This window comes from Geobacillus sp. Sah69, from assembly GCF_001414205.1.
In the GTDB taxonomy this organism is placed as follows: domain Bacteria; phylum Bacillota; class Bacilli; order Bacillales; family Anoxybacillaceae; genus Geobacillus; species Geobacillus stearothermophilus.
This window is the reverse complement of sequence record NZ_LLKS01000005.1, coordinates 1-43,814: the sequence shown is the minus strand read 5'-3', so window position 1 is coordinate 43,814 and position 43,814 is coordinate 1. Positions and strand designations below refer to the sequence as shown.

The following is a 43,814-nucleotide window of genomic DNA, read 5'->3' as shown; positions in this document are numbered from 1 at the left end:
ACTGCGAGACGGACAGGTCGAGCAGGGACGAAAGTCGGGCTTAGTGATCCGGTGGTTCCGCATGGAAGGGCCATCGCTCAACGGATAAAAGCTACCCCGGGGATAACAGGCTGATCTCCCCCAAGAGTCCACATCGACGGGGAGGTTTGGCACCTCGATGTCGGCTCATCGCATCCTGGGGCTGTAGTCGGTCCCAAGGGTTGGGCTGTTCGCCCATTAAAGCGGTACGCGAGCTGGGTTCAGAACGTCGTGAGACAGTTCGGTCCCTATCCGTCGCGGGCGCAGGAAATTTGAGAGGAGCTGTCCTTAGTACGAGAGGACCGGGATGGACGCACCGCTGGTGTACCAGTTGTCCCGCCAGGGGCACCGCTGGGTAGCTATGTGCGGACGGGATAAGCGCTGAAAGCATCTAAGCGTGAAGCCCCCCTCAAGATGAGATTTCCCACCGCGTCAGGCGGGTAAGATCCCTCGAAGATGACGAGGTCGATAGGTCCGAGGTGGAAGCGTGGCGACACGTGGAGCTGACGGATACTAATCGATCGAGGGCTTAACCAAGAAAAGCGGAGGCGAGCGGTTCGCCYCGGCTTCTTCCGACGGTTATCTAGTTTTGAAGGAATGACTTTCCTTCTTGACAACATTTATTTTTTAAGTATAATAAATGATGTCGAAACTGAATCGCTTGCCTAGTGGTGATAGCGGAGGGGAAACACCCGTTCCCATCCCGAACACGGAAGTTAAGCCCTCCAGCGCCGATGGTAGTTGGGGCCAGCGCCCCTGCAAGAGTAGGTCGCTGCTAGGCAGGCAAAAATGAGGGAGCTGTTTGGTTCTCTCATTTTTTTGCCTATTTCAAATGAGTCATTTTGAATGACGCCATTTTTAATCCTCTCCCCCAAAATGTAAAGCGTGATCATCGTTTCCTAGACCCCCTTTTTCATAAAAGCGACAGGAAACGGAAACTCGCGAAAGGGTGTCCTGCACGCCATGGGACACCCTCTTTTTTTATATGCGGCGGTTGACGGTCTGCTGCCTATTGGGACGATCATTCCCCTTTTTTAATCATAATTTTCTTTTTGGGTTCTTCGGGAATGAGGCGATGCAAGTGAATGAAGAGCAGGCCGTGATGGTATGTCGCTTCAATGCGGTCCTCTTTGACCGGGAATGGCAGTGGAACGGTTTTTTCAAACCGGCCTTGGAAAATGCCTTCTTCTACTAATTCAAACCCTTTAAAGTTGAGATTGACTGTCGCCTTCACTTCCAGCGTTTTGTATGATACATACACTTCCGCGTCCTCGATTTTTTCCAGTCCGGGAAGGCTAATGACGATGAGCAGTTCGTTGTCTTTCTTGTATAGGTTCATGCCGGATGATGGTTTGTTTGCCGACGGCAGCAACGGCTGAATGCTCCCCCAAAAATCGGTTTGGAAAAACTGCTCCCAATGCTTTGTCCAATCGGAAAACGGTGTGAACGGGTTTTGATCAGCCATGGCGTTTCCCTCCTCTGCTCCTTCATCATATGCCGCCCCGTCTGTTTGGTGATTGATAAAATACGAACATTTCCTTTTCAAAAATATTAAATGTTCGATTTTGCCTTGACACTTTGTTTCAAAACTTGTTAATATAAAAGTAGCTTCATAGTGTATCGCAATGTCCCTCATATAATTTTGGGAATATGGCCCAAAAGTCTCTACCCAATCACCGTAAATGATTGGACTATGAGGGAAAGGATCGGTTTTGGCTTTTTTTCGATCAGCAACTGTCAAAGCCCAGAACGATGCTTTCCCTCGCTTATAAGAGGGAATGTATGTTCTGGGCTTTATTGTTTTGCATTAAAGGGGTGGAACGTATGAGCCCGATCGTCGGGGTTGTGATGGGAAGCCATTCGGATTGGGAAACGATGCGGCATGCTTGCGCTGTTCTTGAGGAATTGGGGATTCCGTTTGAGAAAAAAGTCGTGTCGGCGCATCGGACGCCGGATGAGATGTTTCGGTATGCAGAAACGGCGGAGGAGAGGGGCATTAAAGTCATTATTGCTGGGGCCGGCGGTGCGGCTCACTTGCCGGGGATGATCGCGGCGAAAACGACGCTGCCGGTGATTGGGGTGCCCGTGCAGTCAAAAGCATTGAATGGACTGGATTCGTTATTGTCGATTGTGCAAATGCCAGGCGGGGTGCCGGTGGCGACGGTGGCGATCGGCAAGGCGGGGGCGACCAACGCCGGACTGCTCGCCGCATCGATTCTTGGACTGCTTGAGCCACGCTATATGGAGGCGCTCAAAGCGCGGCGGGAAGCGATTCGCAAACAAATCGTAGAAAGCAGTGATCAATTTGACTAAGCAACGGATCGTTCCTGGGCAGACGATCGGCATCATCGGCGGGGGGCAGCTCGGGCGGATGATGGCTTTGGCGGCGCGTGAGATGGGGTTTCGCATCGCCGTGCTGGATCCGACGCCTGATTCCCCGTGCGGGCAAGTGGCCGATGTGGAGATTACGGCGCCTTATCATGATTTGGACGCCATCGCTGAACTGGCCCGCGTGAGCGATGTCATTACGTACGAATTTGAAAATATCGATGCGCGAGCGCTTGAGTGGCTGGAGGCAAACGCCTATGTCCCGCAAGGAAGCCGACTGCTTGCGGTGACGCAAGACCGGGCGCTGGAGAAAGCGGCGATTGTCGAAGCCGGGTTGCCGGTGGCGCCGTATAGGGAAGTGGACGGATGGGATGAGTTGGAACAGGCCGTTGCCATGACCGGCTTTCCGTGCGTCTTGAAAACGCGGCGCGGCGGCTACGACGGCAAAGGACAATATGTGCTGCGCGGCGAAGGCGATCTAGCCAAAGCGGCTGATTTGCTTGGGCTTGGCCCATGCATTTTGGAAGGCTGGGTGCCGTTTGTGAAGGAAATGTCGGTCATTGTCGCCCGCAACCTCGATGGTGAGACGGCTGTTTTTCCAGTGGCGGAAAATATTCATATCGAGAACATTTTGCATCAAACGATCGTTCCGGCTCGAATTCCGGAAAGCGTGCAAGAGCGGGCCATTCGCTACGCGGAAGTGTTGGCCGCATCGTTTTCGCTCGTTGGGACGCTGGCGGTGGAAATGTTTTTGACGGCGGACGGGGATATTTATATTAATGAGCTGGCCCCTAGACCGCACAACTCCGGACATTATACAATCAATGCATGCGCGACGTCGCAGTTTGCCCAGCACATCCGCGCCGTCTGCAACTGGCCGCTCGGATCGACCGAATTGTTGAAGCCGGCGGTGATGGTCAATATTTTAGGCGAGCACGTCGAGCCGGTCATTCGGCATATCGGTGCGTTCGACGGGGGGACCTACGTCCATCTGTACGGCAAACACGAAGCGAAGCCGAAGCGGAAAATGGGGCATGTGACGGTGCTGGCAGACGATGTCGAGGCGGCGTTGGCGAGAATCGAATCGTGGCAAATTTGGCATGATCGGAGGCTGGAACGAGGATGATTGAACGTTACACAAGACCGGAAATGGGAGCGATTTGGACCGAGGAAAACCGCTTTAAGGCATGGCTTGAGGTGGAACTGCTCGCGTGCGAGGCGTGGGCCGAGCTTGGCGTCATCCCAAAAGAAGATGTCCGCCGCCTGCGTGAAAACGCGTCGTTTGACGTCAACCGCATTAAGGAAATCGAAGAAGAAACGCGCCACGATGTCGTCGCCTTCACCCGCGCCGTTTCTGAGACGCTTGGGGAAGAACGAAAATGGGTGCATTATGGTCTCACGTCGACCGATGTCGTCGATACGGCGCTCGGCTACTTGTTAAAGCAGGCGAACGCGATTTTGCGGCGTGATTTGGAAAACTTCATTCAAGTGCTGAAAGAGAAAGCGCGCGAACATAAATACACGGTCATGATGGGGCGCACGCACGGCGTTCATGCCGAACCGACGACGTTCGGGCTGAAGCTGGCGCTTTGGTATGCCGAGATGGTGCGAAATTTGGAGCGGTTTGAACAAGCTGCCAAGATGGTGGAAGTAGGGAAAATTTCCGGCGCAGTCGGCACGTACGCCAACGTGGATCCGTTTGTGGAGCAGTATGTGTGTGAAAAACTCGGCTTGACGCCAGCGCCGATTTCGACGCAGACGCTGCAGCGCGACCGCCACGCTTACTATATGGCGACATTGGCCTTAATTGCGACATCGATTGAAAAATTTGCCGTCGAGATTCGCGGCTTGCAAAAAAGCGAAGTCCGCGAAGTCGAAGAGTTTTTTGCCAAAGGACAAAAAGGCTCATCAGCGATGCCGCATAAGCGCAATCCGATCGGTTCGGAAAACATGACCGGCATGGCGCGCGTCATTCGCGGCTATATGGTGACAGCGTACGAAAACGTGCCGCTTTGGCATGAACGCGACATTTCCCATTCGTCGGCCGAGCGCATCATTTTGCCGGATGCGACGATTGCGTTGAATTATATGTTGAACCGATTCGCGAATATCGTGAAACATTTGCTTGTGTACCCGGAAAACATGAAAAAAAATATGGAGCGCACGTTCGGGCTCATTTATTCACAGCGAGTCTTGCTTGCTTTGATCGACAAGGGGATGACGCGCGAGGAGGCGTACGATTTGGTGCAGCCGAAAGCGATGGAAGCGTGGGAGAGACAAGTGCCGTTCCGCTCGCTTCTTGAAGCGGATGAGCGGATCATGAGCCGGCTGACGAAAGAGGAGCTCGATGATTGTTTTGATTATCGCCATCACTTGAAACATGTCGATACGATTTTTGCCCGCTTAGGGTTGGAGTGAGCGGCTGCCGGCTGGTCGAAGCCGGCCGGCTATACAAAAGATTTTCAATCTTCTGGACAAATGGAGGCGTTGATCGTGCCGACGAAACAACAGCTGTTATATGAAGGGAAAGCGAAAAAAATTTACGCGACTGACGAGCCAGATGTGCTTTGGGTCGAGTACAAAGACAGCGCAACGGCGTTTAACGGCGAAAAAAAGGCGACGATCGCCGGCAAAGGGCGGCTCAATAACGAGATTTCCAGCTTGTTGTTTTTGAAGCTGCGCGAAGCAGGCATTGCCAATCATTTTATTGAAAAGCTGTCGCCAACGGAACAATTGGTCCGGCGCGTGACGATCATCCCGCTTGAAGTCGTTGTCCGCAATGTGGTAGCGGGAAGTTTAGCCAAGCGGATCGGTCTAGAGGAAGGGACGCCGCTTGAGGCGCCGCTTGTTGAGTTTTATTACAAAAACGACGACCTTGGCGACCCGTTGTTGTTGGAAGATCATATCTTCATTTTAAAACTCGCCAGCCGCGAGGAAGTCGCCGCGCTGAAGCAGGCCGCGCTGGCGGTGAATGACGTGCTGCGCCTCCATTTTGCCGAGCGGAACGTGCGGTTGATTGATTTTAAGCTTGAGTTCGGCCGTACAGCAGACGGAGCCATTCTCTTGGCGGATGAGATTTCACCGGACACGTGCCGGTTATGGGACGCAAAGACGAACGAAAAGCTCGACAAAGACGTGTTCCGCCGCGACTTGGGCAGTTTGACGGACGCATACGAAGTCATTTTACAACGGTTAGGGGGAGAATCGGCATGTACAAAGTAAAAGTGTATGTCACGTTGCGAGAGAGTGTGTTGGATCCGCAAGGGACCGCGGTGAAAGGGGCGCTGCACAGCTTGTCATATACGGAAGTGAAAGATGTACGAATCGGGAAGTTCATGGAGCTTGTGATGGAAGAGAGCGACCGCGACATCAACGAGCTCGTTCGCGAGATGTGCGAAAAGCTGCTTGCCAATCCGGTGATTGAAGATTACCGCTATGAAATTGAGGAGGCCGTCGCCCGATGAAGTTTGCCGTCGTTGTATTTCCGGGATCGAATTGCGACGTCGACATGTATCATGCGATCGCCGATGAGCTTGGCGAGGAAGTCGAGTACGTCTGGCATGATGAGGACAACTTGGACCGGTTTGACGCCGTTTTGCTTCCGGGCGGATTTTCGTACGGCGATTACTTGCGTTCCGGAGCGATCGCCCGCTTTTCGAAAGTAATGGCTAGCGTCAAACAGGCGGCTGATGCCGGAAAACCGGTGCTTGGGGTGTGCAACGGGTTTCAAATTTTGCTTGAAGCCGGCTTGCTTCCTGGGGCGATGCGCCGCAATCAAGGGTTGAAGTTCATCTGCCGGCCGGTGCAGCTTGTGGTGGAAAACAATGGGACGATGTTTACATCCGCCTACGAAAAAGGGGAAGTCATTACGATTCCGATCGCCCATGGTGAAGGGAATTATTATTGCGATGAACAGACGCTCGAGCGCTTAGTGGAAAACAAGCAAATCGTGTTCCGCTACCATGGGGAAAACCCGAACGGCAGCCTCATGGATATTGCCGGTATCGTCAATGAGCGGGGCAATGTGCTTGGCATGATGCCGCATCCGGAGCGGGCGGTCGACGCCTTGCTCGGCAGCGCGGACGGGCTGAAACTATTTCGATCGATCGTCAACTATTGGAGGGAGACGCATGTCGTTACTGCTTGAGCCGAGCGCGGCGATGATCAAAGAACAACAATTGTACCGCGAGATGGGATTGACGGATGACGAATTTGCGCGCATTGAGGCGATTTTAGGAAGGCTGCCGAACTACACGGAAACCGGCATTTTTTCGGTAATGTGGTCGGAGCACTGCAGCTATAAAAACTCGAAGCCGGTGCTGAAAAAATTCCCGACCGACGGCCCGCACGTGCTGCAGGGGCCGGGCGAAGGCGCCGGGATCGTCGACATCGGCGACGGGTTGGCGGTGGCGTTTAAAATCGAAAGCCACAATCACCCGTCGGCGATCGAGCCGTATCAAGGGGCGGCGACCGGGGTCGGCGGCATCATCCGCGACGTCTTTTCGATGGGGGCGCGGCCGATCGCGCTGCTCAATTCACTTCGGTTTGGCGAACTGACGTCGCCGCGCGTTAAATATTTGTTCGAGCAGGTCGTCGCCGGCATTGCCGGGTACGGCAACTGCGTCGGCATCCCGACGGTCGGCGGTGAAGTGCAGTTTGATCCGTCGTATGAAGGGAATCCGCTTGTCAACGCCATGTGCGTCGGGATCATCTGCCATGAGGATATTCAGCGCGGCATTGCGACGGGAGTCGGCAACACGGTCATGTACGTCGGGGCGAAAACGGGCCGCGACGGCATCCACGGGGCGACGTTTGCATCGGAAGAGTTGAGCGAACAGTCGGAAGCAAAGCGCCCGGCCGTGCAAGTCGGCGATCCGTTTATGGAAAAACTGCTGCTGGAGGCGTGTTTGGAAGCAGTCAAGTCGGATGCGTTAGTCGGCATTCAAGATATGGGGGCGGCAGGGCTCACGAGTTCATCCGCTGAAATGGCAAGCAAAGGCGGATTTGGCATTGAAATGAATTTGGATCTCGTCCCGCAGCGCGAGACCGGCATGACGCCGTATGAAATGATGCTGTCTGAATCGCAGGAGCGGATGCTGCTTGTCGTCAAGCAAGGGCGGGAAGACGAAATCGCTGCGATTTTTGCCAAATACGGCCTAGAGGCCAAAGCAATCGGCAAAGTGACCGATGACAAAATGCTTCGTCTCTGGTTCCGTGGCGAGGTGGTGGCGGAAATTCCGGTGGACGCGCTGGCGAAAGACGCGCCGGTTTACCATAAGCCGTCGAAAGAGCCGGTTTACTACCGCGAATTTCAAGCGATGCCGCCGTATATTCCGCACATCGAAGACTACAACCAAACATTGCTCGGGCTCCTCGCCCAGCCGACGATTGCGAGCAAAGAATGGGTGTATGACCAGTACGACTATATGGTGCGGACGAATACGGTCGTCGCCCCCGGATCGGACGCGGCCGTCGTGCGCATCCGCGGCACGAACAAGGCGCTTGCGCTCTCCACGGATTGCAATTCGCGCTACTTGTACTTGGATCCGGAAGTGGGCGGGAAAATCGCCGTCGCCGAGGCGGCGCGCAACGTCGTTTGTTCGGGGGCGAAGCCGCTCGCGATTACGGACTGCCTTAACTTTGGCAGCCCGGAAAAGCCGGAGATTTTCTGGCAGCTCGAAAAAGCGGTCGACGGGATGAGCGAGGCGTGCCGGGCGCTCGGGACGCCGGTCGTGAGCGGCAACGTCTCGCTGTACAATGAAACGAACGGTGTGGCCGTCTACCCGACACCGGTCGTCGGCATGGTCGGGCTCATTGAGGACCTTTCGCATATTACCACCCAGCTATTTAAGCAAGTGGGCGACCTCATTTACGTGATCGGCGAGGCGAAGCCGGAGTTTGGCGGCAGCGAGCTGCAAAAATGGCTGGAAGGCCGCATTTTCGGAAAAGCACCGGAGATTGACTTAGAGGTGGAGGCAAGACGCCAGCGCCAGCTGCTGGCGGCGATCCGCGCGGGGGTGGTGGCGTCAGCGCATGATATTGCCGAAGGAGGATTAGCCGTTGCGCTTGCTGAGTGTGTCATGGGTGCCTCGGGGCTTGGCGCCAAGGTGACGGTCGGCGGCGACCTCGTCAGTGAACTGTTCGGCGAAACGCAATCGCGCTTTGTTGTTTCAGTGAAAAAAGAACATCAAGAAGCGTTTGAACAGCTCGTGGAAGCGAAGCGAATCGGCGAAGTGACAGGCGACGGCATCTTGACAGTGAACGGGGAACAGGGGGAAACGGTCATCCGCCTTTCGGTTGACGAGATGCGAAACGTCTGGAAAGGGGCTATTCCATGCTTGCTGAAATCAAAGGATTGAACGAGGAGTGCGGCATTTTCGGCATTTGGGGGCATGAAGACGCCGCCCGGCTCACATATTACGGGCTTCACAGCCTGCAACACCGTGGGCAGGAAGGGGCCGGCATCGTGGCGGCGCATAACGGGGGCTTATCCGGTCATAAAGGGCTGGGGCTGGTGACGGACGTGTTTCAAAGCGGCACGCTCGATGCACTCAAAGGGGCGGCGGCCATCGGTCATGTCCGCTATTCGACGGCGGGCGGGGGCGGCTATGAAAACGTGCAGCCGCTCTTGTTCCGCTCGCAAACCGGATCGATGGCGCTCGCCCATAACGGCAACTTGACGAACGCCATCGAGTTGAAGCTCGCGCTTGAAGGACAAGGAAGCATTTTTCAGACGACATCGGATACGGAAGTGTTCGCCCATCTCATCCGCCGCAGCCAAGCGCCGACGTTTGTCGGGCAAATGAAAGAGGCGCTCAGCCAGATCGAAGGGGCGTTTGCGTTTTTGCTGCTGACGGAAGAAGCGCTCTATGTGGCGCTTGACCCGCACGGCTTCCGGCCGCTGTCGCTCGGCCGGCTCGGCTCGGCGTATGTCGTGGCATCGGAAACGTGCGCGTTCGACGTCATCGGCGCCACATACGAGCGGGAAGTGGCGCCTGGGGAATTGCTCATCATCAGTCATGAAGGGGTGCGTTCGGAACGGTTTGCTCCTAGGCAGCCGCGGTCGATTTGCAGCATGGAATACATTTACTTCGCCCGCCCGGACAGCCATGTCGACGGCATCAACGTCCATACGGCCCGCAAAAACTTAGGGAAACGGCTGGCGCTTGAGGCGCCGGCAGAGGCCGACATCGTCACCGGCGTGCCGGACTCGAGCATTTCGGTCGCCATCGGCTATGCGGAAGCGAGCGGCATCCCCTATGAATTAGGGCTCATCAAAAACCGTTACGTCGGCCGGACGTTCATCCAGCCGTCACAAGCGCTTCGTGAGCAAGGCGTGAAAATGAAGCTGTCACCGGTGCGCGGGGTTGTAGCCGGCAAGCGGGTCGTGATGGTCGACGATTCGATCGTGCGCGGGACGACAAGCCGGCGCATCGTCACGATGCTCCGTGAAGCGGGGGCCGTGGAAGTGCATGTGCGCATCAGCGCCCCGCCGATCACCCATCCTTGTTTTTACGGCATTGATACGTCATCAAGGGAAGAATTGATCGCGGCGAAACATTCGGTCGAAGAGATTCGCCGCTTGATCGGTGCGGATTCACTGGCGTTTCTCAGCCAGGAAGGGATGCTTGAGGCGATCGGGCGCCTGGACGTCTCGCCAGAGCGCGGGCAATGTTTGGCATGTTTCACTGGCCAATACCCAACCCGCATCGGCCGGGCTGTCCGACCGTGCTTGACGGTGAAATAACATCGCGATGGAGAACGCGATTCGGTGTGAAGTTGGCTGCATGGCGGCCAAAGGGAGGATGGAATGTGGCAAACGCATATAAAGAAGCAGGGGTTGACATTGAGGCGGGTTACCAAGCGGTCGCTCTCATGAAACAGCACGTACAAAAAACGATGCGCCCGGAAGTGCTGGGCGGGATCGGCGGCTTTGGCGGTTTGTTCGATATATCGGCGCTTGGCTATCGCCAGCCGGTGCTTGTCTCCGGCACGGATGGCGTCGGCACGAAGCTGAAAGTGGCGTTTTTGCTTGACCGACATGATACAATCGGCATCGACTGCGTCGCGATGTGTGTCAACGATATTCTTGTCCAAGGAGCGGAACCGCTCTTTTTCCTTGACTATATCGCCTGCGGCAAGGCGGTGCCGGAGAAAATCGCCGCCATCGTCAAAGGGGTGGCCGACGGCTGCGTCGAAGCCGGCTGCGCCTTGATCGGCGGGGAAACGGCGGAAATGCCGGGAATGTATGAGGAAAATGAGTATGATTTGGCAGGGTTTGCGGTCGGCATTGCGGAAAAAGAACGATTGGTGACCGGGCAAACGATTCAAGCGAGCGATGTGCTGATCGGACTGCCTTCAAGCGGTCTCCACAGCAACGGCTACTCGCTCGTGCGCCGCATCGTGTTTGACCAAGCGAAGTTGGACGTTGACCGCATTTACGAGCCGCTTGCGGTTCCGCTCGGCGAGGAGTTATTGAAGCCGACACGCATTTATGCGAAACCGTTGCGTTCTTTGCTGCAGACGTTTACGATCAAAGGGATGGCTCATATTACCGGCGGCGGATTTATCGAAAACATTCCGCGCATGCTGCCTTCCGGGCTGGGTGCGCGCATTGAGCGCGGCTCATGGCCGGGGCTGCCGATTTTTGATTTGTTGCGCCAAAACGGCGGGCTTGAGGAAGAAGAGATGTTTTCCGTCTTTAATATGGGCATCGGCCTTGTGATGGCGGTCAGCCCGGAGGCGGCGGACTCGGTTGTCGATGCGCTGGCCCAGCAAGGGGAGGCCGCATACATTATCGGCGAAGTCGTCGAAGGGGAAGGCGTGTCGTTTGCCGGAGGGAACGGCGCATGAAACGGTTGGCGATCTTTGCGTCCGGGAGCGGCACGAACTTTCAAGCGATCGTCGACGCAGCCAAGCGCGGTGAGGTGCCCGCGGAAGTAGCGCTTTTGGTGTGCGACCGCCCGGGGGCGAAAGTCATTGAACGGGCGGCGCGCGAAAACGTGCCGGCGTTCGTGTTTTCGCCGAAAGAGTATCCATCGAAGGCGGCGTTTGAAAGCGAAATTTTGCGCGAGCTGAAGGAGCGGCGCATCGACTGGATTGCGCTCGCCGGCTATATGCGTTTGATCGGGCCGACGTTGCTTTCCGTCTATGAAGGGAAAATCGTCAACATTCATCCATCGCTGCTGCCGGCGTTTCCAGGCAAAGATGCGATCGGCCAGGCGTACCGGGCGGGCGTTTTGGAAACAGGCGTCACCGTCCATTATGTTGATGAAGGGATGGACACCGGGCCGGTCATCGCCCAGTGCGCCGTCCCGATCGTGCCCGGTGAGCCGATCGAGGCGCTTGAGGCGCGCATCCATCAAGTTGAACATGAGCTGTATCCAGCGGTGTTGCGCATGCTGCTAGGGGAGAAGGAACAACAGGAAGAAAGGATCGAGAATGATGGCAGTGAAACGAGCATTGATCAGCGTGTCCAATAAAGAAGGGATCATTCCGTTTGCAAAGCAGTTGGCGGAACTTGGCGTCGACATCATTTCGACCGGCGGGACGAAACGGGCGCTTGAAGAGGCCGGCGTTCCGGTCATTTCGATCTCCGATGTCACCGGGTTTCCGGAAATTTTGGACGGGCGCGTCAAAACGCTGCATCCAGCCATCCATGGCGGCATTTTGGCGGTGCGCAGCGATGAGCGCCACCAAGCGGCGCTTAAAGAGCACGGCATCCGCCCGATCGATTTGGTCGTCGTCAACTTGTACCCGTTCCAGCAAACGATCGCCAAACCGGACGTGACGCTGGCCGAGGCGATTGAAAACATCGATATCGGCGGCCCGACGATGGTGCGGGCGGCGGCGAAAAACTATGCCGATGTCGCGATTGTCGTTGACCCGGCCGACTATCCAATGGTGATCGAAGAGCTGAAAACAACCGGTTCGATCCAAGCAAAGACGCGGCAGCAGCTGGCGGCGAAAGCGTTCCGCCATACGGCGGCGTATGATGCGATGATCGCCGAATATTTGACTGGTCTTGCCGGCGAAGAGTATCCGGAAACGCTCACCGTCACCTACACGAAAAAACAGTCGTTGCGCTATGGCGAAAATCCGCATCAATCGGCGGCGTTTTACGCCAAACCGCTCGGCGCGGCGTTCTCGATTGCCAAAGCGGCACAGCTGCACGGAAAAGAGCTGTCGTACAACAACATCAACGACGCCAATGCGGCCATCAACCTCATTCGCGAATTTCAAGAGCCAGCCGCAGCGGCGATCAAACATATGAACCCGTGCGGCGTCGGGGTCGGTGCCACGCTTCTTGAGGCATTTACGAAAGCGTACGAGGCCGATCCGGTCTCGATTTTCGGCGGCATTGTCGCCGTCAACCGGGAAGTGGACAAAGAAACAGCCGAACGGATGCACGACATCTTTTTAGAAATCGTCATCGCCCCATCGTTCAGCGACGAGGCGCTCGCCATTTTGACGAAAAAGAAAAACATCCGCTTGTTGACGCTTGATTTTGCCGCGCCGGACGTTAAGGAAAAAACGCTCGTTTCCGTCAATGGCGGCTTGCTTGTGCAAGAGGCCGATAAGTATACGCTTGAAGACGCCGAATGGAACATCGTCACGAAACGCGAGCCGACCGAGGCAGAGCGCGAACAGCTTCGATTTGCTTGGAAGGTTGTCAAACATGTGAAATCGAATGCGATTGTACTCGCCAAAAATGGGATGACGGTCGGCGTGGGCGCCGGGCAAATGAATCGAGTCGGCGCGGCCAACATTGCCATTGAACAAGCCGGAGAACAGGCGGTTGGCGCTGTTTTGGCGTCCGATGCGTTCTTCCCGATGGACGACACGGTTGAAGCAGCAGCAAAAGCCGGCATTACCGCGATCATTCAGCCGGGCGGCTCGATTCGCGACGCCGACTCGATTCGCAAAGCGGATGAGTACGGCATGGCCATGGTGTTTACCGGTGTGCGCCATTTCAAACATTAAACGGCGGCAAAAAGGAGAGGAAGACAATGAACGTTCTGGTAGTCGGACGCGGCGGGCGCGAGCATGCCATCGCCTGGAAAACGGCGCAAAGCCCGCTTGTGGACAAGCTGTACGCGGCGCCAGGCAACCCGGGCATCGGGGAAGTGGCGGAGCTCGTCGACATTGATGAGCTCGATATCGACGCGCTTGTGCAGTTTGCCAAGCAACGCGCAATCGATTTGACGATCGTCGGGCCAGAAGCGCCGCTTGCTTCCGGCATTGTTGACCGTTTTATGGCCGAGGGGCTTCGCGTTTTCGGCCCAACTCAAGCGGCAGCACTCATCGAAGGAAGCAAGGCGTTTGCGAAGGAGCTGATGAAGAAATACGGCATCCCAACGGCGGACCATGCGACCTTTGCGTCGTATGAAGAGGCGAAAGCGTACATTGAACAAAAAGGCGCGCCGATCGTCGTGAAAGCGGACGGATTGGCTGCCGGAAAAGGCGTGACCGTCGCCCAAACGGTGGAAGAAGCGCTGGCCGCCGCGAAGGCAGCGCTTGTCGATGGCCAGTTTGGCACAGCCGGCTGCCAAGTCGTGATCGAGGAGTATTTGGAAGGCGAAGAATTTTCGTTTATGGCGTTCGTCAACGGCGAGAAAGTGTATCCACTTGCCATCGCCCAAGACCATAAGCGGGCGTATGACGGGGATGAAGGTCCGAACACCGGTGGGATGGGAGCGTATTCGCCAGTGCCGCAAATCTCAGCGGAGACGGTGGAAACAGCGCTGGAAACGATTTTGCGCCCGGCCGCCAAAGCGTTAGTGGCTGAAGGCCGGCCGTTTACCGGCGTGCTGTATGCTGGGCTGATCGAAACGGCAGCCGGGCCGAAAGTGATCGAATTCAACGCCCGTTTTGGCGATCCCGAGGCGCAAGTCGTGCTGCCGCGGCTGAAAACCGATTTGGTTGAAGCGATCCTCGCGGTGATGGAAGGAAAAGAGTTGGCGCTTGAGTGGACGGACGAAGCGGTGCTCGGTGTCGTGCTGGCTGCCAAAGGCTACCCGGGCGCCTATGAGCGCGGAGCGGCCATTCGGGGGGTGGATCGGCTTGATTCCGATGTGCTGCTATTCCATGCCGGGACGAAGCAAGAAGACGGTGCACTGTACACGAACGGCGGCCGCGTTCTTCTGGCAGCAGCGAAAGGGAGTACACTCGTTGAGGCGAAGGAAAAAGTGTATGAACAGTTGACGCGAATCGAAAGCGACGGGCTGTTTTACCGCCGCGACATCGGCCGGCGCGCTATCGAACGCGCCTCCGCCGCATATACACGTATGAAAGAGCGATAATTCCCCCGATTAACGCGGCCAATACGAACGACATATCGATCATATATTCCAGCAACATGGTCAATCACTCCTTTGGGTGGAAGGTGTCCCGAATCTGGGACACCTTTTTGGCGTGATAATGGAACAATTCGGGCGGGGTCGAAGCCAACTTTCCTGAGAAGTCCGGGCGGCTCAAGACGCAAGTTCCAAGTAAATGGACGACAAGGACGAAGCCAGTTCCCCGCAAAGTGGATGCCTCCGAACTTGACGAGACGAGGTCGCAGCATCTTCGTCCGCCGGCGCAACACGCGCCAGCACGAGAGGAAACAGGTGCCATATGCAACCTTGTTCCAAGTTGACCGCATGATGTTCGTTACGTTGGATTGACAACGGCTTCTTTTTGTTCTTCAAGCAGCTGCTGGCGCTGCATGTTGTCAAACAAGGCCGTCAGCGGGCAAAAACGGGTAATCCCTTCACCGACTTTCATGGCCCCAAGCAAAGCGGCGAACAAGTACGACGTGCACCATGGCCGCCGGGCCAGGCGGGCGGTCGCCCACGCGACGACAGTCAAACCGAGCGTAATGCGAATGAGCGCATTCACAATGCCGATATTTGCCATTTGCTTGCCCCTCCTCATCTTATTGTGAAAATCGCTTTCGTACGTTAAAATGATTATATGGAACGATTAGGAAACAAGGGACGGGGTGTCAATGGGCGAACAACGTTACCGCTGGAAAGGCGCTGGAAAGGCAGCGAACTGCGTGAACAAGCAGCAGTGATTGAAGGCAAATAATCACCAACGAAAGTATTGGTGAATGCGACGTATTTGCACTCGTATTTTCGTGAATGGATAAAAGGGAATATATGGATTAATGGTGACCGCATCGTGTATGCCGGAGAGCGTCTTCCCGACCGGGTCGAAGGGGCATGCGAAGTCGTCGACTGCCGCGGGTATGTGCTCGTTCCCGGCTACATCGAGCCGCATGTCCATCCATTTCAATTATATAATCCCCATTCCTTTGCCCGTTATGCAGCGGCGCGCGGGACGACGACGCTAGTGAACGATAACTTGTTTTTTCTTTTGCATCTGAATGATGACGAGGCGCTTTTGTTTTTGCAACAAAAGAATACGCTTCCAACTTCGATGTATTGGTGGTGCCGGTTTGATGGCCAAACGGAGCTGGAGCGCGAGGATGAGCAATTGTCCAACGTACGGATCAAACGATGGCTTGACCAGGAAACGGTCCTCCAAGGCGGCGAGCTGACATCATGGCCGAGACTCGTCAGCGGCGATGACATCGTTTTGTATTGGATGCAAGAGGCGAAACGGCGGCGTCGCAAAATCGAAGGGCATTTTCCGGGAGCGTCGGAAAAAACGCTTGTTAAAATGGCGCTGTTTGGCGTGGATGGCGACCATGAGGCCATGACGGGAAAAGAGGTGCGAACCCGTCTTTGGCACGGTTATACGGTCACGCTCCGCCATTCTTCGATTCGTCCGGACTTGCCGGTGCTGCTTGACCGGAATGGACGCTGGCACGTCAACACGATGCTCAAAGGCTTTTCATCAGCGCTCGGCGGATTGGCGAGCTCGTACTCGAATACGGGCGATTTGGTTTTAATCGGCAAACATAAGGAAGATATGTTGCTCGCTTTCCGACGGATGAAGGAAATCGGCGGCGGCTTGGTGCTTGCCGAAAATGGCGAAATCGTATTTGAGCTTCCGCTTCCGCTTGGCGGCATGATGTCCGCGCTGGAGATGGAGTCATTGATCGACAAGGAAAAAGAGTTCATCCGTCTATTGCGGGAGAGGGGATACCGCTTTGAAGACCCTGTGTATTCGCTCTTCTTTTTGCAGTCGACCCATTTGCCGTATGTGCGCATCACCCAGCGCGGCATTTACGATGTCATGCACAAAACGGTACTCTTTCCTTCGATAATGCGGTAAAATAAAAAAGAAAGGGTTGTGTGTCCATTGAAACATTGGCTGTTCGTCATCAGCTGCGCGGTATTGTTGTTAGGGGGCTGCACGACCAAAAGCGAGCCGAAGCAGGCTGAACCAGCCAAACCGGCTCCTCGGCAGGAGCAGCCGTCCAAGCCTCCGGCGGAGGAAAAACAAACGTTCCCGCTGACCGGGCTGCCGGCGAAAGGGAACGTTCATCAACGGGTCATCGGCGTGATGGTCAACAACCATCCGAAGGCGCGTCCACAGTCGGGATTAAGCAAGGCGGACATCGTGTATGAGGTGCTCGCTGAGGGGGATATCACCCGCTTTTTGGCGCTTTACCAAAGCGAACAGCCGGAACGAGTCGGACCGGTGCGGAGTGCGCGTGATTATTATATTGATTTGAGCGAGGGCTACAATGCCATTTATGTTTGCCATGGATGGAGCCCGGAAGCGAAAGCGCGGCTCGAGCAGGGGGAAACCGATTATTTGAACGGGCTCTTTTATGACGGAACGCTGTTTAAGCGCGTTTCCTTCCGCAAGGCGCCGCACAACTCGTACATTACGTTTGCCAACATTGAAAAAGGGGCGGAACAAAACGGGTATGCTTGGACGGACGATGTCGCTCCGCTGCCGTTTCGCGCGGACAAACCGAGCGGGGAAAAGGCAGGGACGGTCCACATCGCCTATTCGCACCGCTCGTACGCCCAAGTGGAATACCGCTATGCTCCGGAACGGCATGGGTATTACCGATACAGCGGCGGCGAGCAGACGGTCGATTACGATACGCGCGACCCGGTTGTGGCGCAAAACGTGATGATCATCACCGCCCGCCATCAAGTGATCGACAGCCATGGGCGGCGCGACGTTGACCTCACGTCCGGCGGCCAAGGCTATTTGCTGCAAAACGGCATCATCCAGCCGATTGAATGGAAAAATGTCGACGGCCGGCTGCTGCCATACCGCGATGGGGCGCCGGTCGGGTTCGTGCCAGGCAAAACGTGGATCAATATCGTTCCGGAACTGGCGATCGTGCAATGGCGGTGACCCGAAAACGGCCGCCGGCGGGTTTTCCAAACCATAAACATAAAGAGGAGAGCGCCAACAGTCCACCAAATCGTTTTTCGCCAAAGCAAGGAGGAGACAAACATGCAAATCGACAAGCTGCGCGGCAGAGAGCTTGATCAACTGTTTAAAGCCATCTTGTCGCTGCGCGATTTGGAAGAGTGTTACCGTTTTTTCGATGATTTATGCACCGTCAACGAAATTCAGGCGCTTGCCCAACGTCTGGAAGTCGCCCGCATGTTGCGGGAAGGGTATACGTACCATAAAATTGAAACGGAAACCGGAGCGAGCACGGCGACCATTTCGCGCGTCAAACGCTGCCTCAACTATGGAAACGATGCCTATGCCATGGCGCTTGACCGCATTAAAGAGGAACAACCGCAAGAAGAGAATGAATCGGTGACAGACTAAGCAGGCAAGGAGATTCCTTCCATTCGCAAAGGAACTCCTTTTCTTTTTGCGGATTTGTTATAATGAAACAATGGAGAACAGAGTGGAAGGGGTATTGTCATGGAAGAGATTCGCGCCTGGCGCCATGTGTTTAAGCTCGATCCGAACAAACCGATCGATGATGAGCGCCTTGAGCGCCTTTGCGAGTCGGGGACGGATGCCGTCATCGTCGGCGGAACGGACGGGGTGACGCTCGATGGTGTGCTCGATTTATTGGCCCGCATCCGCCGTTTTTCGGTGCCATGCGCGCTTGAAGTCACAAATCTTGAGGCCTTGACGCCGGGGTTTGATGCGTATTTCATTCCGATCGTGTTAAACAGCCGCCATGTCGACTGGGTGGTGGGCCGCCATCATGAGGCGGTGAAACAATATGGCGAGATCATGAATTGGGATGAGATTTTTGCCGAGGGGTATTGCATTTTAAATCCGGAATGCAAGGCGGCGAAGCTCACCGAAGCCGACGCCGGCCTGAGCGAAGACGATGTGGTGGCCTACGCTCGCCTCGCTCAACATTTGTACAAGCTGCCGATCTTTTATGTTGAATATAGCGGCATATACGGCGACCCCGCCTTGGTGGAAAAAGTGAAACAGGCGCTCGGCGAGACGCAGCTGTTTTATGGCGGCGGCATCACCGCACCGGAGCAGGCGGCTGAGATGGCGCGCCGGGCGGATACTGTTGTCGTCGGCAACGCCGTTTACGAATCGTTTGAACAGGCGCTGCTGACCGTGGACGCCGTAAAGCGGGCGAATGAGGCGAAATAGAACATATGGTGTATTGGTGGTGAAAACAATGAACTTTTTATCGGAACAGCTGCTCGCCCATTTAAACAAAGAGCAACAAGAAGCCGTCAGGACGACGGAAGGCCCGCTGCTCATTATGGCGGGGGCGGGAAGCGGGAAAACGCGGGTGTTGACGCACCGCATCGCCTATTTGATGGCGGAAAAGCATGTGGCGCCGTGGAACATTTTGGCCATTACGTTTACGAACAAGGCGGCGCGCGAAATGCGGGAACGTGTGCAGTCGCTCTTAGGTGGGGCGGCGGAAGACGTCTGGATTTCGACGTTCCACTCGATGTGCGTCCGCATTTTGCGCCGCGACATTGACCGCATCGGCATCAACCGCAATTTTTCCATCCTTGATCCGACGGACCAGCTTTCGGTCATGAAAACGATTTTAAAAGAAAAAAACATAGACCCGAAAAAATTTGAGCCGCGGACGATTTTAGGCACGATCAGCGCGGCGAAAAACGAGCTGTTGCCTCCGGAGCAATTCGCGAAGCGGGCCTCGACGTATTACGAAAAAGTCGTCAGCGATGTGTATCAAGAATACCAACAGCGCCTGCTTCGCAATCATTCGCTCGATTTTGACGATTTGATCATGACGACGATCCAACTGTTTGACCGCGTGCCGGATGTGCTTCACTATTACCAATATAAGTTTCAGTACATCCATATTGATGAGTACCAGGATACGAACCGCGCTCAATATACGCTGGTCAAAAAGCTGGCGGAACGCTTTCAAAACATTTGCGCCGTCGGCGACGCCGACCAATCGATTTATCGGTGGCGCGGGGCGGACATCCAAAACATTTTGTCGTTCGAGCGCGACTATCCGAACGCAAAAGTCATTTTGCTTGAACAAAACTACCGCTCGACGAAGCGCATTTTGCAAGCGGCGAACGAAGTCATCGAGCATAACGTCAACCGGAAGCCGAAACGGCTTTGGACGGAAAACCCGGAAGGAAAGCCGATTCTTTATTATGAGGCGATGAACGAAGCGGACGAAGCGCAGTTTGTCGCTGGACGCATCCGCGAGGCGGTGGAGCGCGGCGAACGCCGCTACCGTGATTTTGCTGTCTTGTACCGGACGAACGCCCAGTCGCGTGTCATGGAGGAAATGTTGCTGAAAGCGAACATTCCGTATCAAATTGTCGGCGGCTTAAAGTTCTATGACCGGAAAGAAATTAAAGACATTCTCGCCTATTTGCGCGTCATCGCCAATCCGGACGATGATTTAAGCTTGCTTCGCATCATTAACGTGCCAAAACGCGGCATTGGCGCCTCGACGATCGACAAACTCGTCCGCTATGCAGCCGATCATGAGCTGTCCTTGTTTGAGGCGCTCGGCGAGCTAGAGATGATCGGGCTTGGCGCCAAAGCGGCCGGGGCGCTCGCCGCGTTCCGCAGCCAGCTCGAGCAATGGACACAGCTGCAAGAATACGTCTCCGTCACCGAACTCGTCGAAGAAGTGCTCGACAAATCGGGCTACCGCGAGATGCTCAAGGCGGAGCGGACGATTGAAGCACAAAGCCGGCTCGAGAACTTGGATGAGTTTTTGTCGGTGACGAAGCATTTTGAAAATGTGAGCGACGATAAATCGCTCATCGCCTTTTTAACCGACTTGGCGCTCATTTCCGATTTGGACGAGCTGAACGGGACGGAACAGGCCGCTGAAGGAGATGCCGTCATGTTGATGACGTTGCATGCCGCCAAAGGGCTCGAGTTTCCGGTCGTCTTTTTGATCGGCATGGAAGAAGGCATTTTCCCGCACAACCGCTCTCTCGAGGATGACGATGAGATGGAAGAAGAACGGCGGCTGGCGTACGTCGGCATCACCCGCGCGGAGGAAGAACTTGTGCTGACGAGCGCGCAAATGCGGACGCTGTTTGGCAACATCCAAATGAACCCGCCGTCGCGCTTTTTGAATGAAATTCCGGCGCATTTGCTTGAGACAGCCTCGCGCCGCCAAGCGGGCGCCTCCCGCTCGGCCGTTTCGCGCCCGCAGGCAAGCGGCGCCGTGGGATCGTGGAAAGTCGGCGATCGGGCGAATCACCGGAAATGGGGCATCGGCACCGTCGTCAGCGTCCGCGGCGGCGGCGACGACCAAGAGCTCGACATCGCCTTCCCGAGCCCGATCGGCATTAAACGACTGCTTGCCAAATTTGCGCCGATTGAGAAAGTGTAGGAAAGGAGAACAGGTGAACGTATGGACCGCCAACAAGCCGAACGGCGCGCGGCCGAGCTGCGCGAACTGTTGAACCGCTACGGGTACGAATATTATGTGCTTGACCGCCCGTCTGTTCCAGATGCCGAGTATGACCGGTTGATGCAAGAGCTCATCGCCATTGAGGAACAATATCCGGAGCTCAAAACGAGCGATTCGCCGACCCAGCGCATCGGCGGTCCGCCCCTTGAGGCGTTTCGCAAAGTGGCGCATCGCGTTCCGATGATGAGCTTGGCGAACGCGTTTGGCGAAGGAGACTTGCGCGATTTTGACCGCCGCGTCCGTCAGGAAGTCGGGGAAGCGGCGTACGTATGCGAGCTGAAAATCGATGGCCTCGCCGTCTCGGTCCGCTATGAAGACGGCTATTTCGTCCAAGGGGCGACGCGCGGCGACGGGACGACGGGTGAAGACATTACGGAAAATTTGAAAACGATCCGCTCGCTGCCTCTCCGTCTGAAAGAACCGGTGTCGCTTGAAGCGCGCGGCGAGGCGTTTATGCCGAAAGCGTCGTTTTTGCGCTTGAATGAGGAGCGAAAAGCCCGCGGCGAGGAGCTGTTTGCCAACCCGCGCAACGCCGCGGCTGGCTCGCTCCGCCAGCTTGACCCGAAAGTGGCGGCCTCGCGCCAGCTGGATTTGTTTGTATATGGCTTAGCCGACGCCGAGGCGCTCGGCATCGCTTCACACAGCGAAGCGCTTGATTATTTGCAGGCGCTCGGGTTTAAAGTAAACCCAGAGCGACGGCGCTGCGCCAATATCGATGAGGTGATCGCCTTTGTCAGCGAGTGGCACGACAAGCGGCCGCAGCTGCCGTATGAGATTGACGGCATCGTTATTAAGGTGGACTCATTCGCCCAGCAACGGGCGCTTGGCGCGACGGCGAAAAGCCCGCGCTGGGCGATTGCCTACAAGTTCCCAGCCGAGGAAGTGGTGACGACGTTAATCGGCATTGAGGTGAACGTCGGCCGCACGGGTGTCGTCACGCCGACGGCGATTTTAGAGCCGGTGCGCGTCGCCGGCACGACGGTGCAGCGCGCCACCCTTCACAATGAAGATTTTATACGGGAAAAAGACATTCGCATCGGCGATGCGGTCATCATTAAAAAAGCGGGCGACATCATCCCGGAAGTGGTCGGCGTCGTCGTTGACCGGCGCGATGGGGATGAAACGCCGTTTGCGATGCCGACGCACTGCCCGGAATGCGAAAGCGAGCTCGTCCGTCTCGAGGGGGAAGTGGCGCTCCGCTGCTTGAACCCGAACTGCCCGGCCCAGCTGCGCGAGCGGCTCATCCATTTTGCCTCAAGGGCGGCGATGAACATCGAGGGTTTGGGCGAAAAAGTCGTCACCCAGCTGTTTAACGCCGGCCTTGTCCGCGATGTCGCCGATTTGTACTGCCTGACGAAGGAACAGCTTGTCGGGTTGGAACGGATGGGGGAAAAGTCGGCGGCCAACTTGCTTGCGGCGATTGAGGCGTCGAAGCAAAACTCGCTTGAACGGCTGCTGTTTGGCCTTGGCATTCGCTACGTCGGAGCGAAAGCCGCCCAACTTTTGGCTGAGCATTTTGAAACGATGGAGCGGCTCGAACGGGCGACGAAAGAGGAGTTGATGGCCGTCCCCGAAATCGGAGAGAAAATGGCGGATGCGATCACGGCGTTCTTCGCCCAACCCGAAGCAACTGAGCTGCTCCAGGAGCTGCGCGCTTACGGTGTCAATATGGCTTACAAAGGGCCGAAGCGGTCGGCTGAAGCGCCTGCTGACTCTGCCTTCGCCGGCAAAACGGTCGTCTTGACCGGCAAGCTCGCGTCGATGTCGCGCAATGAAGCAAAAGAACAAATTGAGCGGCTTGGCGGGCGCGTCACCGGCAGCGTCAGCCGCAGCACCGACCTTGTCATCGCCGGCGAGGATGCCGGATCGAAGTTGGAGAAAGCCCAGCAGCTTGGCATTGAGATTTGGGACGAACCACGATTTTTGCAAGAGATCAACAGGGGGAAACGATGAAACAAATCTCACTACTGCGCAGTTTCGTTGCTTGTCGTTGGACGAATCGGACCCGAAAACGGTTGGCCGTTGTCGGGCTCGCTTCGATTTGTTTGTTGTCTGCGTGTGCGCCGAAGTTTGACAAAGGTGAGGAAGTCGTGCAAGACAAAGGAAGCAAAGAGCAAGAAGCGGTCATCCCGAAATACAACATTTCTGATTCGTATTACCGCGTTGTCTTGCCTTTTAAGCCGTCCGGGGCGCGCGGGCGGGTCGTCAACGACGTCAACACCCGGCTTGATGTCGATGAATTTGAAACCGGGCTGATGCGCTTGGCATCTGAGCAATTTTCCCCGGATGAATATTTGTTGCAGGAAGGGCAATATTTGGACAGCGAAACGATCGGGCGCTGGCTCGCCCGCAAGCGGACGGAAAGCCAGCTGAAGGCAGAGAAAATGAAACCGGAAGACAACATCGGCTTAAACCCGCCGATCAGCGACAAAGGAACGAATGAGCAAAAAAACAAACAAAGCCCGATTTACCTGGCCAGCATTTTGGAGCACGACTACTTAGTGAAAGTCGATAACGACAAGGTGAAGCTTGGTGGCGTCGCCATCGGCCTGGCGTTGAATTCCGTCCACTACTACTCAACCGAGCAAGGGTATCCACGCGAAGTGAAAATCAAAGACGATGTCATCGAACGGGAAGGAAAGCGGATCGCCGCCGAGGTGTTGAAGCGGCTGCGAAATATCAAAGGGCTCGGCAACGTGCCGATCACGATTGCCTTGTACAAACAGGCGCCGCGCTCGTCCGTGATTCCGGGCCACTTTTTCGCGGTCACCCATGTTGACGACGGAAGCGCCACGATCGATGATTGGGAAGCGGTGAACGAGGAATATTATTTATTCCCGTCCGATGAGGCGGAAAAGAACCATCGCGATGACTGGATCAAATTCAATAATTTTAAATCAGACGTTGAAGACTTTTTCCCGAACTACACCGGCATCGTCGGCAGAGGATTGTACGTCAACGACCAGCTTCAGAAGTTAACGATCAACATTACGATGCCGTTTTACGGCAAAGCGGAAGTGATCGGCTTTACCCAATACGTGACCGGCTTGGTGATGGAAAAATTCCCGGACTACATCACCGTTAATGTCTACATCGCCTCAGCCGGTCAGCCGGAAAGCCTCATCGTGCGCCAGGCGAAAGCAGACGAGCCGTTTGTGCATATTTATCAATAAGGTCGGCATCATCGCGTTATTTGGGATACGGCGAACGGAGTGATCCGAACATTTGATTCTCCAAAAATGAAGGAAGCGGAAAGGGCTGCAGCAGCGGCCCTTTTTTGCGTGAAAAGGCCGTCCGAACGATGGTGGAAAGAACAGGGAGAGCATTGTATAATGACGGTAGGAAAATGAGCGCAGCACTCGAAAACGGATGCAAAACGAGCAACAGGTTATGGCAGGAGGCGGGTGTGAGACTTGAAGGCGATTTGCGTGTTTTGCGGATCAAGCAATGGAAACGATGGGAGATATAAGGAAGCGGCGAAAGCGCTCGGAACGTTTTTAGCCCGAAGCGGCATTACGCTCATTTACGGCGGAGGGACACGGGGCTTGATGGGAGAGGTTGCTGAGGCGGCGCTGCGTCATCAAGGGCGCGTGGTTGGGATCATTCCGCTGAAAGTTTTGGAGAAACATACGGGTGGGACACGGTTGGACTCCCCCTTTGCCATCTATGGTTTGCGATAATCAAGAAGCGGTTACTCCATCTTATTCAGCGGCAAAGGGGAGTATGTGGGAATGCATTCGCCAAGGGCTGGCACGGCGCCTAGCGCGAGGGGGCGCAGCATGTGGCAATACAATGGCCGTCAAGAGCCAGATATGATGTACGTGGCGCCCTCGATTTCGATGCGGCGCGGTTTCTGCACGCCCACAAGCCGGCACGAAAACGGGCGCGTCGATGGATGACGGCGGTCAGCCTCATAGAACCGAATCGCAATGCCGCCGACAGCGAGCTCCGCGTATGCTCCCGCTTCATCGCGCCCGACATCGGGTTCGGGCAAGTCAAACAGCCGGCGGTAGCCGTTGACCGTCCGCTGGAGATCGAGGGTGTAGAGGCTAATTGACGACAGCGAAACAGAGCCAATCGGGTGTCTCATGAGCGGCGCCAGCTCGTTCATGCGTACGTCATCACGGTCGCCCCATTGAATGAAAAACGGATAGCGAAACGCGCCGTCTGTGTCGTCTTCGATAAACAGCATCGACCATGTGAGCTGCTTGCCGTCATCGCGCTCGCGGCTGCCGGGGAGCGGACCGACTGGGGCGAATCCTTTGCTTTTGAGCTGCGCCGCCACCGCTTCGATGTCGTTCGTGCGAAAGGCAAACTGGGAGAAGCCGCTTTCTTCTTGGCGGTCGGCGACAAGCTGAGTGATGAGCGGGTTTCCGCACGTTCTCGCCGTCTGTATATCGGCAATGCCGATCCACTCGATGTAGCGCAAATGCTCCACGTAACATAAGGCGTTGTACGTTCCCCATGATGGATGACGGCCGCCGTGGATGGCTACAAGCCCCCATTGTTCAAACGCCATTTTCACTTGCTCCGGTCGTTCGACGAGATGGACGAGATGGTCAAACGCGACATGCATGGCAGCGGCCTCCTCTTAGATGAATCGATCAGCGGAACAGCATTTCTTTCAGCTTGTAAATGATTCGTTCGTTGTCGACGGTGCGGTGGGCGATAAAATTCAAGTCCAGCTTGATGTCTTCGATTTGGGCAGCCAATTGTTCGTAACGGGAGTCCATTTTTTGTTCGAGGCGGTCCACCGTTTGTTTCAATGAGGAAAATTCCCGGTGAAGCTGGTGGACGTCAGCGGCGAGAGCTTCCAGTTTGGCGTCTGTTTCGTCTTGGCGGTGGAGGAGAGCAGCCACGATGCCGTTTAATTCCGTTTGCCCAGCGCGAAGCGAATCTTGTTCTTGACGCAGACGCTGTTGTTCCAGGCGGATTTCCTGCTGCTCTTTTCGAATCTCTTGTTGTTCTTTTCGAATCTCTTGTTGTTCTTTTCGGATTTCTTGCTGTTCTCTCCGAATTTCTTGTTGCTCTTTTCGAATTTCTTCTTGTTCTTGGCGAATGGCGATTTGTTCCCGCTCGAGCCGCTCTTGGCCCTCTACGAGCTTTTGCAGCGTGCCATCCATGGCGCTTAGGCGGTCGAGCACTTGGGTGAGCAAAGCGTCACTCATCGTCATGATTCCCCCTTTTTCGTCCGTTACAGTCATTATAGTACATATGTTCGGGATTGTCAATTAAGAAAATTTGAACATCCATGGCGGGCAAACTCCTTCACATTCCTTGTTTGTCAAGGATTTATTCCATATCGGTGCAAAAAAATCCTCCCGATTTTTGTCAGGAGGGTTCTCCCATGGAAGCGAATACTTTTGGCAATGCGATGAAGATTACGTAATCTGCATATGTCCATGGATGATTTTGATTTGGCAGCGACATGCAATTTCCCTCCTTGTGCTTTCATTTTATCGTATTTCTTTGAATAAAAAAAGGCGTCACGAGCGATTCCTTCCAGTGTCTAAAATAGGAGCGCGTCCTTTTCCTCCCATCAACCGTTTACTCATGCGTGTGCCATCCCATCGTGCGCTGTTCAGGAAAACGAAATATTCCTACATCAAACATCAAATCCCCCCGGTTTCACGCCTGCCTTCGCTATTGGGAGATGTTATAGAACGTATATTCGTTTGCATCGTGAATATATAGATTGATTCTCGCCCAGAACACGTGACAACGGTTGCTTCATTGGATAAAAGTTTGGTATCATCATGGTATTGTGATAGGTCGAACTCGTTGGAGGTGAAACTATGTCGCGAATTTCCATTGACCAAGTGAAACATGTCGCCGATTTGGCGCGGTTGGCGATTACCGATGAAGAGGCGGAGATGTTTACGAAACAGCTCGATGCGATCATTACGTTTGCCGAGCAGTTGAATGAATTGGATACGGAGAACGTTCCGCCGACTTCGCACGTGCTTGATATGAGAAATGTGATGCGCGAGGATATTCCAGAACCGGGGCTGCCGCGCGAGGAAGTGTTGAAAAACGCGCCGGATCAGCAAGACGGCCAGTTCCGTGTGCCGGCCATTTTAGAGTAAGGAGGGGGATTTATGTCGCTTTTTGACCATTCCGTATCAGAATTACATACGTTGCTGCAGAAAAAAGAAGTGTCGATTTCCGATTTAGTCGACGAATCGTACCGACGCATCGGCGAAGTGGAAGAAAAAGTGCAAGCGTTTTTAACATTAAATGAAGAACAGGCGCGGGCGAAAGCGAAAGAGTTGGATGACCAGCTCGCCAAAGGCGAAGAAACGAACCCGCTGTTCGGCTTGCCGATCGGCATTAAAGACAACATCGTCACAAAAGGATTGCGCACGACATGCGCCAGCAAAATTTTATACAACTTTGACCCGATTTACGACGCGACCGTTATGGAGCGGCTGAACGCTGCGGGCGCCATTACGATCGGGAAGCTGAATATGGACGAGTTCGCCATGGGTTCGTCGACGGAAAACTCTGGCTTTCAGCTGACACGCAACCCGTGGGACTTAGAGCGCGTTCCGGGCGGCTCGAGCGGCGGTTCGGCGGCGGCGGTGGCGGCAGGGGAAGTGCCGTTTGCTTTAGGTTCGGATACGGGCGGTTCGATCCGCCAGCCGGCGGCGTTTTGCGGGGTTGTTGGTTTGAAGCCGACATACGGCCGCGTCTCGCGCTTCGGGCTTGTCGCGTTTGCGTCGTCGCTGGACCAAATCGGTCCGATTACGCGCACGGTCGAAGACAACGCCTACTTATTGCAGGCGATTGCAGGCGTCGATCCGATGGATTCGACATCGGCAAACGTGCCGGTGCCGAACTATGTGGAGGCGTTGACCGGGGACATCAAAGGATTGAAAATCGCCGTGCCGAACGAATATTTAGGGGAAGGCGTCGACGAAGGCGTGCGCCAGTCGGTGCTGGCGGCGCTTGCCGTGCTTGAGAAGCTCGGTGCAACGTGGGAAGAAGTGTCGCTTCCGCATTCGAAATATGCCTTGGCGACGTACTACTTGCTCGCTTCGTCGGAAGCCTCGGCGAACCTCGCCCGCTTTGACGGCGTCCGCTACGGCTACCGGACGGACAACGCGAAAAACTTGATCGATATGTATAAACTCACACGGAGCGAAGGATTCGGGGCGGAGGTCAAGCGCCGCATTATGCTCGGGACGTTCGCGTTAAGCTCGGGCTATTACGATGCGTATTACAAAAAAGCGCAAAAAGTGCGGACGTTGATCAAGCGCGACTTCGAAAACGTATTTGAACGATATGACGTCATCATCGGCCCGACAACGCCGACTCCGGCGTTTAAAATCGGTGAGAAAACGAGTGATCCGCTGACGATGTACGCAAACGACATTTTAACGATTCCGGTCAACCTGGCGGGCGTGCCGGCCATTTCCGTGCCGTGCGGCTTTGTCGACGGCTTGCCGGTCGGCTTGCAAATCATCGGCAAGCACTTTGATGAAAGCACGGTCTATCGCGTCGCCCACACCTTTGAACAGGCGACTGACTACCATAAGCAAAAACCGGTGTTGTAAGGGGGGGTAGGTGATGAACTTTGAAACGGTCATCGGACTTGAGGTGCACGTCGAGCTGAAAACGAAATCGAAAATTTTCTCCAGCAGCCCGAACGCGTTCGGAGCGCCCCCAAACACGCAAACGAACGTCATTGACTTAGGGTATCCGGGCGTGCTGCCGGTGTTGAACCGGCAGGCGGTCGAGTTTGCGATGAAAGCAGCGATGGCGTTAAACTGCGAAATCGCGACCGAGACGAAATTCGACCGCAAAAACTATTTTTATCCGGACAACCCGAAAGCGTACCAAATTTCGCAATACGACCAGCCGCTTGGCAAAAACGGCTGGATCGAAATCGAAGTGAACGGGAAAAAGAAAAAAATCGGCATCACCCGCATTCACTTGGAAGAGGACGCGGGCAAATTGACGCATACAGGCGACGGCTATTCGCTCGTGGATTTTAACCGCCAAGGGACGCCGCTCATTGAGATCGTCTCGGAGCCAGACATCCGCTCGCCGGAAGAGGCGTACGCCTACTTGGAAAAATTAAAAGCGATCATCCAATACACGGGCGTCTCCGACTGCAAAATGGAAGAAGGATCGCTCCGCTGCGACGCCAACATTTCGCTCCGGCCGATCGGATCGGACCAATTCGGTACGAAAACGGAGTTGAAAAACTTAAACTCGTTCAACTTCGTCCGCATGGGGCTCGAGTACGAAGCGAAGCGGCAGGAGAAAATTTTGCTCTCGGGCGGCGTCATCCGTCAAGAAACGCGGCGCTTTGACGAAGCGACAAAAACGACCATCCTCATGCGCGTCAAAGAAGGCTCGGAAGACTACCGCTACTTCCCGGAGCCGGACTTGGTCATGCTTTATATTGACGACGAATGGAAAGAGCGCGTCCGCGCCTCGATTCCGGAGCTGCCGGACGCCCGACGGAAGCGGTATGTCGAAGAATGGGGCCTGCCGGAATACGACGCCAAAGTGCTGACATTGACCAAAGAAATGGCCGACTTCTTCGAAGCAACGGTCGCCAACGGCGCTGATCCAAAACTGGCGTCGAACTGGCTCATGGTCGAAGTGTCCGGGTACTTAAACGCCGAACAAAAAGAGCTGCATGACATCGCCTTGACGCCGGAAAGCCTAGCAAGCATGATCAAACTCATCCAAAACGGCACGATTTCGTCGAAAATCGCGAAAAAAGTGTTCAAAGAGCTTGTTGAAAAAGGCGGCGACCCGGAGAAAATCGTCAAAGAAAAAGGGCTCGTGCAAATTTCCGACGAAGGAGCGTTGCGCAAAATTGTGCTCGAAGTGCTTGACGCCAACCCGCAGTCGGTGGAAGACTATAAAAACGGCAAAGACCGCGCGCTCGGTTTCCTTGTCGGCCAAGTGATGAAAGCAACAAAAGGGCAAGCGAATCCGCCGCTTGTCAATAAGCTGTTAATAGAGGAAATTGGAAAACGGTGATGAAACAAATAGGAGGCCTGCCCACCGGCAGGCTCTGTTTTCAATAAAAATTTTTTCACTATTAAAAAAATATAATTGACAAACGTTGTGATCCAGTGATAGATTCTTTATAAGAAAAACCAATTGATTTAGTAGGATATGAGATCTCGAGGGATCAAAGAGGGGGAGAGGAAACGATGAGCAATGAACAAACCTTCCGCCCGGAGACGCTCGCCATCCACGCCGGGCAAAAACCGGATGCGGAAACGGGCGCGCGGGCGGTGCCGATTTACCAAACAAGCTCATATGTGTTCCGCGACAGCGAGCACGCGGCCAATTTGTTTGGCTTGAAAGAGGAAGGGTTTATTTATACGCGCATTATGAACCCGACGAACGATGTGCTTGAAAAACGGATCGCGGCGCTTGAAGGCGGGATCGGGGCGCTTGCGCTCTCATCAGGGCAGGCGGCGGTGTTTTATTCGATCATCAACATCGCCTCGGCGGGCGATGAAATCGTGTCGTCGTCGTCCATTTACGGCGGCACGTACAACTTGTTCGCTCATACGCTGCGCAAGTTTGGCATTACGGTGAAGTTTGTCGATCCGTCCGATCCGGAAAACTTTGAGAAGGCCATCACCGACAAAACGAAAGCGTTGTTTGCGGAAACGATCGGCAACCCGAAAAACGATGTGCTTGACATTGAAGAGGTCGCCGACATCGCCCATCGCCACGCCATTCCGCTCATTGTCGACAACACGGTGGCCAGTCCATACTTATTGCGGCCGATTGAATTCGGCGCCGACATCGTCGTCCACTCAGCGACAAAGTTTATCGGTGGGCACGGCAATTCGATCGGCGGCGTGATTGTCGACAGCGGCAAGTTTGACTGGAAAGGGAGCGGCAAGTTTCCGGAGTTCACCGAGCCAGACCCAAGCTATCACGGGTTGGTGTATGTGGATGCCGTCGGCGAAGCGGCGTACATCACGAAAGCGCGCATCCAGCTGTTGCGCGACTTAGGAGCGGCGCTGTCGCCGTTTAACGCGTTTTTGCTTTTGCAAGGATTAGAGACGCTTCATTTACGGATGCAGCGCCATAGCGAAAATGCGCTCGCTGTTGCTAAGTTTTTGGAAGAGGAAGAAGCCGTCGAATCGGTCAATTATCCGGGGCTTCCAAGCCATCCGTCACATGAACTCGCGAAAAAGTATTTGCCAAACGGGCAAGGTGCGATCGTCACGTTTGAAATCAAAGGCGGCGTCGAAGCCGGGAAAAAACTGATCGACTCGGTGAAGCTGTTCTCCCATTTGGCCAACATCGGCGATTCGAAATCGCTCATCATCCACCCGGCCAGCACAACGCACGAGCAGCTGAGCCCGGACGAACAATTGTCCGCCGGCGTCACCCCGGGCCTTGTGCGCCTGTCCGTCGGCACGGAGTCGATCGACGACATTTTGGACGACTTGCGTCAAGCCATCCGCCAAAGCCAGACGGTGGGGGTGAAGTAGAAGCAACGAAGCGAGAACCATTTAGAAAATAGAAAGAGCGCCCTAATCGACAAACTAGGGCGCTCTTTTTTGATTTGCAGAGCAAAGCTATCTCAGAACACGCCTTCTCTGCACTTGCAAGGGAAAATCAGTACATCAGATTTTCCGGACACGGAGACTCCAGACTATCCTCGCTTGTCAAGTACGTTCCACCTGAATCCGTGATAGAAGTGTACCCGAAATGCCGGGAAACTCTCAATTATGCAGAGGCCTCTACTCTATTTCGAATGTTCACCTATTAGGTGAAGAACCGAGATGTAATATTTGGTTGATTGATCAAATTTTCTTGTGGGGGCGTGAACCCGTCTTGATCACCGATTCAAGGTTACAGTGATGCACCCATTTTGTTTTAATTTTTCGTATTTACTTCTTTTTTTTTTTTTTTTGTTATAATATCCCATGGGACCGGTCCTGTATTTTAAGGTTCATCACCAAAAGATGTACTTGACTTTTAAAGACAAACATGATAGCAATGTTGCTCAAAGAGACGTGTGGTATAAAAAGGAAAAATGCTGTTTTGATTTTCTCTATCATAATCGTCTTTCTTTGTCAAGTACACTTTGTGGTGAAGAGCCTATTCTAAAATATATTAAGGGAGAGGGGATCGAATCATGAAGAAAAAACGTAAAATGGTTGCTGCTTTGCTTGCTTCTACCACATTCATTGTGGTAGGGGGAGTCAGCGCCGCATCTTATGTGACGTATGCGGGGGTTCTCCCTCGTTTTCAAGCCGATACAGAATTAGCAAGCGCCAATAAAGCGACAAACAGTAAAAGCAAAGTGGAAAATTCGGTTGTTGGGAGCGATTATAAAGCGAATATGTGGATTCAGCAAGGCTCCACGAAAGTGTCGCCAACCGCGCTGAATGTAACCGATAATGACACGCGTTATTTCACTGTCGACCAAAGCGCTGTTGGCAAAAAAGTTTCATTAATGGCGGAAAATGCATCCTTCACTTACGTTACAGTTGATATCGCAGGCAAATTTTACCCCGACAATTGATCGATTTTATAGATATGTTCAGTCAACTTGGACAAGAGAGAGGTTTTCTTCGTCAGGGACGGTCTTCTTCAATTTCAATGAAGAAGACCGTCCTTAAACAGAAGAATTAGGAGATGATTGTATGTATATGGAATTGCTTAAACTTCTGAAAAATAAGAACCTTTATATCAGCGCAGCTTGCCTGTTGTTGCTCGTCATTGGCGCTGTCGTGTTGGGGGTGAAAGATTACCGTGAAAATGTGGAGCTGTTTGAACGAATTTACCACCACAATCCTAATGTTTCCGCCTTGGCATCGCCTCACCTTGAATGGGTTGGTCTAGGAGGCTTCCGATTTAACGTACTCTCTTCTTTATATTACTTCCTTTTTCCACTATTGTTGTCCATTCCATTGGTAGATTCGATTGATCGTGAGCGAAAGAGCGGAAATATTCATTATCAATTGACACGGATGGGAAGGGGAGTCTATTTTCGAAGGAAATTTGTGTTTTCCTATATCAGCGCTTTCTTCTTATTCCTTCTTCCTCTTGTGCTGGGAGTTGTGCTGGTGAATCTTTTGACGAACCATTGGGATTATTCGAGCTTTTCCCAGGCTTATCGGCAATTGGTCCATGGCACGTTGCCGTTGCCGGACAATTCATTTGAAGGGGAAAAGAAAAGCCTTTTTTCTCCTTTATTGGAGATCTCCCCTTATTGGTATGTTCTCGCGTATTATGTCATTGGCGGGTTGTTTGCCGGTGGCTACGTTTGTCTCGGTTTAGCCTTTTCTTTATTCTTGAAAAATCGGTATTTGATCACGTTGATGCCACAAATCATTTATATGGTTTGTTGGGCAGCGCTGACCATTACCAACCAATTGGCCTGGGATCCGTTTAATTTTTTAATCCCTTCACAACCAGTGGAAGGATTGTCCTATTGGAAAATCGTCATCGTGTTTATCCTCCAATTGTTGATCGCGGTAGGGGTATTTTCATATGGAGTGAAGAAGAGTGAAGATGTTCTCTAGACAGATTGTTTTTTTTGTTTGGCAAGATTTGCTGTTGCATCGCACCGTTATCCGAATGATTTTGGGCGTCATGGCTCTGTTGATGGTGGTGAGCATCTTGCCGCTAGGAATGGTGGTAGTGGGGAAATGGCACAGCCTTAAAGATTTTATCTTGCTCTATCGGTATGAGTTTTTTCATCTGCCTGTTTTTTTATTTCTTTTAGGTTCAACACTTCAAACGAACGCGTGGGTGATTTTAAGACGATACCGCACCCGGGGACAAATCGGGCTGCATAAAGCGTTGTTGGTCGTCGTTTTGGCTGGGGGCGTGTCCCTTTGGGTTGCTGTAGCAGGAGGATTATGTACAATGTTTGTGAAATTCCTCATCTACCCCCATATGCCAAACGCCCATGCGGCTTTTTTGTACGTGCCGCATAGTGAGGATAAAAGTTCGTTTCTCTATTTTCTTGTTATGTATTTTTTCGTCACCGCTATATACGGATTGCTGTTTATAGCATTCATCGACTTTGGATGGAGTCGCTTTTTTGCCTTCGCTGCCGTCATCATACTGGCTGTATTGGATATGTTCACGGTGCATATGCTCCCTTATTTGTTTTACATAAGTGAACAGGCGGCTCCTGTTTGGACCATCCTCGTTCTCATTGTGGTGCTGCTGCTGTTAGTCTATCTCATTTGCCTTTCGTCAAGCCGAAAAAACTATTATGTTCAGGATGATCTGTTATGAAACCGATGGATTTGGAGTTTACCTTGATCAAAATGGATATCAAAAGAATTGTCATCACCTGCCTCCTGTTCCCGCTGTTGGGCACTTTGATGTGCAGCTGGTCAGAGGCGTTTTCCTCCCAACACCTATCGGAGTTGTTCGCCCGCTTATTCGGAGCGGTGACGACCTCGAATTGGATGTATTGGCTGATGATTTGCTTCGGCTATGTGGTGTTGCTCCAAATCGTTTGGAAAAAGCGGGATCAATATTTTGAACATAAACTGTTCATTTTGTTGAGGGATACGACGTCGTATACAATGGCTAGATTGTTGGCAGGAGTTCTGTTTACAGTGGGATATGTCTTGTCGTCGTTTTTGATCACTGGCGGCTTCGGCCTCTTTGTGTCGCATATGGCGTTTTCGTTTGACCGTTCGCTCGTGCTCATGTTTGTTAGCATCGCCGTGAATTTGTATTGGCACGCCAGCGTGTGGATGTTGTTGAACGTGTATGCAACCTATCACTTGGCGAATGTTGTCATTCTCGCTTTGTTTTTTGTGGGTGTGAAGATGCCAACGCCTTTTATTCCTTTGTACTACAGCATGGCGGATCTCGTGCGGAGCAGCTCGATGTTCTGGTCGGCGTTGATGGTGGAGCTCTTGTCGATCGTTGTGTTCGGGTATTGGACGATAAAGAGAGTGAAGCATGCGGATTATATCTAGGAGGTTTTCGATATGAAGGCGATCGTCTTATCCAATGTTTCCAAAACAATCAAATCAAGGGAAGTTTTGCGCAATATCAACTTAGAGTTGGAGAGAGGCAAGATTTATGGGTTCGTCGGGCCGAACGGATCGGGAAAAACGATGTTATTCCGAGTCATCAGCGGACTTGTGAAGCCGTCCAGCGGCACGGTGGCGGTATTTGGCCAGACGTTGCACCAAGATGTATCCTTTCCGAGCGATATTTCTGTTTTGTTGGAAAAACCAGGTTTCCTTGAACAATACTCAGGATTCGATAATTTGCATTTTTTAGCCATGATTCAAAACAAAATCGGCGAGCGCGAGGTAAAAGAGGCAATCGAGCGAGTGGGGTTGGATCCGCATGATAAAAGGCCGGTGAAAGCGTACTCTCTTGGAATGAGACAAAGACTGGCCATTGCACAGTGCATCATGGAGAAGCCGCAGCTGATGCTGCTCGACGAACCAATGAATGCGTTGGATGAAAAATCGGTGGACCAAGTGTACCAAATTATTCGGGAGGAAAACAAAAGAGGCTGCACCATTTTGTTGACGTCTCACAACAAGGTGGACATTCAGTCATTATGCCATGAAGTATATTCGATGAATGAAGGGGTGATTACGGGTATGACCCATATTACGGCAGAATGACTGTCATGTGTGTAATGTCGAAATTCGCGAGGGGGTGGCCATCTTGAACAACCAACTGTGCGAAGGTGCCGCTTCCGTGTTCATGGGACAATCAAAAGATGGGATTATGGAGTGAACCAAAATAGCTCCCTGCATCCTCCTTAGGTGCAGGGAGCTTCAGTGCAGCTATTCTTTCTTCCTGAAGCCAAATTCGAATTCCCTCATCCCTCTGCTTTCGAACGCGCTGTCATGAAAAGACAAAGATGCTATCTGTTTAGTCGACACCGCCTCTTGTGCACTCCCACTATCATGGGAAGGATTCATTATAGGCAAGTGGGGGGTTCCCGTGTTTTCACATGCACCAAAATAGCCCGATTTGCTGATTTCTTCCTTCAACAGAGAGCATGACATGCTTTGAGAGAGTTCGGTACGATCTTCTCCAAAAGGTACATACCGAAACATTAGAAAAATCTTATGATTTTAATCTATTTTGAATGTGAAAATGTCTCTATATAAGTTGAATTAAAGATTTACAACTGAACACACAAACGATCGATCGTTTGTTCTGGTTTCTGGTTGATTCGCTGAATAAAGGCTTGGACATTCGTATATATTCAGCCACATCCTAAAGTGAGCTGAATATTTTCTTCTTTCCTTGTCTATGATGTGAATATTGATAGACAAGGAGGTGAATCGCATGTTGACGGTACAACAAGCTGTATTTACAGTTGAGGGCTTAATCGGCAAAGTTCAACAACAAAAACAGCTCATTCATCAACTCATTCAAGAAAATGAACATTTGCGTCACGAAAACAAACARCTACGCAAAGAAAATGAACAACTGAAGTACCGTGTTCAAGAGCTGGAAGCACGCACGAAAAAAAACAGCTCCAATAGCCATTTGCCCCCATCTTCTGACCGTTTTGAGAAAAAGCGTTCCTCCCGCGAGCCGTCTGGCAAAAAGCCTGGTGGGCAAGAGGGACATGAGGGGAAGACGCTCCGTCAAGTGGAACATCCACATCATCGTGTCGTCCACCGTGTGCATACGTGTCAAGGATGTGGAGCTTCTTTGCGTGAAGTCAAACCGTTCAAAGTCGATATCCGTCAAGTGTTTGATGTCCCTCCTGTGGCGATCGAGGTGACACAACATGAACGTGAAGTGAAATCGTGTCCACATTGTCGATGCGTGCAACAAGCCGAATTCCCATCCCATGTCACGAATCATGTGCAATACGGTCCACGGCTCACGGCGCTCGTTGTTTATTTACATCATATCCAATTGATCCCGTACAAGCGTTTAAGTGATACAATCGAAGCGTTATATCAACACTCGATTAGTACAGGAACYCTTGCCAATATGGTGAAACGAGGACGCGAAGCGCTGGAATCAAATATGGACATCATCGAAGACGCCTTACTTGAATCCAACATCCTGCATGTCGATGAAACGAGTTTGCGCATCAATGGGAAACTCGCATGGGTGCATGTCGCGTGTACATCGAGATATACATACTTGGCTCCTCACGCTTCTCGTGGAAAAAAAGCGACCGATGATATCGGGATTCTTCCCCGATATGAAGGGACGATGATGCACGATGCGTTCGGTACRTATCCGAAATACACACATGCCACCCATGCCCTTTGTCATGCCCACCATTTGCGTGAGTTAAAAGGATTCATCGAACAGGGGCATACGTGGGCGATGCGCATGACCACGTTTCTGTTAGCCGCCAARCARGCMGTCGAAGCCCATCACGGTGCACTTTCCGAAGAAGAAGCGAGACGGTGGGAACGAGTGTATGATCGCATCCTAGAAAGAGCACAACACCGATTAGAAACGATGACGCCTCTTCCGAAAAAAGCACTCGCTTTTGTTCGACGCCTTCAAAAACGAAAGGAAGAAGCGCTGCGTTTCTTACGTGAAGTACATGTTCCCTTTGATAACAACCAAGCCGAACGCGATCTTCGCATGGTCAAAGTCAAAGAGAACATTTCGGGTACGTTTCGCGAAGAAACATTCGCGCAGTCGTTTTGCATCGCAAGAAGCATCGTTTCCACACTGACGAAACACGAAAAAAACGTGTGGGATTCGTTATGTCTTCTGTTGGCAGGCGAAACGATCGATCGAGTTCTTTCCGCTACCTAGGGCATTTTCTATGACCGAAATGCCCTATTTGTGCTGGGCTTTTTTATACACTAGCACTGGGGTGAATAGTTACCCGATAAGATTGAAGTTCTTAGAACATATCAGGAAATTATTACTTGGGCTGTTCAGCAGGGGCAATATTTTGAGGCGGCAAAAAGAGAGTTTGCTAGTGCAGCAGATAGTTGGTTAATAGCGTTTGCAAAGACATACAATTTTATTGTAGTAACACATGAACAATTTCATCCTAATTCCAAAAGCAGAATTTTTATTCCTAATGTTTGCCATGCATTCAATGTGCCCTATGTCGATACATTTGACATGTTGCGCCGGTTAAGTATAAAGTTTTGAGCCTATGTCTGTCATTCTCTGGAGTACTAGTCTTTTAACATTTGCGGTGAAGGCCTATTGAATTGAAAGAAGAATTGGGTAAAAGAAAACATGAGTGATTGATGTAAATTAGCACATTATTTTAGAATCCTTTTTCAAATTACAAATAAACACACCTTGGCGACATAGATGGAGCATGGCAGCGACGTCTTTTCCCAGATATCCTTCCATGACCAAGCGAACAGCCATGACGCGTTGGCGCAGGGCAACATTTTTGATTTTCCACTCTTGTTTTCGGAGAGTGCGTAATGTCCATCCGTGGTCTTTGGTGATTTCTATCCTTTTAATCCTTTTTCTATAAATTTACTAATAGCAGTATAACTGGGGGGGAACAACTTATACGGACGTTAATGTTTCAATGTGCATGTATATAGATAAGGGAGGGAATTTTTCTGCAGTGGATAATAGGTTTGGGGGTTAATTGGAATGCAATCGGGGCAATAGCTTCTGCAATAGCAAGTTTTGCTGCTTTAGTTGCTATAATTATTACTATTAAAACTAACAGGGATAATAATGATGAGAAACAGTTTGCTGTGCAACCATGGTTTCATGTTACTTGCATAGAAAGGATGGGGGCATCTGCATCACTTCGTCTTATTTTATTAAACGATGCATCATCGACAATTAAGATTGATAAGGTAAATATGATTTTAAATGAGGACAATAAAGTAATTAGTCTTGATTATAGGTATCTCAAAAAAGATAGCCAGTATGTATCAACGGGAAAATGTTTCGAAGTGATAATAAAAAATGATGAAATTTTATTTGGAAAGACCGCATATTTAGAAATTTATTATACTAACCTCTATAATAAAAAAATGAAAGCAGTTTCTCCGCGCTTTGAATTTGTTGAAAAATTGAATGAAAATTCATTGTATATTGAACCTAGAGGATTTTTATACATTCCATTTACAAACGAAATAATCAAAAAATAAGACCTATAATGTTCGCCACTTGTCAGAGAGATTATGGGTGCTACACCGTTAAATTGTCTCACAATGAAGGGCGAGTAAAACCAAATGTTCTGTTGTTTTCACACTCCAAAAAATTCACTTGATTTGCAGAAAAGGAGAGTCATAGACCGACTCTCTTTGTTTTATTATTTAGAAAATTCAATTTCAGGCTTTTGCTTTTCTCCTCTCTTTCCGCTTTAATAAAATCGTACCGCTTTTTCCCCTGAAAACTCCCCCGACAGGACGATCCTAATGACATATCTCGAATTGAACATGAACATGGTTTGTGAGGTGATCCGATGGCTGTTGACCATGACCGCTTGTTCAAAGAGTTGATCCAAGCATTTTTTGAAGAGTTTATCCTTCTCTTTTTCCCCGAAATGTACGAGTATATTGATTTTCAGCATTTGTCCTTTTTATCCGAAGAACTGTTCACCGATGTAACGGCAGGGGAGAAGTATCGCGTCGATTTGTTAGTCGAAACGAAATTAAAAGGGGAAGACGGGCTGATCATCGTCCATATTGAAAATCAAAGCTACGTGCAGCCGTCGTTTCCGGAACGGATGTTCATTTACTTCAGCCGCTTGTTTGAGAAATACCGCACGAATGTCGTTCCGATTGCCGTTTTCAGCTACGATGCCATCCGCGACGAACCCTCTTCGTTTACGCTTCAACTTCCTTTTGGCAACATCCTTCACTTCCGCTTTTTCACCATCGAACTACGCAAACAAAATTGGCGCAACTACATTCGCATTGACAACCCGATCGCCGCTGCGCTGTTAAGCAAAATGGGTTATACTGAAAGTGAACGAATCGAATTGAAAAAACAGTTTTTACGCATGTTAGTTCGTTTAGAGCTGGATGAAGCAAAGCAGAGGCTGTTAATGGGTTTTTTTGAAACATATGTGAAATTGTCGGATGAAGAAGAACAACGATTGCGAAACGAGGTGAATCAAATGGAAACGAAAGAAAAAGAGCAAGTGTTGGAATTGTTGATTTCGTATGAACAAAAGGGAAAACGTGAAGGAGCTAAGCAAAAAGAGCGAGAAATGATGCGAAAAATGATTGCAAAAGGAATGAGCATTGCCGATATTGCACATATATTTGACCTAACGGAAGAAGAAGTTCATAAAAGGGTAAAAGATGAGTAGGAAGGGACAGTGCTTGTCATCTGCTAGCTCCTGAAATAGCGTTTTTACATTTAGCGATAAACTCACAATAAGGATGTGATTCCAATGATGACAAATAAAGATTATCAAGAAATCGTAGAAAAAAAGTACGGTAAGCCGTTGAAAGAGATTATGTATGAACTTTGCGTGATTAGAGATGTTGTTCCTTGGGAAGGGGCAAGCGAGTTAGGCGTGCCTAAAAGTACATTTTTATCATGGAGAAATAAATTTCGTTTTGGTCCGATTCAAAGAAGAGCTGATTTTGCAAGACAAATGCGTGATAACACGATTAACAAATATAAACAGGAATTAGAGGATATTGATTTCGAACGTGATTTTATTTACTGTAGATGAGTATTTTTCATTACAGTAATTTCCATTCCCTAAGAGACAAACAGGGGACCCCTTAGGCGACATGGAGCTGTTTTTTGATCACATCAATGGGAATATCTTGCTTTGCGGCGTCATAGATGAACTCGACGACGCTGTGCCCTTTCCGAGACCGAAGAAGCTCCAGGCCGGAAGAGATGTCTTGTTGAGATTCCGCGATGCTGTATACGCAGGCTAACAGCACCACGACCCAATACCGTTTCACCGCCCGAACGTGGCGAACACGGTACCCATCGAGCTTCAGCTGGTCTTTTGCCTGCCGGAAAAAGCATTCGATCGTCCAGCGCTGGGCATAGTAACGCAAGATGTCTTCGTCACTCAGCTCCCGGTCGGTGCTCAATATGACATGGAGATGATCCGGCGTCATCGGTTGATCCGCCTTCCAAGCCAGCAGCACCACCGCGTCATCAAGACCGTTGAGCGCGCCTTCGTAGCGGTAGACACGATAGCGCTCGTTCCCCACCGTGACGAGGCGGGTGTCATTTGGCTCGATATAGCGGGCAAACTCCTTCGCTTGGATGGCGATACCTTTCGGGTAGAGAATCCGGTTCGTCTTGAGCATGGCGATGACATGGAATCCTTGTTTCAGACAGGCTTCGATGAGCGCTTGGGACGGATACCATGAATCCACGAGCACATACACCGGCTGAGCCCGCTTCCCCTTGAGCGAGGAAAGCATCTCGATCGCCAGGTCGATTTTGCTTCTTCCCGATGTCTTGTCATACAGACGAAAGGCGAACGGAAACGCTTGCGTGAAGGTGTGCACCATCAGCCAAACAAGCGAATGCCCCCAGACCAATTGATGATCGCTGTGAGAGAAATGCCAGTCACACCCTTGAATGGCGTGCGTTGCCCGTGACGAAGGCTTCGTTTTTTGGCAAATGGTATCATCAATCGAAAGGAACAGGGGTTGATTCGTCCGTTTGGCCAGGCGTTCGATCTGGCGAAGAACCCACTCCTGAAGCTTCTCAAGCAGTTTTTCCTCGTTCCAAGGGCTTTTCGTGAAAAAGTGGCTGAGCGTGGTTCGATGATTCGGATGAAAACTCCAGTACCGGACATCCGTCAATGTCCCCGAAAATCCCTTGGTCGTCAAGGCGTCGACAAGATGAACGAGATGCTTGATGACCGGCTTCGAGAAATAAAGCGCCAATCCCAGCGTCATGAAAAACTTGTGGATTCCTTGATGATGTGCTAATCTATTCATGAGACATGAACCTCCTTGTGGGTAGTTGGTAGCACATCTATTCTAACCAAGGAATCGGGTTCATGTCTCCTTTTTTGTTTAGTTTGTAAATTTATGTTAGCAAATTTGCTCATCTACAGTTATTTATAAGGATGAAAAGACGATTAGAGGATTTAAAGAAATAATGGAGCGCCTTTTGGAACTGGAGAGATACAAGAGAACATTATTAGATGATGCGGATACTTCTTCCGATATATTAATAACAATGAAAATAGCAACCATTGAGCAGACATTAAATTATTTGATGGAATACGAACAAGGGAAGTTGCATGAAGAATTTAACCGGGAGCGAGAACGTATACATTATGGGAGGAAATAAAGAGATTTCAAACGATATTTTGCATGTGGAGTGAAATGTATAACGATTGACCACGACCGCTTGTTTAAATAAAAAGATGGCACAGCGTTTTTTAATGGTTTTATTCTTCGCTTTTTCCCGAATATGTATTGGCCTGGTACTTGTTGTTACCCGCTAAAGGAGAAAGCTACCCTAAGATGATGGGGTAGTTTTTTGTTGTGATCGCCCGATTTTTCAGTCGGCATATTAGTTGATTACGTATAGGAAAATTTGTAAATAATTTGACAATATTCGACAGCATTTTTCTGCAGCGATTGGTACAATCGAATTGACTGAGATTTTTGTTGTAGGAACGAAGGAGGGGATCACCATGGCAACGATTTGCAAAGCCGATTACTATTACGGGGCGTTGCTTTCTGCGCTGGTTAATGGGGGGCTGGCGCCTGCACTGTTTGAAAAAGAAAACGATAACCGGCAAATATACGAAGTCACGACGAATAAAGCGAGTTATATCATTTATACGAAGTACAATACCACTCCATCAGGTTCCAAGGATTTCACTTGGTCTTTTTCGTTTAGCGACAATGAGATCGAAGAAATTACTAAGATTCATCAGGAAAACAACAAGGAAAAAGAATTTATCTTTGCCTTTATTTGCAGCCAGAAGCAATTAAGCGACTACAATCAAGTCATTGCCATCGTCTACTGGGACGAATTTCTCGAATGCGTGGATATCGAAAAAGAACAAGTTCGCGGAACGGCGCGGCTGGCCGTGAAAGCAGTCAAAGGCTCCCCATGGCTGCGCATTTACGGCAGCAAGCGCGCTGACAGGCTCGATGGGAAAGATAACACTATCAAAATTGAACGAAATCGCCTAGGTAATCTGTAAAGTGGTATGGGGGATGTGAGGTAGCGTCAAAAGTTCTATGAAAACTCCACACAGATCATCCCATTGAGCATCGTGGGGCATGCGGAGGGCCGGATTCGCCCTTGACCAACACCCGCCAAAGGTGCGGAAGAGTCGTCAAGGGCGACGGGGACAAAAAAGAAGGCAATAAGAAAGCCGCCCTTGCCATGACCGAATTTTACCTTTGGCGGTGTTCGGTTGGTCAAGGGTTCGCTTCGCCGAATCCGGCAGGAGTTCTGTTCAACGGGCTCCGGAGGACAAAAAAGTCAGGCCGCCTCTTGTTGGAGAAACGCTTGTGCCATGGCGATSAGCTTCGTCCACCGGGCCGGCATATGCGGAAGATCCGCCAGTTCCGGGATGACGACCGGGACCCGGCCTTCGAGTGCGCTATGCGGGCGCAGGAAGTTGAAATACGCCACAAACAGCGTCACAAAGGACACCGAGCCTTCTTCCGCACCAAACCCATGGGTCGGGCGGTAGTTGCCTTTAAAGGTCCGGTTGAATCGCTCGATGATCTGTTTGAGAGGGCGAAACTCTTCCGAGACCGGATCTTCGTTGGTTAGGCCGATCACCTGGCGGACGTCAAACGAAATCCCGTGC

General features: G+C 52.0%; 40 protein-coding genes, 2 rRNA genes, 3 pseudogenes and 1 riboswitch. Of the genes and pseudogenes, 37 read left to right on the top strand and 8 right to left on the bottom strand.

Features of this window, described 5'->3' with window-relative positions; all coding sequences use genetic code 11:
- A 23S ribosomal RNA gene (locus AP057_RS00520) occupies nucleotides 1–555 on the top strand; the annotation flags it as partial.
- A gap of 127 nt (nucleotides 556–682) precedes the next feature.
- Nucleotides 683–799, top strand: a 5S ribosomal RNA gene (gene rrf, locus AP057_RS00515).
- A gap of 240 nt (nucleotides 800–1,039) precedes the next feature.
- On the opposite strand, the gene AP057_RS00510 is transcribed toward rrf, so the two are convergent.
- A complete protein-coding gene (locus AP057_RS00510; RefSeq protein WP_055357801.1) occupies nucleotides 1,040–1,483 on the bottom strand; it encodes an Hsp20/alpha crystallin family protein in 444 nt (147 codons plus the stop codon).
- 147 nt (nucleotides 1,484–1,630) lie between these two features.
- Nucleotides 1,631–1,732: riboswitch (purine riboswitch) on the top strand.
- A gap of 110 nt (nucleotides 1,733–1,842) precedes the next feature.
- On the opposite strand from AP057_RS00510, the gene purE reads away from it, so the two are divergent.
- The 12 genes from purE (at nucleotide 1,843) to purD (ending at nucleotide 14,648) form a co-directional block, all read left to right on the top strand.
- Nucleotides 1,843–2,331, top strand: a complete 489-nt coding sequence (gene purE, locus AP057_RS00505; RefSeq protein WP_049626475.1) for a 5-(carboxyamino)imidazole ribonucleotide mutase — start codon at nucleotides 1,843–1,845, stop codon at nucleotides 2,329–2,331.
- Nucleotides 2,324–3,472: a 5-(carboxyamino)imidazole ribonucleotide synthase gene (gene purK, locus AP057_RS00500; RefSeq protein WP_081106593.1), complete on the top strand. Its 1,149-nt coding sequence runs from the start codon at nucleotides 2,324–2,326 to the stop codon at nucleotides 3,470–3,472. Before purE ends, purK begins: the two co-directional genes overlap by 8 nt.
- On the top strand, nucleotides 3,469–4,764 hold the full coding sequence (gene purB / locus AP057_RS00495; protein WP_013144127.1) for an adenylosuccinate lyase: 1,296 nt from the start codon (nucleotides 3,469–3,471) through the stop codon (nucleotides 4,762–4,764). The genes purK and purB overlap by 4 nt, the downstream gene beginning before the upstream one ends.
- Nucleotides 4,765–4,824: 60 nt before the next feature.
- A complete protein-coding gene (gene purC / locus AP057_RS00490; RefSeq protein WP_014194762.1) occupies nucleotides 4,825–5,568 on the top strand; it encodes a phosphoribosylaminoimidazolesuccinocarboxamide synthase in 744 nt (247 codons plus the stop codon).
- On the top strand, nucleotides 5,556–5,810 hold the full coding sequence (gene purS / locus AP057_RS00485; protein ID WP_011229770.1) for a phosphoribosylformylglycinamidine synthase subunit PurS: 255 nt from the start codon (nucleotides 5,556–5,558) through the stop codon (nucleotides 5,808–5,810). Before purC ends, purS begins: the two co-directional genes overlap by 13 nt.
- On the top strand, nucleotides 5,807–6,493 hold the full coding sequence (purQ, locus tag AP057_RS00480) for a phosphoribosylformylglycinamidine synthase subunit PurQ (protein WP_049626472.1): 687 nt from the start codon (nucleotides 5,807–5,809) through the stop codon (nucleotides 6,491–6,493). The genes purS and purQ overlap by 4 nt, the downstream gene beginning before the upstream one ends.
- Nucleotides 6,477–8,705, top strand: a complete 2,229-nt coding sequence (gene purL / locus AP057_RS00475) for a phosphoribosylformylglycinamidine synthase subunit PurL (RefSeq protein WP_055357799.1) — start codon at nucleotides 6,477–6,479, stop codon at nucleotides 8,703–8,705. The genes purQ and purL overlap by 17 nt, the downstream gene beginning before the upstream one ends.
- Nucleotides 8,681–10,093 (top strand): amidophosphoribosyltransferase, encoded by a 1,413-nt coding sequence (purF, locus tag AP057_RS00470; protein WP_055357798.1) that lies wholly within the window; start codon nucleotides 8,681–8,683, stop codon nucleotides 10,091–10,093. The genes purL and purF overlap by 25 nt, the downstream gene beginning before the upstream one ends.
- Before the next feature lie 65 nt (nucleotides 10,094–10,158).
- The gene (purM, locus tag AP057_RS00465) at nucleotides 10,159–11,199 is read left to right on the top strand and encodes a phosphoribosylformylglycinamidine cyclo-ligase (protein ID WP_033016678.1); all 1,041 of its coding nucleotides are present in this window, start codon (nucleotides 10,159–10,161) and stop codon (nucleotides 11,197–11,199) included.
- The gene (gene purN, locus AP057_RS00460; protein WP_033009948.1) at nucleotides 11,196–11,828 is read left to right on the top strand and encodes a phosphoribosylglycinamide formyltransferase; all 633 of its coding nucleotides are present in this window, start codon (nucleotides 11,196–11,198) and stop codon (nucleotides 11,826–11,828) included. The genes purM and purN overlap by 4 nt, the downstream gene beginning before the upstream one ends.
- Nucleotides 11,791–13,329, top strand: a complete 1,539-nt coding sequence (purH, locus tag AP057_RS00455) for a bifunctional phosphoribosylaminoimidazolecarboxamide formyltransferase/IMP cyclohydrolase (RefSeq protein ID WP_049626469.1) — start codon at nucleotides 11,791–11,793, stop codon at nucleotides 13,327–13,329. The genes purN and purH overlap by 38 nt, the downstream gene beginning before the upstream one ends.
- A 26-nt stretch (nucleotides 13,330–13,355) precedes the next feature.
- Nucleotides 13,356–14,648: a phosphoribosylamine--glycine ligase gene (gene purD, locus AP057_RS00450; protein WP_055357797.1), complete on the top strand. Its 1,293-nt coding sequence runs from the start codon at nucleotides 13,356–13,358 to the stop codon at nucleotides 14,646–14,648.
- On the opposite strand, the gene AP057_RS18105 is transcribed toward purD, so the two are convergent.
- Nucleotides 14,602–14,706 (bottom strand): EYxxD motif small membrane protein, encoded by a 105-nt coding sequence (locus AP057_RS18105; protein ID WP_327058483.1) that lies wholly within the window; start codon nucleotides 14,704–14,706, stop codon nucleotides 14,602–14,604. The two genes, purD and AP057_RS18105, sit on opposite strands and share 47 nt — an antisense overlap.
- A 294-nt stretch (nucleotides 14,707–15,000) precedes the next feature.
- A complete protein-coding gene (locus tag AP057_RS00445; protein ID WP_033009953.1) occupies nucleotides 15,001–15,246 on the bottom strand; it encodes a DUF2892 domain-containing protein in 246 nt (81 codons plus the stop codon).
- A 192-nt stretch (nucleotides 15,247–15,438) separates the two neighbouring features.
- Between AP057_RS00445 and AP057_RS00440 the strand changes: the two genes are divergently transcribed.
- From AP057_RS00440 to AP057_RS00405, 8 genes and pseudogenes are all read left to right on the top strand, one after another.
- A complete protein-coding gene (locus AP057_RS00440; RefSeq protein WP_369813954.1) occupies nucleotides 15,439–16,572 on the top strand; it encodes an adenine deaminase C-terminal domain-containing protein in 1,134 nt (377 codons plus the stop codon).
- Nucleotides 16,573–16,599: 27 nt separating this feature from the next.
- Nucleotides 16,600–17,616, top strand: a complete 1,017-nt coding sequence (locus tag AP057_RS00435) for a DUF3048 domain-containing protein (protein ID WP_055357796.1) — start codon at nucleotides 16,600–16,602, stop codon at nucleotides 17,614–17,616.
- Nucleotides 17,617–17,718: 102 nt separating this feature from the next.
- A complete protein-coding gene (locus AP057_RS00430; protein WP_033016672.1) occupies nucleotides 17,719–18,045 on the top strand; it encodes a YerC/YecD family TrpR-related protein in 327 nt (108 codons plus the stop codon).
- A gap of 99 nt (nucleotides 18,046–18,144) precedes the next feature.
- A complete protein-coding gene (locus AP057_RS00425) occupies nucleotides 18,145–18,846 on the top strand; it encodes a heptaprenylglyceryl phosphate synthase (protein WP_055357795.1) in 702 nt (233 codons plus the stop codon).
- 28 nt (nucleotides 18,847–18,874) lie between these two features.
- Complete coding sequence (pcrA, locus tag AP057_RS00420) at nucleotides 18,875–21,049, top strand: DNA helicase PcrA (RefSeq protein ID WP_049624738.1); 2,175 nt, start codon at nucleotides 18,875–18,877, stop codon at nucleotides 21,047–21,049.
- 21 nt (nucleotides 21,050–21,070) lie between these two features.
- Entirely contained in the window at nucleotides 21,071–23,083 is a 2,013-nt protein-coding gene (gene ligA / locus AP057_RS00415; RefSeq protein ID WP_053532555.1) for an NAD-dependent DNA ligase LigA, read from the top strand.
- The gene (locus tag AP057_RS00410) at nucleotides 23,080–24,303 is read left to right on the top strand and encodes a CamS family sex pheromone protein (protein ID WP_055357794.1); all 1,224 of its coding nucleotides are present in this window, start codon (nucleotides 23,080–23,082) and stop codon (nucleotides 24,301–24,303) included. The genes ligA and AP057_RS00410 overlap by 4 nt, the downstream gene beginning before the upstream one ends.
- Nucleotides 24,304–24,543: 240 nt before the next feature.
- A pseudogene (locus AP057_RS00405) lies at nucleotides 24,544–24,777 on the top strand (LOG family protein); the annotation flags it as partial.
- Between the two features lie 152 nt (nucleotides 24,778–24,929).
- On the opposite strand, the gene AP057_RS00400 reads toward AP057_RS00405, so the two are convergent.
- Nucleotides 24,930–25,706 carry a VOC family protein gene (locus AP057_RS00400; RefSeq protein WP_055357793.1) on the bottom strand — a complete coding sequence of 259 codons (777 nt, stop codon included), beginning with the start codon at nucleotides 25,704–25,706 and terminating at the stop codon, nucleotides 24,930–24,932.
- 28 nt (nucleotides 25,707–25,734) lie between these two features.
- A complete protein-coding gene (locus AP057_RS00395) occupies nucleotides 25,735–26,304 on the bottom strand; it encodes a hypothetical protein (protein WP_055357792.1) in 570 nt (189 codons plus the stop codon).
- Between the two features lie 621 nt (nucleotides 26,305–26,925).
- On the opposite strand from AP057_RS00395, the gene gatC reads away from it, so the two are divergent.
- From gatC to AP057_RS15835, 11 genes are all read left to right on the top strand, one after another.
- Nucleotides 26,926–27,216: an Asp-tRNA(Asn)/Glu-tRNA(Gln) amidotransferase subunit GatC gene (gene gatC / locus AP057_RS00390; protein ID WP_014194780.1), complete on the top strand. Its 291-nt coding sequence runs from the start codon at nucleotides 26,926–26,928 to the stop codon at nucleotides 27,214–27,216.
- 12 nt (nucleotides 27,217–27,228) lie between these two features.
- Nucleotides 27,229–28,686 (top strand): Asp-tRNA(Asn)/Glu-tRNA(Gln) amidotransferase subunit GatA, encoded by a 1,458-nt coding sequence (gatA, locus tag AP057_RS00385; RefSeq protein ID WP_055357791.1) that lies wholly within the window; start codon nucleotides 27,229–27,231, stop codon nucleotides 28,684–28,686.
- Between the two features lie 13 nt (nucleotides 28,687–28,699).
- Entirely contained in the window at nucleotides 28,700–30,130 is a 1,431-nt protein-coding gene (gene gatB / locus AP057_RS00380; RefSeq protein ID WP_055357790.1) for an Asp-tRNA(Asn)/Glu-tRNA(Gln) amidotransferase subunit GatB, read from the top strand.
- A 176-nt stretch (nucleotides 30,131–30,306) separates the two neighbouring features.
- The gene (locus tag AP057_RS00375; RefSeq protein ID WP_055357789.1) at nucleotides 30,307–31,611 is read left to right on the top strand and encodes a homocysteine synthase; all 1,305 of its coding nucleotides are present in this window, start codon (nucleotides 30,307–30,309) and stop codon (nucleotides 31,609–31,611) included.
- A gap of 650 nt (nucleotides 31,612–32,261) precedes the next feature.
- Nucleotides 32,262–32,651 carry a hypothetical protein gene (locus tag AP057_RS00370; RefSeq protein WP_055357788.1) on the top strand — a complete coding sequence of 130 codons (390 nt, stop codon included), beginning with the start codon at nucleotides 32,262–32,264 and terminating at the stop codon, nucleotides 32,649–32,651.
- A 121-nt stretch (nucleotides 32,652–32,772) separates the two neighbouring features.
- Complete coding sequence (locus AP057_RS00365) at nucleotides 32,773–33,654, top strand: NADH dehydrogenase (protein WP_033016662.1); 882 nt, start codon at nucleotides 32,773–32,775, stop codon at nucleotides 33,652–33,654.
- Nucleotides 33,638–34,378, top strand: a complete 741-nt coding sequence (locus tag AP057_RS00360; RefSeq protein ID WP_013144155.1) for a hypothetical protein — start codon at nucleotides 33,638–33,640, stop codon at nucleotides 34,376–34,378. Before AP057_RS00365 ends, AP057_RS00360 begins: the two co-directional genes overlap by 17 nt.
- On the top strand, nucleotides 34,375–35,076 hold the full coding sequence (locus AP057_RS00355; protein WP_055357787.1) for a hypothetical protein: 702 nt from the start codon (nucleotides 34,375–34,377) through the stop codon (nucleotides 35,074–35,076). The genes AP057_RS00360 and AP057_RS00355 overlap by 4 nt, the downstream gene beginning before the upstream one ends.
- 12 nt (nucleotides 35,077–35,088) lie before the next feature.
- Nucleotides 35,089–35,742, top strand: a complete 654-nt coding sequence (gene ccmA, locus AP057_RS00350; protein WP_033016660.1) for a heme ABC exporter ATP-binding protein CcmA — start codon at nucleotides 35,089–35,091, stop codon at nucleotides 35,740–35,742.
- A 676-nt stretch (nucleotides 35,743–36,418) separates the two neighbouring features.
- Entirely contained in the window at nucleotides 36,419–37,867 is a 1,449-nt protein-coding gene (locus AP057_RS00345; RefSeq protein WP_055357786.1) for an IS66-like element ISBst12 family transposase, read from the top strand.
- 81 nt (nucleotides 37,868–37,948) lie between these two features.
- Nucleotides 37,949–38,215 carry a DUF4411 family protein gene (locus AP057_RS15835; protein WP_255350122.1) on the top strand — a complete coding sequence of 89 codons (267 nt, stop codon included), beginning with the start codon at nucleotides 37,949–37,951 and terminating at the stop codon, nucleotides 38,213–38,215.
- Nucleotides 38,216–38,365: 150 nt separating this feature from the next.
- Here AP057_RS15835 and AP057_RS18100 read toward each other — a convergent pair.
- A pseudogene (locus AP057_RS18100) lies at nucleotides 38,366–38,542 on the bottom strand (IS630 family transposase); the annotation flags it as partial.
- Between the two features lie 122 nt (nucleotides 38,543–38,664).
- Here AP057_RS18100 and AP057_RS00340 point away from each other — a divergent pair.
- The 3 genes from AP057_RS00340 (at nucleotide 38,665) to AP057_RS00330 (ending at nucleotide 40,730) form a co-directional block, all read left to right on the top strand.
- A complete protein-coding gene (locus tag AP057_RS00340) occupies nucleotides 38,665–39,189 on the top strand; it encodes a hypothetical protein (RefSeq protein ID WP_015863624.1) in 525 nt (174 codons plus the stop codon).
- Nucleotides 39,190–39,506: 317 nt separating this feature from the next.
- Nucleotides 39,507–40,358 carry an Rpn family recombination-promoting nuclease/putative transposase gene (locus AP057_RS00335; protein ID WP_055357785.1) on the top strand — a complete coding sequence of 284 codons (852 nt, stop codon included), beginning with the start codon at nucleotides 39,507–39,509 and terminating at the stop codon, nucleotides 40,356–40,358.
- Between the two features lie 84 nt (nucleotides 40,359–40,442).
- Nucleotides 40,443–40,730, top strand: coding sequence for a hypothetical protein (locus tag AP057_RS00330; protein ID WP_235468412.1), 288 nt, complete (start codon nucleotides 40,443–40,445; stop codon nucleotides 40,728–40,730).
- A gap of 52 nt (nucleotides 40,731–40,782) precedes the next feature.
- Here AP057_RS00330 and AP057_RS00325 read toward each other — a convergent pair whose 3' ends face one another.
- The gene (locus AP057_RS00325; protein WP_049625563.1) at nucleotides 40,783–41,970 is read right to left on the bottom strand and encodes an IS701 family transposase; all 1,188 of its coding nucleotides are present in this window, start codon (nucleotides 41,968–41,970) and stop codon (nucleotides 40,783–40,785) included.
- Between the two features lie 707 nt (nucleotides 41,971–42,677).
- On the opposite strand from AP057_RS00325, the gene AP057_RS00315 reads away from it, so the two are divergent.
- Nucleotides 42,678–43,196 carry a hypothetical protein gene (locus tag AP057_RS00315; RefSeq protein ID WP_055357784.1) on the top strand — a complete coding sequence of 173 codons (519 nt, stop codon included), beginning with the start codon at nucleotides 42,678–42,680 and terminating at the stop codon, nucleotides 43,194–43,196.
- A 284-nt stretch (nucleotides 43,197–43,480) separates the two neighbouring features.
- Here the strand turns inward: AP057_RS00315 and AP057_RS00310 are convergent.
- Nucleotides 43,481–43,814, bottom strand: a pseudogene (locus AP057_RS00310) (integrase core domain-containing protein); the annotation flags it as partial.

Bases quoted from the DNA above. Each gene is read 5' to 3' on its own strand.
- purF (WP_055357798.1), top strand. From the start codon at position 8,681: ATGCTTGCTGAAATCAAAGGATTGAACGAGGAGTGCGGCATTTTCGGC.
- AP057_RS00395 (WP_055357792.1), bottom strand. From the start codon at position 26,304: ATGACGATGAGTGACGCTTTGCTCACCCAAGTGCTCGACCGCCTAAGC.
- purL (WP_055357799.1), top strand. From the start codon at position 6,477: ATGTCGTTACTGCTTGAGCCGAGCGCGGCGATGATCAAAGAACAACAA.
- purD (WP_055357797.1), top strand. From the start codon at position 13,356: ATGAACGTTCTGGTAGTCGGACGCGGCGGGCGCGAGCATGCCATCGCC.
- AP057_RS00510 (WP_055357801.1), bottom strand. From the start codon at position 1,483: ATGGCTGATCAAAACCCGTTCACACCGTTTTCCGATTGGACAAAGCAT.
- AP057_RS00315 (WP_055357784.1), top strand. From the start codon at position 42,678: ATGGCAACGATTTGCAAAGCCGATTACTATTACGGGGCGTTGCTTTCT.
- purE (WP_049626475.1), top strand. From the start codon at position 1,843: ATGAGCCCGATCGTCGGGGTTGTGATGGGAAGCCATTCGGATTGGGAA.
- AP057_RS00430 (WP_033016672.1), top strand. From the start codon at position 17,719: ATGCAAATCGACAAGCTGCGCGGCAGAGAGCTTGATCAACTGTTTAAA.
- AP057_RS00370 (WP_055357788.1), top strand. From the start codon at position 32,262: ATGAAGAAAAAACGTAAAATGGTTGCTGCTTTGCTTGCTTCTACCACA.
- purS (WP_011229770.1), top strand. From the start codon at position 5,556: ATGTACAAAGTAAAAGTGTATGTCACGTTGCGAGAGAGTGTGTTGGAT.
- AP057_RS18105 (WP_327058483.1), bottom strand. From the start codon at position 14,706: ATGTTGCTGGAATATATGATCGATATGTCGTTCGTATTGGCCGCGTTA.
- purB (WP_013144127.1), top strand. From the start codon at position 3,469: ATGATTGAACGTTACACAAGACCGGAAATGGGAGCGATTTGGACCGAG.
- ligA (WP_053532555.1), top strand. From the start codon at position 21,071: ATGGACCGCCAACAAGCCGAACGGCGCGCGGCCGAGCTGCGCGAACTG.
- ccmA (WP_033016660.1), top strand. From the start codon at position 35,089: ATGAAGGCGATCGTCTTATCCAATGTTTCCAAAACAATCAAATCAAGG.
- AP057_RS00335 (WP_055357785.1), top strand. From the start codon at position 39,507: ATGGCTGTTGACCATGACCGCTTGTTCAAAGAGTTGATCCAAGCATTT.
- purQ (WP_049626472.1), top strand. From the start codon at position 5,807: ATGAAGTTTGCCGTCGTTGTATTTCCGGGATCGAATTGCGACGTCGAC.
- AP057_RS00375 (WP_055357789.1), top strand. From the start codon at position 30,307: ATGAGCAATGAACAAACCTTCCGCCCGGAGACGCTCGCCATCCACGCC.
- AP057_RS00425 (WP_055357795.1), top strand. From the start codon at position 18,145: ATGGAAGAGATTCGCGCCTGGCGCCATGTGTTTAAGCTCGATCCGAAC.
- AP057_RS00400 (WP_055357793.1), bottom strand. From the start codon at position 25,706: ATGCATGTCGCGTTTGACCATCTCGTCCATCTCGTCGAACGACCGGAG.
- AP057_RS00365 (WP_033016662.1), top strand. From the start codon at position 32,773: ATGTATATGGAATTGCTTAAACTTCTGAAAAATAAGAACCTTTATATC.
- AP057_RS00325 (WP_049625563.1), bottom strand. From the start codon at position 41,970: ATGAATAGATTAGCACATCATCAAGGAATCCACAAGTTTTTCATGACG.
- gatA (WP_055357791.1), top strand. From the start codon at position 27,229: ATGTCGCTTTTTGACCATTCCGTATCAGAATTACATACGTTGCTGCAG.
- purC (WP_014194762.1), top strand. From the start codon at position 4,825: ATGGAGGCGTTGATCGTGCCGACGAAACAACAGCTGTTATATGAAGGG.
- gatC (WP_014194780.1), top strand. From the start codon at position 26,926: ATGTCGCGAATTTCCATTGACCAAGTGAAACATGTCGCCGATTTGGCG.
- AP057_RS00445 (WP_033009953.1), bottom strand. From the start codon at position 15,246: ATGGCAAATATCGGCATTGTGAATGCGCTCATTCGCATTACGCTCGGT.
- AP057_RS00330 (WP_235468412.1), top strand. From the start codon at position 40,443: ATGATGACAAATAAAGATTATCAAGAAATCGTAGAAAAAAAGTACGGT.
- AP057_RS00355 (WP_055357787.1), top strand. From the start codon at position 34,375: ATGAAACCGATGGATTTGGAGTTTACCTTGATCAAAATGGATATCAAA.
- AP057_RS00410 (WP_055357794.1), top strand. From the start codon at position 23,080: ATGAAACAAATCTCACTACTGCGCAGTTTCGTTGCTTGTCGTTGGACG.
- gatB (WP_055357790.1), top strand. From the start codon at position 28,700: ATGAACTTTGAAACGGTCATCGGACTTGAGGTGCACGTCGAGCTGAAA.
- pcrA (WP_049624738.1), top strand. From the start codon at position 18,875: ATGAACTTTTTATCGGAACAGCTGCTCGCCCATTTAAACAAAGAGCAA.
- purH (WP_049626469.1), top strand. From the start codon at position 11,791: ATGGCAGTGAAACGAGCATTGATCAGCGTGTCCAATAAAGAAGGGATC.
- purN (WP_033009948.1), top strand. From the start codon at position 11,196: ATGAAACGGTTGGCGATCTTTGCGTCCGGGAGCGGCACGAACTTTCAA.